Origin of the sequence: Roseburia sp. 1XD42-34 (assembly GCF_009917385.1) — a bacterium.
In the GTDB taxonomy this organism is placed as follows: Bacteria; Bacillota; Bacilli; order Bacillales; family Amphibacillaceae; genus Virgibacillus.
Genome location: NZ_QWLJ01000027.1, coordinates 1 through 57,127 on the forward strand (window position 1 = coordinate 1; position 57,127 = coordinate 57,127).

At 39.1% G+C, this 57,127-nt stretch carries 68 protein-coding genes, 1 pseudogene and 2 other annotated features (1 of these 71 cut by a window edge); of the genes and pseudogenes, 5 read left to right on the forward strand and 64 right to left on the reverse strand.

Annotated elements, in window-relative coordinates; genetic code table 11:
- Positions 1 to 142: 142 nt before the first annotated feature.
- Positions 143 to 685 carry a helix-turn-helix transcriptional regulator gene (locus D1839_RS13565; RefSeq protein WP_158589664.1) on the reverse strand — a complete coding sequence of 181 codons (543 nt, stop codon included), beginning with the start codon at positions 683 to 685 and terminating at the stop codon, positions 143 to 145.
- Positions 686 to 878: 193 nt separating this feature from the next.
- Between D1839_RS13565 and D1839_RS13570 the strand changes: the two genes are divergently transcribed.
- The 5 genes from D1839_RS13570 to D1839_RS13590 all read left to right on the forward strand — a co-directional run bounded on the left by D1839_RS13570 (position 879) and on the right by D1839_RS13590 (position 5,131).
- Positions 879 to 1,265: a hypothetical protein gene (locus D1839_RS13570; RefSeq protein ID WP_120380551.1), complete on the forward strand. Its 387-nt coding sequence runs from the start codon at positions 879 to 881 to the stop codon at positions 1,263 to 1,265.
- Positions 1,249 to 2,565 carry an FtsK/SpoIIIE domain-containing protein gene (locus D1839_RS13575; RefSeq protein WP_120380550.1) on the forward strand — a complete coding sequence of 439 codons (1,317 nt, stop codon included), beginning with the start codon at positions 1,249 to 1,251 and terminating at the stop codon, positions 2,563 to 2,565. Before D1839_RS13570 ends, D1839_RS13575 begins: the two co-directional genes overlap by 17 nt.
- On the forward strand, positions 2,558 to 3,766 hold the full coding sequence (locus tag D1839_RS13580) for a replication initiation factor domain-containing protein (RefSeq protein WP_199690173.1): 1,209 nt from the start codon (positions 2,558 to 2,560) through the stop codon (positions 3,764 to 3,766). Before D1839_RS13575 ends, D1839_RS13580 begins: the two co-directional genes overlap by 8 nt.
- Before the next feature lie 32 nt (positions 3,767 to 3,798).
- Positions 3,799 to 3,996 (forward strand): helix-turn-helix domain-containing protein, encoded by a 198-nt coding sequence (locus D1839_RS13585; protein WP_120380549.1) that lies wholly within the window; start codon positions 3,799 to 3,801, stop codon positions 3,994 to 3,996.
- Between the two features lie 94 nt (positions 3,997 to 4,090).
- Positions 4,091 to 5,131, forward strand: coding sequence for a tyrosine-type recombinase/integrase (locus tag D1839_RS13590; RefSeq protein WP_120380548.1), 1,041 nt, complete (start codon positions 4,091 to 4,093; stop codon positions 5,129 to 5,131).
- A 68-nt stretch (positions 5,132 to 5,199) separates the two neighbouring features.
- On the opposite strand, the gene rpsI is transcribed toward D1839_RS13590, so the two are convergent.
- The 63 genes and pseudogenes from rpsI to D1839_RS13910 all read right to left on the reverse strand — a co-directional run.
- The gene (gene rpsI, locus D1839_RS13595; protein WP_120380547.1) at positions 5,200 to 5,592 is read right to left on the reverse strand and encodes a 30S ribosomal protein S9; all 393 of its coding nucleotides are present in this window, start codon (positions 5,590 to 5,592) and stop codon (positions 5,200 to 5,202) included.
- Between the two features lie 20 nt (positions 5,593 to 5,612).
- Complete coding sequence (gene rplM / locus D1839_RS13600) at positions 5,613 to 6,050, reverse strand: 50S ribosomal protein L13 (RefSeq protein WP_050349608.1); 438 nt, start codon at positions 6,048 to 6,050, stop codon at positions 5,613 to 5,615.
- Between the two features lie 202 nt (positions 6,051 to 6,252).
- A complete protein-coding gene (gene truA, locus D1839_RS13605) occupies positions 6,253 to 6,993 on the reverse strand; it encodes a tRNA pseudouridine(38-40) synthase TruA (protein ID WP_120380556.1) in 741 nt (246 codons plus the stop codon).
- A 21-nt stretch (positions 6,994 to 7,014) separates the two neighbouring features.
- Positions 7,015 to 7,812, reverse strand: a complete 798-nt coding sequence (locus D1839_RS13610) for an energy-coupling factor transporter transmembrane component T family protein (protein ID WP_120380546.1) — start codon at positions 7,810 to 7,812, stop codon at positions 7,015 to 7,017.
- Positions 7,809 to 8,678, reverse strand: a complete 870-nt coding sequence (locus D1839_RS13615; RefSeq protein ID WP_120380545.1) for an energy-coupling factor ABC transporter ATP-binding protein — start codon at positions 8,676 to 8,678, stop codon at positions 7,809 to 7,811. Before D1839_RS13615 ends, D1839_RS13610 begins: the two co-directional genes overlap by 4 nt.
- The gene (locus D1839_RS13620; RefSeq protein WP_120380544.1) at positions 8,654 to 9,496 is read right to left on the reverse strand and encodes an energy-coupling factor ABC transporter ATP-binding protein; all 843 of its coding nucleotides are present in this window, start codon (positions 9,494 to 9,496) and stop codon (positions 8,654 to 8,656) included. The genes D1839_RS13615 and D1839_RS13620 overlap by 25 nt, the downstream gene beginning before the upstream one ends.
- Positions 9,497 to 9,692: 196 nt before the next feature.
- Positions 9,693 to 10,046 (reverse strand): 50S ribosomal protein L17, encoded by a 354-nt coding sequence (gene rplQ / locus D1839_RS13625; protein ID WP_120380543.1) that lies wholly within the window; start codon positions 10,044 to 10,046, stop codon positions 9,693 to 9,695.
- A gap of 280 nt (positions 10,047 to 10,326) precedes the next feature.
- On the reverse strand, positions 10,327 to 11,271 hold the full coding sequence (locus D1839_RS13630; protein WP_120380542.1) for a DNA-directed RNA polymerase subunit alpha: 945 nt from the start codon (positions 11,269 to 11,271) through the stop codon (positions 10,327 to 10,329).
- A gap of 213 nt (positions 11,272 to 11,484) precedes the next feature.
- On the reverse strand, positions 11,485 to 11,874 hold the full coding sequence (gene rpsK, locus D1839_RS13635) for a 30S ribosomal protein S11 (RefSeq protein WP_050349615.1): 390 nt from the start codon (positions 11,872 to 11,874) through the stop codon (positions 11,485 to 11,487).
- 23 nt (positions 11,875 to 11,897) lie between these two features.
- Positions 11,898 to 12,263, reverse strand: coding sequence for a 30S ribosomal protein S13 (gene rpsM, locus D1839_RS13640; protein WP_050349616.1), 366 nt, complete (start codon positions 12,261 to 12,263; stop codon positions 11,898 to 11,900).
- Between the two features lie 23 nt (positions 12,264 to 12,286).
- Positions 12,287 to 12,400: a 50S ribosomal protein L36 gene (gene rpmJ / locus D1839_RS13645; protein WP_005999442.1), complete on the reverse strand. Its 114-nt coding sequence runs from the start codon at positions 12,398 to 12,400 to the stop codon at positions 12,287 to 12,289.
- A gap of 31 nt (positions 12,401 to 12,431) precedes the next feature.
- A complete protein-coding gene (gene infA, locus D1839_RS13650; protein ID WP_010095735.1) occupies positions 12,432 to 12,650 on the reverse strand; it encodes a translation initiation factor IF-1 in 219 nt (72 codons plus the stop codon).
- Positions 12,628 to 12,966, reverse strand: coding sequence for a KOW domain-containing RNA-binding protein (locus D1839_RS13655; protein WP_199690170.1), 339 nt, complete (start codon positions 12,964 to 12,966; stop codon positions 12,628 to 12,630). Before D1839_RS13655 ends, infA begins: the two co-directional genes overlap by 23 nt.
- Before the next feature lie 168 nt (positions 12,967 to 13,134).
- Positions 13,135 to 13,779 carry an adenylate kinase gene (locus D1839_RS13660; protein ID WP_120380541.1) on the reverse strand — a complete coding sequence of 215 codons (645 nt, stop codon included), beginning with the start codon at positions 13,777 to 13,779 and terminating at the stop codon, positions 13,135 to 13,137.
- A gap of 33 nt (positions 13,780 to 13,812) precedes the next feature.
- Positions 13,813 to 15,105: a preprotein translocase subunit SecY gene (secY, locus tag D1839_RS13665; protein WP_120380540.1), complete on the reverse strand. Its 1,293-nt coding sequence runs from the start codon at positions 15,103 to 15,105 to the stop codon at positions 13,813 to 13,815.
- Positions 15,105 to 15,545, reverse strand: coding sequence for a 50S ribosomal protein L15 (gene rplO / locus D1839_RS13670; protein WP_120380539.1), 441 nt, complete (start codon positions 15,543 to 15,545; stop codon positions 15,105 to 15,107). The genes secY and rplO overlap by 1 nt, the downstream gene beginning before the upstream one ends.
- A gap of 32 nt (positions 15,546 to 15,577) precedes the next feature.
- Complete coding sequence (rpmD, locus tag D1839_RS13675; protein WP_050349621.1) at positions 15,578 to 15,760, reverse strand: 50S ribosomal protein L30; 183 nt, start codon at positions 15,758 to 15,760, stop codon at positions 15,578 to 15,580.
- A gap of 13 nt (positions 15,761 to 15,773) precedes the next feature.
- The gene (rpsE, locus tag D1839_RS13680) at positions 15,774 to 16,277 is read right to left on the reverse strand and encodes a 30S ribosomal protein S5 (protein ID WP_050349622.1); all 504 of its coding nucleotides are present in this window, start codon (positions 16,275 to 16,277) and stop codon (positions 15,774 to 15,776) included.
- A 20-nt stretch (positions 16,278 to 16,297) separates the two neighbouring features.
- Positions 16,298 to 16,663 (reverse strand): 50S ribosomal protein L18, encoded by a 366-nt coding sequence (rplR, locus tag D1839_RS13685; RefSeq protein ID WP_120380538.1) that lies wholly within the window; start codon positions 16,661 to 16,663, stop codon positions 16,298 to 16,300.
- A gap of 28 nt (positions 16,664 to 16,691) precedes the next feature.
- Positions 16,692 to 17,228 (reverse strand): 50S ribosomal protein L6, encoded by a 537-nt coding sequence (gene rplF, locus D1839_RS13690; RefSeq protein WP_120380537.1) that lies wholly within the window; start codon positions 17,226 to 17,228, stop codon positions 16,692 to 16,694.
- Positions 17,229 to 17,259: 31 nt separating this feature from the next.
- On the reverse strand, positions 17,260 to 17,658 hold the full coding sequence (gene rpsH, locus D1839_RS13695) for a 30S ribosomal protein S8 (RefSeq protein WP_050349625.1): 399 nt from the start codon (positions 17,656 to 17,658) through the stop codon (positions 17,260 to 17,262).
- Between the two features lie 29 nt (positions 17,659 to 17,687).
- A complete protein-coding gene (locus D1839_RS13700; RefSeq protein WP_019375521.1) occupies positions 17,688 to 17,873 on the reverse strand; it encodes a type Z 30S ribosomal protein S14 in 186 nt (61 codons plus the stop codon).
- A gap of 30 nt (positions 17,874 to 17,903) precedes the next feature.
- Positions 17,904 to 18,443 carry a 50S ribosomal protein L5 gene (gene rplE / locus D1839_RS13705; protein WP_050349626.1) on the reverse strand — a complete coding sequence of 180 codons (540 nt, stop codon included), beginning with the start codon at positions 18,441 to 18,443 and terminating at the stop codon, positions 17,904 to 17,906.
- A gap of 24 nt (positions 18,444 to 18,467) precedes the next feature.
- A complete protein-coding gene (rplX, locus tag D1839_RS13710) occupies positions 18,468 to 18,779 on the reverse strand; it encodes a 50S ribosomal protein L24 (protein WP_120380536.1) in 312 nt (103 codons plus the stop codon).
- A 35-nt stretch (positions 18,780 to 18,814) separates the two neighbouring features.
- Entirely contained in the window at positions 18,815 to 19,183 is a 369-nt protein-coding gene (gene rplN, locus D1839_RS13715) for a 50S ribosomal protein L14 (protein WP_050349628.1), read from the reverse strand.
- A 42-nt stretch (positions 19,184 to 19,225) separates the two neighbouring features.
- Positions 19,226 to 19,489: a 30S ribosomal protein S17 gene (rpsQ, locus tag D1839_RS13720; RefSeq protein ID WP_120380535.1), complete on the reverse strand. Its 264-nt coding sequence runs from the start codon at positions 19,487 to 19,489 to the stop codon at positions 19,226 to 19,228.
- A 27-nt stretch (positions 19,490 to 19,516) separates the two neighbouring features.
- Positions 19,517 to 19,717, reverse strand: a complete 201-nt coding sequence (rpmC, locus tag D1839_RS13725) for a 50S ribosomal protein L29 (protein ID WP_050349630.1) — start codon at positions 19,715 to 19,717, stop codon at positions 19,517 to 19,519.
- Positions 19,707 to 20,141, reverse strand: coding sequence for a 50S ribosomal protein L16 (gene rplP / locus D1839_RS13730; RefSeq protein ID WP_050349631.1), 435 nt, complete (start codon positions 20,139 to 20,141; stop codon positions 19,707 to 19,709). Before rplP ends, rpmC begins: the two co-directional genes overlap by 11 nt.
- An 18-nt stretch (positions 20,142 to 20,159) precedes the next feature.
- Positions 20,160 to 20,801: a 30S ribosomal protein S3 gene (gene rpsC, locus D1839_RS13735; RefSeq protein WP_120380534.1), complete on the reverse strand. Its 642-nt coding sequence runs from the start codon at positions 20,799 to 20,801 to the stop codon at positions 20,160 to 20,162.
- A gap of 3 nt (positions 20,802 to 20,804) precedes the next feature.
- Positions 20,805 to 21,146, reverse strand: coding sequence for a 50S ribosomal protein L22 (gene rplV, locus D1839_RS13740; protein ID WP_120380533.1), 342 nt, complete (start codon positions 21,144 to 21,146; stop codon positions 20,805 to 20,807).
- 20 nt (positions 21,147 to 21,166) lie between these two features.
- On the reverse strand, positions 21,167 to 21,445 hold the full coding sequence (rpsS, locus tag D1839_RS13745) for a 30S ribosomal protein S19 (protein WP_120380532.1): 279 nt from the start codon (positions 21,443 to 21,445) through the stop codon (positions 21,167 to 21,169).
- A 57-nt stretch (positions 21,446 to 21,502) separates the two neighbouring features.
- Positions 21,503 to 22,333 carry a 50S ribosomal protein L2 gene (rplB, locus tag D1839_RS13750; RefSeq protein ID WP_120380531.1) on the reverse strand — a complete coding sequence of 277 codons (831 nt, stop codon included), beginning with the start codon at positions 22,331 to 22,333 and terminating at the stop codon, positions 21,503 to 21,505.
- Between the two features lie 30 nt (positions 22,334 to 22,363).
- Positions 22,364 to 22,651, reverse strand: coding sequence for a 50S ribosomal protein L23 (rplW, locus tag D1839_RS13755; RefSeq protein ID WP_050349636.1), 288 nt, complete (start codon positions 22,649 to 22,651; stop codon positions 22,364 to 22,366).
- The gene (rplD, locus tag D1839_RS13760; protein ID WP_120380530.1) at positions 22,651 to 23,274 is read right to left on the reverse strand and encodes a 50S ribosomal protein L4; all 624 of its coding nucleotides are present in this window, start codon (positions 23,272 to 23,274) and stop codon (positions 22,651 to 22,653) included. Before rplD ends, rplW begins: the two co-directional genes overlap by 1 nt.
- Positions 23,275 to 23,300: 26 nt before the next feature.
- Positions 23,301 to 23,930: a 50S ribosomal protein L3 gene (gene rplC, locus D1839_RS13765; RefSeq protein ID WP_120380529.1), complete on the reverse strand. Its 630-nt coding sequence runs from the start codon at positions 23,928 to 23,930 to the stop codon at positions 23,301 to 23,303.
- A 27-nt stretch (positions 23,931 to 23,957) separates the two neighbouring features.
- Positions 23,958 to 24,266: a 30S ribosomal protein S10 gene (gene rpsJ / locus D1839_RS13770; protein WP_026569043.1), complete on the reverse strand. Its 309-nt coding sequence runs from the start codon at positions 24,264 to 24,266 to the stop codon at positions 23,958 to 23,960.
- A 716-nt stretch (positions 24,267 to 24,982) separates the two neighbouring features.
- The gene (tuf, locus tag D1839_RS13775; RefSeq protein ID WP_050349640.1) at positions 24,983 to 26,173 is read right to left on the reverse strand and encodes an elongation factor Tu; all 1,191 of its coding nucleotides are present in this window, start codon (positions 26,171 to 26,173) and stop codon (positions 24,983 to 24,985) included.
- A gap of 126 nt (positions 26,174 to 26,299) precedes the next feature.
- Entirely contained in the window at positions 26,300 to 28,378 is a 2,079-nt protein-coding gene (gene fusA / locus D1839_RS13780; RefSeq protein WP_120380528.1) for an elongation factor G, read from the reverse strand.
- Between the two features lie 36 nt (positions 28,379 to 28,414).
- Entirely contained in the window at positions 28,415 to 28,885 is a 471-nt protein-coding gene (rpsG, locus tag D1839_RS13785) for a 30S ribosomal protein S7 (RefSeq protein WP_050349642.1), read from the reverse strand.
- Between the two features lie 41 nt (positions 28,886 to 28,926).
- Positions 28,927 to 29,340, reverse strand: coding sequence for a 30S ribosomal protein S12 (gene rpsL, locus D1839_RS13790; RefSeq protein ID WP_050349643.1), 414 nt, complete (start codon positions 29,338 to 29,340; stop codon positions 28,927 to 28,929).
- 119 nt (positions 29,341 to 29,459) lie between these two features.
- The gene (locus tag D1839_RS13795) at positions 29,460 to 29,714 is read right to left on the reverse strand and encodes a 50S ribosomal protein L7ae-like protein (protein ID WP_050349644.1); all 255 of its coding nucleotides are present in this window, start codon (positions 29,712 to 29,714) and stop codon (positions 29,460 to 29,462) included.
- Positions 29,715 to 29,890: 176 nt separating this feature from the next.
- Positions 29,891 to 33,472, reverse strand: coding sequence for a DNA-directed RNA polymerase subunit beta' (rpoC, locus tag D1839_RS13800; RefSeq protein ID WP_442970613.1), 3,582 nt, complete (start codon positions 33,470 to 33,472; stop codon positions 29,891 to 29,893).
- Positions 33,473 to 33,664: 192 nt separating this feature from the next.
- Positions 33,665 to 37,201 carry a DNA-directed RNA polymerase subunit beta gene (gene rpoB / locus D1839_RS13805; RefSeq protein ID WP_120380526.1) on the reverse strand — a complete coding sequence of 1,179 codons (3,537 nt, stop codon included), beginning with the start codon at positions 37,199 to 37,201 and terminating at the stop codon, positions 33,665 to 33,667.
- A 466-nt stretch (positions 37,202 to 37,667) separates the two neighbouring features.
- Positions 37,668 to 38,270: a class I SAM-dependent methyltransferase gene (locus D1839_RS13810; protein ID WP_120380525.1), complete on the reverse strand. Its 603-nt coding sequence runs from the start codon at positions 38,268 to 38,270 to the stop codon at positions 37,668 to 37,670.
- 332 nt (positions 38,271 to 38,602) lie between these two features.
- Positions 38,603 to 38,968: a 50S ribosomal protein L7/L12 gene (gene rplL / locus D1839_RS13815; RefSeq protein WP_050349648.1), complete on the reverse strand. Its 366-nt coding sequence runs from the start codon at positions 38,966 to 38,968 to the stop codon at positions 38,603 to 38,605.
- Between the two features lie 48 nt (positions 38,969 to 39,016).
- Positions 39,017 to 39,517, reverse strand: coding sequence for a 50S ribosomal protein L10 (gene rplJ / locus D1839_RS13820; protein WP_120380524.1), 501 nt, complete (start codon positions 39,515 to 39,517; stop codon positions 39,017 to 39,019).
- 46 nt (positions 39,518 to 39,563) lie between these two features.
- Positions 39,564 to 39,710, reverse strand: a sequence feature (ribosomal protein L10 leader region).
- Positions 39,711 to 39,761: 51 nt separating this feature from the next.
- Positions 39,762 to 40,457: a 50S ribosomal protein L1 gene (gene rplA / locus D1839_RS13825; RefSeq protein ID WP_120380523.1), complete on the reverse strand. Its 696-nt coding sequence runs from the start codon at positions 40,455 to 40,457 to the stop codon at positions 39,762 to 39,764.
- A gap of 224 nt (positions 40,458 to 40,681) precedes the next feature.
- Entirely contained in the window at positions 40,682 to 41,107 is a 426-nt protein-coding gene (gene rplK / locus D1839_RS13830; protein ID WP_147358287.1) for a 50S ribosomal protein L11, read from the reverse strand.
- 152 nt (positions 41,108 to 41,259) lie between these two features.
- Positions 41,260 to 41,808, reverse strand: coding sequence for a transcription termination/antitermination protein NusG (nusG, locus tag D1839_RS13835; protein ID WP_442970612.1), 549 nt, complete (start codon positions 41,806 to 41,808; stop codon positions 41,260 to 41,262).
- A gap of 348 nt (positions 41,809 to 42,156) precedes the next feature.
- Positions 42,157 to 42,324 (reverse strand): preprotein translocase subunit SecE, encoded by a 168-nt coding sequence (secE, locus tag D1839_RS13840; RefSeq protein ID WP_050349651.1) that lies wholly within the window; start codon positions 42,322 to 42,324, stop codon positions 42,157 to 42,159.
- An 87-nt stretch (positions 42,325 to 42,411) separates the two neighbouring features.
- A complete protein-coding gene (rpmG, locus tag D1839_RS13845) occupies positions 42,412 to 42,561 on the reverse strand; it encodes a 50S ribosomal protein L33 (RefSeq protein WP_120380520.1) in 150 nt (49 codons plus the stop codon).
- 74 nt (positions 42,562 to 42,635) lie between these two features.
- Positions 42,636 to 43,286: an RNA polymerase sporulation sigma factor SigH gene (gene sigH / locus D1839_RS13850; RefSeq protein WP_120380519.1), complete on the reverse strand. Its 651-nt coding sequence runs from the start codon at positions 43,284 to 43,286 to the stop codon at positions 42,636 to 42,638.
- Between the two features lie 106 nt (positions 43,287 to 43,392).
- Positions 43,393 to 43,902: an NYN domain-containing protein gene (locus tag D1839_RS13855; RefSeq protein ID WP_120380518.1), complete on the reverse strand. Its 510-nt coding sequence runs from the start codon at positions 43,900 to 43,902 to the stop codon at positions 43,393 to 43,395.
- Between the two features lie 3 nt (positions 43,903 to 43,905).
- The gene (rlmB, locus tag D1839_RS13860; RefSeq protein WP_120380517.1) at positions 43,906 to 44,652 is read right to left on the reverse strand and encodes a 23S rRNA (guanosine(2251)-2'-O)-methyltransferase RlmB; all 747 of its coding nucleotides are present in this window, start codon (positions 44,650 to 44,652) and stop codon (positions 43,906 to 43,908) included.
- Positions 44,627 to 45,052: a Mini-ribonuclease 3 gene (locus tag D1839_RS13865; RefSeq protein WP_120380516.1), complete on the reverse strand. Its 426-nt coding sequence runs from the start codon at positions 45,050 to 45,052 to the stop codon at positions 44,627 to 44,629. The genes rlmB and D1839_RS13865 overlap by 26 nt, the downstream gene beginning before the upstream one ends.
- A 5-nt stretch (positions 45,053 to 45,057) precedes the next feature.
- A complete protein-coding gene (gene cysS / locus D1839_RS13870; protein WP_286164819.1) occupies positions 45,058 to 46,452 on the reverse strand; it encodes a cysteine--tRNA ligase in 1,395 nt (464 codons plus the stop codon).
- On the reverse strand, positions 46,448 to 47,110 hold the full coding sequence (gene cysE / locus D1839_RS13875; RefSeq protein WP_120380514.1) for a serine O-acetyltransferase: 663 nt from the start codon (positions 47,108 to 47,110) through the stop codon (positions 46,448 to 46,450). Before cysE ends, cysS begins: the two co-directional genes overlap by 5 nt.
- Positions 47,111 to 47,445: 335 nt before the next feature.
- Positions 47,446 to 47,663 (reverse strand) — a binding site (T-box leader).
- A gap of 48 nt (positions 47,664 to 47,711) precedes the next feature.
- Positions 47,712 to 49,181: a glutamate--tRNA ligase gene (gltX, locus tag D1839_RS13880; RefSeq protein ID WP_120380513.1), complete on the reverse strand. Its 1,470-nt coding sequence runs from the start codon at positions 49,179 to 49,181 to the stop codon at positions 47,712 to 47,714.
- Between the two features lie 422 nt (positions 49,182 to 49,603).
- Positions 49,604 to 50,701 carry a PIN/TRAM domain-containing protein gene (locus D1839_RS13885; protein ID WP_330585536.1) on the reverse strand — a complete coding sequence of 366 codons (1,098 nt, stop codon included), beginning with the start codon at positions 50,699 to 50,701 and terminating at the stop codon, positions 49,604 to 49,606.
- Positions 50,702 to 51,154: 453 nt separating this feature from the next.
- Positions 51,155 to 52,528: a DNA repair protein RadA gene (gene radA, locus D1839_RS13890; protein WP_120380512.1), complete on the reverse strand. Its 1,374-nt coding sequence runs from the start codon at positions 52,526 to 52,528 to the stop codon at positions 51,155 to 51,157.
- Between the two features lie 700 nt (positions 52,529 to 53,228).
- Positions 53,229 to 53,527 (reverse strand): annotated as a pseudogene (locus D1839_RS20860) (transposase); the annotation flags it as partial.
- Positions 53,528 to 53,883: 356 nt separating this feature from the next.
- A complete protein-coding gene (clpC, locus tag D1839_RS13905) occupies positions 53,884 to 56,310 on the reverse strand; it encodes an ATP-dependent protease ATP-binding subunit ClpC (protein ID WP_120380510.1) in 2,427 nt (808 codons plus the stop codon).
- A gap of 18 nt (positions 56,311 to 56,328) precedes the next feature.
- On the reverse strand, positions 56,329 to 57,127 hold the 3' portion of the coding sequence (locus D1839_RS13910; protein WP_120380509.1) for a protein arginine kinase. 266 nt of this gene lie beyond the right edge of the window; only the last 799 of its 1,065 coding nucleotides appear in the window; its start codon lies off the right edge, out of view; the stop codon is at positions 56,329 to 56,331.

Here is a 57,127-nt window from a genome sequence, read left to right on the forward strand (position 1 = left end):
TAACAGATATGTTTAACAAGTAACAAGAACTACGAGAAAAGGTATTCGGTTATTTACACAAAATTATTGACAGTCCCTTTCATTAATTAAAAATAGTTATATACCTAAAATAAAACATGACAATACTTCATACATAGTCCTATTACCCAAGTACGTCTAGAACGTTACTATCTGTAAAATCTTCAATACCATGTATTTCTTGTGAATCTTTTTCATTAAAATATAATTCATCCAAGATACTTTTCATAATTGGTTTGTGCTTTTCAAAAATACCTTCTCTTAGTTCATTATAAGCCTTCTCTTTTTTACCCTTATCTATATTAATAGAATATTGTTTATCAATATACAATTCATTTAGGTCTCTCAAAAAATCTCTAAATTTAGAATTTATTAATAAAACCACATCATCCCCATTATGATTTTTTCTATTTGTTATTTTAAAAACTTTATTTAGAGATTGCAGAACCTCTACCATTGTATCCCTTTCATTGATAATATCATTTTTGCAATATAGCCAGTCCAAAGACACATCAAACATTTCTGATATGGTTAATGCTTGATCTATTGGTATTTGTCGTTCACTCTCATATTTTTTTATTGTTGCAAGTGACAGATTTAATTTTTCGGCTAATTGTTCTTGAGTAAGATTTTTCATTTTTCTCAGTTCACTTAGGTTATTTTTCATATAAACCCCCATAAATAATATATTTACATCAAGGTGATACATATAGTATACCTTGATATAAATATATTACAAAGAGCATTGTGAAATGTATCATTCGAAATACTACTAGTCACTTATAAACACATTGGTTTTCTTATAAAGTTATAAATAGTTAGCGCTAACTTAAAAAACTTATAGAAAGAAGGAATTTACAATGCCAATTGCAAATGCATGGGTTTTTACTGAAACCAACTTCAATGCAGAAGAATTTTTAACTAACACACACAATCTTTTTAGATTAGTATCACAACGACCGTACACAAGTAAGAAAGATCCTAGTGAAAGTGGAGTAACATTAACTTTATTAATCACTAAAGATGATACGGAGTATGGAATAGACAAAAAAAGTGGTTTAGAACGTGACAACAATGTCCTAAATACGTTTGATGTAACTGTGCTTAATAATAAAACTTCTATTAATGTAAAAAAAGGCGAATACGTGAAACTTATTAATTACATTCCAGAGAAATCCTTTGTTATAGAGTTTGATTTGATTTTAAGATTTGAAGATGTTGAAAAAGTAAATGTCAAGACAAAGTAAAAAAATTAGTACAAGTAGAATCCAGAATGGGATCTATCTATACACAACACTTATCTTTCTTATAATAATCAAATTAATCATCTTAGTTGTAGACAATTTATTTGAAATAGGGGTTACGAAGTACAGTAACCCCTATTTTATAACCGTCATCGCTTCAATAATTATAATACAAGCTTTAACTTGGATGATAAGAAATAAGGGTTATAAAGGGATAAAGCATGCCTTAATCCACTATTCTACTGTACTGAATTTAAGAAGAGCTTTTTTAGATTCAAAATACTATAACATTAGATTTCGCCTTAATAAGAAAATAGCACAGCTACCAAGAATTAAAATTGAATTTGAAAAGGGTTTATCAATCGGTAAATTATATATTGAAAACATTCATATGGAAAAAGATATAAGTGCCAGTAATATATCGATTGCATTAAATAGATATGTTGTAGAAAGAAGTTATTTATCAAGAGATGAAAAATATTATATATTCGATATTTTTGAAAGCAACATTAATCGCCAACTTATTTTTCAAAGTTCAGATGAATTACGAGAGCATGCATTAGATTCAGATGAACAACATCTATTCATAGATAAATTTACAAGTATACCAATGCATAGTTCATTATTTGTTGGACAAACAGGATCTGGGAAAACATATGCACTGTATTCCTTGATTCTTCAAATGCTACTCAAAAGTGAAAAATATAAACTCTATTTTGTAGATCCAAAAAACTCGAGTCTATCTGTTATGGGAGAAAAGATAACTGTTCAAAATACAGCTTCAAACTTCAATGATATTGTTAATTTATTAAAAAAATTTATTGATTTAATGAATCAATCTAAATTTGAATTAAAAGAGAAGCTTGGCACAAAACTTGAAGCTACATATGCTGATTTTGGATACCCCTCACACGTTTTAATCTTTGATGAGTTTGCTAGCTTTCAATCCCAATTACAATCAATGGAGAAGAAAAAACGAGATGAGGTAATGTCTTTAATTTCACAAGTAGTTTTAGAAGGACGACAGCTAGGTTTCTTTATCTGGTTTGTTATGCAGAAATCAGATTCAAACTTAATACCAACTTATATACGCGAAAATCTTCCAGTAAAGTTTGTGATTGGTAGTGCCGAGAAGCAAACATACGTAACAGCCTTCGGACCAGGAGTGGATATTAAAGAAAAGGATTTCCAACTAGGTGAAGGACTTTTCGTTTGTCCTTTAATAGCAAACCAACCAAAAATTTGTCACTTTAGTTATTTAGACTTCAATATTCTAAATGCTGTGGAAGATTTAAATGAGTAAGCGGGGGTTATGTAATAACCCCCGCTCCAAAACAAATAAACTGCTTACTAAAGGCTGTTATAGCAGTGTTTATCGACTTAAAAAGAGTGGTTTCTTGTTAGATGTTCAAGTTGATGAGTTTACATTAGTTTTACAAGCAACAAAAAGACCTTCTTCCATTGAAACATGGCCTAGTCTAGCAAACTCTTTAATTTATGAATTTACCAGGTTATCAAACATTGAGTTAATACTTGGTGAATTAGTGAATTCTGCTGATTCGCTACCAAAGGGATATTCACATGGGTTCTCTTGTAAAAATGTACCATACTATTTTTCAATTGCTTATCATACAGATTTTATCCAAATGGGGGTTTGTATAAAGTTTTCTGCGCATGCTTGGATGAAATACAGGGAACAGTACGAGGTTCTTTTTAATCGTTCAATACAAATACATCAATTCATATCGAATATAGATAATAATGTTTTATATTCCTCAAGACTTTCACGAATCGATATTGCAATTGATTTTATTGATGAAGATATTTCAGTTAATACTATTTATAATCAACTATCTAAAAAGAACCAAATTGTTAAGACTTCATCTGGTAGACGAAATTTATCTAGTTTATCAGCATTAACCAAAAACAATGAAACCTCTACCTTTTATCTAGGTACAAAAGGAAAAAATATAAAAGCATTACTACGAGTTTATGATAAGAAGAAAGAACAAATTGAAACGATGGGAGTTCACTATCAAGAGTCTCTTCAATATAATAATTGGATAAGATTCGAAGCAGTGTTTAAAGGTTCATATGCACACGATGTATCTGCTAAATTAAAAAACATTAAAAACGATATAAAATTAAAAAACTTACTTGTTTCTGCTTTAACTGATCGATATCTTTTTTATTACGCAAAGTCCAATAAGTTAACAGTGTATAGCAAAAGGATGCTTAGTTTACTCGAAAAACAAACTTTTATGTTCAGCTCTCCATCACCACGAATGAACTTATTAGAACAATCTCAGCAACATATCTTGAATGGTTCTGGTTTATTTCCATATTTATTTAAGGTTCGTGATATATGGGGAGAAAAAGGATTAAATAAGTGTATAACATTTCTTCATAATGAATTTAATAATTATGAGCCAAACGATGATGTTATGTTATGGCTCAAAAAATATTCCGACATCTATATAGAACAAGGATATCCATTCAAATAATAATATTTTCATGTAAAAGGAGATGATACTTTATGAAAGCTATGCCAAGATTTGATATCCACCCTTATTTATTAACTCGTCAACAAGCGGCTGAATTTTTAGGGGTTGATCCAACATCATTCGATAAATATATTCGTTCTAATGAATCACTTGAGAGATTTATGGTAGGAAAACATGAACGATATACAATGAAGTCTTTAATTAACTTTATCGAATCACAATCTATATAATGTTTTGACAGTTGATATTATGCTAGTTACAGAATACAATACAAGTGTATTCAACTAGCATCTATCAACTTATTTTATGAAGGGAATTGATAGTGTGGCTAGTATTGTAAAACGTGGTAAATCATACAGAGCACAAGTTTCACTGTATAAACACGGACAGCATAAAAAACTCTCTCAAACATTTACAACTAAAAGAGAAGCGAGACTTTGGGCATTAGAAATGGAGCTGGCAAAAGGTGAAGGGAAAGAACTTGCATATAGAACAACCTCATTTGCTGATTTATTTGAAAATTGGATATACCTCGTAAAAGTAAATGATGTAAAAGAAACAACATTCCAAAATTATGTTCGTGCTTTAGGAATTATCCGTAACCTGTTCGGGGATATTCAATTAAAGGATTTGAACGATATTGTTGTTCAGAAGAAAATTGATGAATATGCAAAAACACGTTCGCGAAAAACAACGCATGAAGTTCTTCTAAAGATAAAAACATCTTTACGTGATGCATATGCTCGTGGCTATATTGCAAATGACTTTGCACCGTTAGTAAAAACACGTGGTATCGATCCACCAAAGCGAAACAAAGCATTATCGATTACAGACTTTAAAAAGCTTCGTAATCACGTCCTACAGCATTCAGATAACGAATTTAATACATTGGTATTACTTGCACTAGAAACAGGAATGCGACGTGGAGAATTACTAGCAATCCGACCTGACAGCCTTTATGAGTACGGTATAAAAGTCAGACATTCAATCAGCCCTACTTCTGACGATACTTCATTAAAAACTCAAAATGCAAAACGTGATGTATCTATTAACAAAGAAGTGTACGAGATTGTTCGTCAGATACCCGTGAAAAAGAATGGTTACATTTTTAACTTCGAAGGATTTAAGCAAGCGGAGATGTTAGCGAAATTGCTAGAGGACTTGGGAATTGAAAAAACAACCTTCCATGGCTTACGTGATACACATGCATCATTCTTGTTTGCACAAGACATTGATATCGCTTATGTATCACAAAGGTTAGGACATATAAACATTCAAACCACTCAAAATTATTATCTGGAATTAATGCCAGAAAAAAAGCACCAGCAAGATGCTGATGCTTTAAATCTGTTAAGTTCTTTATGAGGTTCAAGCTGATTTGAACCAACTTGAACCAAAAACCCTTTGTAAACGTTGATACAATAAGAAATTGATTAACGTTTTGAGAACTGAGGTGCACGACGTGCTTTTTTAAGACCGTATTTATAACGTTCTTTCATACGAGCATCACGAGTTAGGAAGCCCTCTGTTTTTAGAGCGCTACGATACTCAGGATTAGCTTCTAGTAATGCGCGTGCTACTCCGTGGCGAATAGCTCCTGCTTGACCAGTGAAGCCACCACCATGAACGTTAACAATAATGTCATATGTTCCTTGTGTTTCAGTTGCTACAAGTGGTTGGTTTAAAATTAACAACTGTGTTTCATATGGGAAATAATCGGCTGCGTTACGACCGTTAATGGTAATGTTCCCTGTACCAGGTATTAGACGTACGCGTGCAGTTGATTTTTTACGACGACCTGTGCCATAGTATTGTACTTGTGCCAAAATGTTTTACCTCCTTTTAGTTACCCACGAAGCTCATAAACTTCTGGTTTTTGTGCTTGATGATTGTGTTCAGCGCCTCTGAATACGTGAAGCTTCTTAGCCATTCTGCGACCTAGAGGACCTTTAGGAAGCATTCCGCTAACTGCCATCTCTAGCATACGCTCAGGGTATTTTGTACGCATTTCGTATGCATTACGTTCTTTTAAACCACCTGGATAGTTGGAATGGCGGTAATATTTCTTGTCTGTTAATTTGTTACCAGTTAATTCGATTTTCTCTGCATTAATGATAATAACATGGTCACCAGTATCTGCATGTGGTGTGTAAGTTGGTTTATGCTTTCCGCGAAGGATCGCAGCAACTTCACTTGCTAAACGACCTAATCGTTTGCCTTCTGCATCAACAACTAGCCATTTGCGTTCAATATTATTTTCATTTGCCATGAAAGTTGTGCGCATGTGTCTTTCCCTCCAAAATGTTCATATTAAATTTCTGTTCGTTCGTCTATTTCAACATAATTAGTTTCCGGGGCTAATCATGGTTTAGAAATAAAATGCCATAGATCATAATACACCAAATAGTACTAATATGTCAAGGTTTATCCGCTTCGAACTCTTCAACTTTTACAATAGTAAATCGATCTTACCCATAAGCCATTTTTCAATACGTCACACGCCACAAATAGAGGCCTTGTGCGGGCACTGTTTCGCCTACTGCCCGTCTATCCCTTTTTGACAACAAATCGTTTATATCAGCCGGATTACGTCTTCCCTGTCCTATATCTAATAATACACCTACTATGATTCGTACCATATTGTACAAAAAGCCACTTCCACGGAAAATAAATTCCATTTCCGATCTGTTCTTTTCACAGGATACTTGATAGAGTGTTCGTTGCTTGCTCCCTCTCGTTGTCGCTTTAGCGGAAGAAAAAGTAGTAAAATCATGCGTTCCCTCCAAATAACGGCATGCAGCTTGCATCGCCGATAAATCCAAAGCATACGGGAAAAAGTAAGTGTAATTGCGTTTAAATACATCTGGTTCCTCTTTATGGTAAACATAATAGCGATATTCCTTTTCAACTACATCATATCGGGCATGAAATGTATCTGGTACTGTCTCTACCTGTTTCACATATACATCATCAGGAAGCAACGTATTCAATGCTTGCTTCCAGTTGTATAAAGGGATGCTATAGGGCGAATCAAAGTGAATCGTCTGCCCTTTTGCGTGAACACCTGTATCTGTTCGGCCTGAGGGATGAATACGTATCGACTCCCCTTTATGCATTTTTAGTAAGGCGTTTTCTAATATCCCCTGCACCGTTCTTTTCCCAGGCTGGATTTGAAAGCCGGAGAAACCAGAACCATCATATTGAAGTGTACATTTTAATCGTTGCATGTTTTTGCAGCCTTTCTTCATCTAGTTCCTTGTGATTAATAATCCAATAATGACAATTACAAACAAAAGATATATCCAAACATCCAGCTTACTTAATTTTAATTCACGCAACTTGGTTCTGCCTTCGCCGCCTTGATAGCCTCTTGCTTCCATGGCCATTGCCAGTTCCTCTGCTCGTTTAAAGGCACTGACAAATAATGGAACGAGCAACGGTACAACAGCTTGTATTCTATCTTTGATCTTCCCTGTTCGAAAATCAACACCCCGTGAAGCTTGCGCTTTCGAAATTTTTTCTGTTTCTTGCAGCAAGGTTGGAATAAACCGAAGTGATATGGACATCATTAAAGCTAATTCGTGGACAGGAAAGCGCACTTTTTTTAATGGTTGTAGAATGCTTTCAATGGCATCTGTGATTTCTATTGGTGTCGTTGTTAATGTTAATAGCGACGTGACTAAGATAAGCAAAAAGAAGCGCATCGAAATAGCAAATCCTTGAATTAGCCCACCAGAATAGACCTGAAATGCAAAGACCTCAAAAACTACGGTTCCTTCTTTTGTAATAATCAAATGAAGAATAAACGTAAAGATGATCAAAAACCAGACAGGCATTAATCCCTTGAGTACAAATTTCAACGGTACACGAGATGTCAACATACTGGAGAGCGCAAAAATGGTTAGTATCGTATAGCTCCCAATATTATTAGCTAAAAAGACGATAAATACAAAAATAAAGATGATGGTAATTTTCGTTCGTGGGTCTAATCGGTGAACGAGGGAATTTCCTGGTACGTACTGACCAATAACCATGGCATTATTCACGACCTTTTCCCCCCTTTAATCACCGCTGCAATCGCTAAAGCTAATTCACGTTCAGACTGCCGTGTAAAACGAAAATCGGTGTTGAATTTGTCATTCCAGCGATCTAGAAAAGTCACTACTTCCGGTGTATCGAGTTGGACTTTCTGCAATGCTTCTTTTTGCACGAACACTTCTTCTGGTTTGCCTTCCATATATTTTCTGCCTTTATTTAGGATGAGGACATGATCCGCATACGTGACTGCATCCTCCATACTATGAGTAACGAGGATGGTAGTCAGTTTCTCTGCTTGATGCCTTTTATAGAACATATTCATCATTTCTTTTTGCCCTCTGGGGTCAAGACCAGCAGTTGGCTCGTCCAACACAAGGACGCTTGGTTTTGTAGCCAAAACGCCTGCTATAGCAACCCGGCGCATTTGTCCACCGCTTAAGTCAAACGGGGAGCGTTCCAAATAATCCTCTGTTAATCCGACCGCTTGTAATGCTTCTCTTACCCGGTGTTGTATTTCGCTATCCCCAACACCAAAATTTTTCGGTCCAAAGCTAATATCCTTAGCTACTGTTTCTTCAAATAGTTGATGCTCCGGATACTGAAATACGACACCAACATTGCTTCTTAATTGTTTCATATCCTTAGGTTTTTTATCTGCCGTTAACTGAAAATCCCCTATCTTTACTTTCCCTGCAGTCGGCTGCACTAGACCATTTAAATGCTGAATTAATGTTGATTTTCCTGATCCAGTATGACCAACAATGGCCAAAAATGTTCCTGAAGGGACATGAAAACTTAACTGGTCAATGGCTTTATGAGCAAATGGTGAATGCTGTTGATAGATATAGCTTACGTTTTCGAATGTAATATCCATAGGTCCTCCAACAGTTCTTCATAATTTAAAGGTTCTTTTGTGATGGGGATATCATACTGCTTTAAAGCTTTTGCTAATGAGGCAATAAATGGAACATCTAAACCAATTGCACGTAAAGCATCTTGTTTAGAAAAAAGAGCTCTTGGGCTAGACTCCTCCCAAACCTGACCTTCATTCATAACGATAACTCGATCCGCTTGGACAATTTCTTGTAGATCGTGAGTAATCGTCAGTAACGTTACGTCCTTATTTACCTTTAAATTGGTGACAGTTTTCATAATATCTTTTCTGCCTCGCGGATCCAGCATCGCAGTTGCTTCATCTAGAATAAGGACTTTAGGAGATACAGCCAATACACTTGCAATTGCTACACGCTGCTTTTGTCCACCCGACAACCGATGCGGTTCGGTTAACCGATAATCTTCCATGCGAACTGCCTGAAGAACATCATCTAAGCGTGCCAGCATTTCTTCTCTAGGAAATCCTCTGTTTTCCATGCCAAATGCAACGTCATCTTGTACCGTTGTGCCAACAAATTGGTTATCTGGATTTTGAAATACCATCCCCACATCTTTACGGATATCCCATATCGTTTCTTCCTGTACTTTTTTTCCAGCAACATAAATTTCTCCTTCTTGTGGAAACAAAAGACCATTCATTAATTTCGCAATCGTTGACTTCCCTGATCCATTATGACCAATTATGGCTACCCATTCTTGCTCATAGATCTCAAAGCTACAGTTTTTCAGTACCCATGGCTGCTCGTCTCCATATCGAAATGATACATTTCTAAACTCAACCAATTTGAGATTGCTCATCTAAACTCCTCCTCTTACTTCTTATGCCAAGAAAGGGTACATTTTTAATGCTTCGCAGTTTCTCTTGTTCTGCTAAAAGAAAGTAAACTGACATTTAGGTTTTCCCTAAAACAGAGTAGGAAATGCAAGTACAAAAAAAGGGCCTGGATGTACCTCGTAGAAGAGATTCAGTCCTGCCCTTGTCGCTGTGGTTACATTAAACTAGTTCAATAATTGCCATTTTCGCACCATCACCTTGACGAGCGCCCAATTTAAGAACACGTGTGTATCCACCTTGACGGTCTTCATAACGCGGAGCTACATCATTAAAAAGCTTTTGAATAACATTTTCGTTTTCATTTGCTTCTTGATTGTATAAGAATGATGCTGCTTGACGGCGCGCGTGAAGGTCCCCACGTTTGCCTAATGTAATCATTTTATCAACAACGGATTTTAGTTCCTTCGCTTTTGCTTCTGTTGTTTCAATCCGCTCATGAATAATTAAATCAGAGGCAAGGTTGCGAAGTAGAGCCAAGCGTTGATCCGATGTACGACCTAATTTTCTAGCCATGGACTATCCCTCCCTTTCTTTGATGACTTTTTGAAAGTTTTCCATCCAAAACGAATAACCTGATAAGTCTATAGCCTACATGAGGTCTTCCTTGTTTTATCTTTTCTTACGTACATCCTCTATCCTTCCTTGCAAAAGAAAAGAAAGCTACTATTGCCTTCTGTAAACGCAAAAAAGTGATGCAATGAACGAAAGCAAACGGTCAGTACTGAATGGAGTAATTCGTGTATGCAAGCACTGTATACTAGTGCATCGTTATTTTCTAAAGATATCTGTACGATTAGTCATCGTCCCGTAAACTAAGACCTAAATCACTTAGCTTCACTTTTACTTCTTCTAACGATTTACGTCCAAGGTTACGTACTTTCATCATATCTTCTTCAGATTTATTTGCTAGTTCTTGTACGGTATTAATTCCAGCACGCTTTAGACAGTTATAGGATCTGACAGAAAGATCTAGCTCTTCAATCGTCATTTCCATCACTTTCTCTTTTTGGTCTTCTTCTTTCTCAACCATAATTTCAGCGTTTTTCGCTTCATCTGTTAACCCTACAAAAATATTAAGATGTTCCGTAAAGACTTTCGCTCCTAAGGAAACAGCTTCTTCAGGTCGAATGCTGCCGTCTGTATGCACATCAAGCGTCAATTTATCGAAGTTTGCCACTTGACCGACACGTGTATTCTCTACTTGGTAGGTTACCCTTGATACTGGAGTGAAGATGGAATCAACTGGAATTATCCCGATTGGCTGATCATCACGTTTGTTTGCTTCAGCAGGACGGTACCCGCGTCCACGTTCTGCTGTAATCTTCATATGCAAGCTGCCTTTGCTATTTAACGTAGCAATTAGCAAATCTGGATTTAAGACTTCTACATCACTATCATATGTTAGATCTGCAGCCGTAACTTTTCCTTCTCCCTGCACATCAATCTCTAATGTTTTCTCTTCATCAGAGTAGATTTTTAGCGCTAGTTTTTTCAGATTCAAAATAATTGTTGTCACATCTTCAACAACACCATCAATCGTTGAAAATTCATGTAGCGCTCCATCAATTTGAACTGATGTCACAGCAGCTCCTGGAAGTGAGGATAGTAGGATACGACGCAAGGAGTTTCCTAGAGTGGTACCATATCCACGTTCAAGCGGTTCGACTACGAATTTTCCAAATGTAGCATCATCGCTGATTTCTACCGTCTCAATTTTTGGTTTTTCAATTTCGATCATTCCATAAAACCCTCCTTTAAAACGTCGAAACCCCGGTTAGACTGTTGTCTAACCGAAATTCCTCAAAAAAGGCAGTTGGCGTTTCTGCACTACCTGTAAAATCTTTCGTACGTTCTTGTCTTGTGGATGCTCTGTCCCTAAAGGATACACTCCTTTAGACTTTTAGCTATCATAACCCATTATAGACAGGGTGACAAATTATATACGGTATAATTATACACGACGACGTTTTGGTGGGCGGCAACCGTTATGAGGTACTGGTGTTACATCACGAATAGCTGTAACTTCCAAACCAGCTGCCTGAAGAGAACGAATAGCTGCTTCACGTCCAGCTCCTGGTCCTTTGACAGTTACTTCAAGAGTTTTCATACCATTGTCAATTGCTGATTTAGCAGCAGTTTCAGCTGCCATTTGAGCAGCAAATGGAGTAGATTTCTTTGAACCCTTAAAGCCTAATGCGCCAGCTGAGCTCCATCCAACAGCGTTACCTTGGGTATCAGTAATTGTAACAATCGTATTGTTGAACGTAGAACGAATGTGTGCTACACCTGACTCAATATTTTTTTTCACACGACGTTTACGTGCGGTTGATTTTTGTGCCATTACCTATTAACCTCCTTTAACGTTTATTTTTTCTTCCCAGCAATCGCGCGACGTGGTCCTTTACGAGTACGTGAATTGTTTTTCGTTTTTTGTCCACGAACCGGAAGTCCACGGCGATGACGGATCCCGCGATATGAGCCGATTTCAATTAAACGTTTGATATTTAGAGACACTTCACGACGAAGATCCCCTTCAATTGTATACTCATCTGTAGCTTTACGAATTCTTCCTAATTCGTCCTCTGTTAGGTCGCGTACACGAGTGTCTTCAGAAACGCCTGCTTCTTTAAGGATTTTTTGGGCAGTAGTTTTTCCAATTCCGTAAATGTACGTTAAGGAAATGACTACGCGTTTATCACGTGGGACATCAATACCTGCAATACGTGCCATATAGTTTTAACACCTCCTGTTTGTTATCCTTGTTTTTGTTTATGCTTTGGATTTTCACAAATAACCATTACTTTTCCATTTCGTTTAATGACTTTACATTTTTCACAAATGGGTTTTACAGATGCTCTTACTTTCATCATCTTTACCTCCTTTAATATCGGAGCTCACTTATTTATAACGGTACGTAATTCGTCCTCTGGTTAAATCATACGGAGAAAGTTCCACCGTTACTTTATCGCCTGGAAGAATGCGAATAAAGTGCATACGAATTTTCCCGGATACGTGGGCTAATACCGTATGACCATTTTCCAACTCCACATTAAACATTGCATTTGGCAATGTTTCAGTTACGGTTCCTTCCACTTCAATTACATCGTCTTTCGCCATCGTGTTGATCTCCCTTCTTCAAATCAGTCACAACTTCATTGACAAATTTTGCTATGGCAAATCGCAATTTACCATTTGTGACACGACCAGTTTCTAGAAGGCTGTTTTGGACTTCTGGAGAAATATAATCCATTAACTCGATATGATGAAGATTCTTTTTCTTTGGTCGATCATATTTACGTTTTTCCCCATCTGCAAGCAAGACATACTTATCATCGACAGATTTAATAACGACTGCGTATTGACCCGCTTCACGTCCTTGCATAATACGAACAACTTGACCTATCAGCGGAATCGAATCATCTTCGTTCAACAACGATCACCTTCACTTAGGCTATAGTTTATATGGTTCGCCTGTTTATTCAAAAGAGTTACTCATTTTTATCAGTGTGTCACGTTCTCATCTATATAGGAATACGCCGTTCTTCTCACGACTTATTATAACTTTTCATTGCTAGAAATGCATCCCATGCAGTTCATGTGACTACTTTTCTATTTTAGCTTGAATATCCTGAAACACTTGATCAATGTCCTGATCCCCGTTTACCGTTACAAGATATCCTTTTTCATCATAAAAGTCTAATAACGGCTTCGTTTGCTCTATATTTACAGATAGGCGTTTCTTCACCGTAGCTGGCTTATCATCATCTCGCTGGATTAAGCTTGAGCCATCTTTATCACAGATCCCGTCTTCTTTTGGCGGGTTATAAACTACGTGGTACGTTGTTCCGCATGTTGGACAAATTCTACGACCAGTTAGACGCTCCACTAATTTTTCTTCTGGTACATCTACATGAATGACGTAATCAATGGATTGATTGATATCCCGCAATAGACTTTGTAATGCTTCTGCTTGAGCAATCGTCCTGGGGAAACCATCTAATAGAAACCCATTTTTACAATCATCCTTACTCAAGCGTTCTTTGACAATACCGTTAGTAACTTCATCTGGAACAAGTTCTCCTCGGTCCATATATTCTTTTGCTTTTTTACCTAGGTCTGTTCCCTCTTTAATGGCTAAACGGAACATATCTCCTGTTGAAATATGAGGGATATTATATTTTTCGTTTATCTTTTCCGCCTGTGTACCTTTTCCGGCACCTGGCAGACCCATTAAAATTAAATTCAACAGATTTCCCCTCGCTCTCGTCTTTCGGCAAAACTACTTAATAAATCCTTTGTAGTGACGCTTTACCAATTGGCTTTCCAATTGCTTCATTGTTTGCAGAGCTACACCAACAACAATCAGTAAACTCGTTCCACCAATTTGCACGGATTGCGGCAAATTAGCAATTCCGCTTAAAGCTAGTGGCAAGACAGATACAGCTGCTAAGAATAAGGCACCAACAAATGTTAAGCGATACAATACTCTTGTTAAATAGGTTTCTGTGTTTTTACCAGGACGAATTCCTGGTATATAACCGCCTTGCTTTTGTAGATTCTCAGCCATTTGTTCTGGATTTACTTGAACAAAGGTATAAAAATACGTAAACGCGATGATTAACGAAACATAAATAACCATACCTATTGGCTTTGTATAATCAAAAATACGCTGAATAGTTGCAGCAATATCGTTTCCTTCAAAAAAAGTGGCAATTGTGCTTGGTGCCATAATAAACGCAACAGCGAAGATAACTGGAATAACACCTGCAGCGTTCACTTTTAAAGGCAAGTGTGTCGATTGGCCGCCTACTGGAGAACGATTAACAAGCTTTTTCGCATATTGAATGGGTATTTTGCGTAATGCTTGTTGAATAAAAATAACTCCAACCGTTACTGCAATAACAACCAAAGCAATTAAAGCAACAATAACAATATTGATAAACAGCTCATCACCAGGATTGATAAAATACTGGCTGTAAAGCTGTTGCATGCCGTTTGGTACTGCTGCTACAATACCTGCAAATATGATAATCGAAATTCCGTTACCGACTCCATTAGCTGTAATTTGTTCTCCAAGCCACATTAAAAATGCTGTTCCACTTGTTAAAACAATGGCAATAACAACGAATTTCATTGGACCAGGATCCGCAATTAGCAAACCATTGGCCATTGCATTAAATCCTATTGACATGGCAATTGCCTGTATAAATGCAAGAACAATAGTGCCATAACGCGTAACTTGGGCAAGCTTTTTCCTTCCTGCATCGCCTTGTTTTTTCCATTCTGCAAATTTAGGTACAACGTCCATTTGCAATAACTGCATAATAATGGATGCCGTAATATAAGGCATGATTCCCATTGCAAAAATGGAGAAGTTTTGCAATGCGCCCCCACCAAACGTATTTAAAAAGCCAAACACATTTTGTGAGTTCATAAAATCAATTGCCTGCTTATCAGTAAAAGGCACAGGTATAAATGTGCCTAGACGGAAGACAACTAGCATCAATAGCGTAAAAATTATTTTCCGTCTTATATCACCTACGCGCATAAAATTGGAGATTGTACGGAACATTAGATCACCTCTATTTGACCGCCCGCTGCCTCGATTGCTTCTTTAGCTGAAGCAGAGAACTTATGAGCTTTTACTGTTAGTTTTTTCTCCATAGAGCCGTTGCCAAGTACTTTAATACCTGCTTTCAACTTGCTAACTACGCCTTCTTCCAGTAATAGCTCAGGTGTTATTTCTGTGCCATCTTCAAAACGATTTAATGTGTCAAGATTTACGATAGCAAACTCTTTACGGTGAATGTTGGTAAATCCACGCTTCGGCAAGCGCTGAAATAGTGGTAATTGACCACCTTCAAACCCTGGACGAGTTCCGCCACCAGAGCGTGCTTTTTGTCCTTTATGTCCACGTCCTGAAGTTTTCCCGTTGCCAGATGACATTCCACGACCTACACGATTACGATTCTTACGTGTACCTTCTGCAGCCTTCAATTCATGAAGTTTCATGCGAGCACCTCCTCTTTACGCTTATTTCGTATTTAAACCTCTTTAACCGTTAGTAAATGAGATACTTTGTTGACCATGCCGCGAACAGCTGGTGTATCTTCATGAACAACCGATTGGCGAATTTTCTTTAATCCTAATGCTTGAACAGTTTTTCTTTGTACTTCTGTTCCACCAATAACACTGCGCGTGAGGGTTATTTCTAGTTTTTTAGACATAACAGTTCCCTCCTTATCCTAACAGTTCTTCTACAGACTTTCCACGTAGTTTTGCTACATCTTCTGCGCGCTTTAAGTTCGTTAAACCATTGATTGTTGCACGGATCATATTAATCGGCGTGTTTGAACCTAATGATTTCGTTAGTATATCACCTACACCAGCAAGTTCCAAAATTGCACGTACTGGACCACCAGAGATAACACCTGTACCTTCTGCTGCTGGTTTTAATAATACATTACCTGAACCAAATTGACCATGAATTTCATGTGGAATAGTGGTTCCGACGATAGGCACGGTAATTAGATTTTTCTTCGCATCATCGACTGCTTTTTTAATTGCTTCTGGTACCTCTTGTGCTTTTCCTGTACCAAAACCTACATGACCATTTTTATCTCCGACAACGACTAGAGCTGCAAAGCGGAAATTACGCCCACCTTTAACAACTTTTGCAACACGGTTGACCGCAACCACACGCTCTTCAAGATCTAACTTGTTCGGATCAATGTTTTTATTCATGTATGTCCCTCCTTTATCGTTTAAAATTCAAGACCTGCTTCTCTCGCAGACTCTGCTAAAGCTTTCACACGTCCATGATAAAGGTAGCCTCCGCGGTCAAAGACAACCGATTTGTAACCTTTATCCTGAGCACGTTTAGCTATCATTTCTCCAACTTGTTTTGCAGCCTCCACATTACTAGTAACCCCTGTCAAGTTTAGTTCACTATCCTTTGTAGAAGCACTTGCAACTGTTTTGCTATTTTCATCATCAATTAGTTGTACATAGATGTGTTTATTTGAACGGTAAACGTTTAGACGAGGACGCTGCTCAGTACCGTGAACAGTTTTACGCACACGTGCGTGTCTTCTTTTACGTACCATATTTTTATCTGGTTTTGTAATCACTTAGGTCACTCCTTTCTGCTACCTAGTCTTACTTGGCAGTTTTACCTTCTTTACGACGTACATATTCGCCTTCGTAACGAATTCCTTTACCTTTATAAGGCTCTGGTGGACGTATTGCTCTGATTTTAGAAGCAACTGCTCCCACAAGCTCCTTATCAATACCTTTAATGATAAGCTGTGTGTTTTTTGGTACGTCAATTTCGATTCCGTCAATTGGATCAATTTCTACAGGGTGTGAGTAACCAGCATTGATGACTACTTTGTTTCCCTGTTTTTGCGCACGGTAACCGACACCGATAATTTCAAGAGACTTTTCAAAGCCTTTATTTACTCCTTCAACCATATTGTTGATTAGGCTTCGTGTAGTACCATGTAATGCGCGGTGGTCTTTGTGATCGCTTGGGCGCTCTAGTGTGATCACATTACCTTCCATGTTTATTTTAATATCGTGATGTAGATTTCTTGTTAATTCACCTTTTGGTCCTTTAACTGTAATAACAGTACCATCGAACTTCACTTCTACACCTTGGGGAATTTCGATTGGTTTAAGTCCTATACGAGACATTCCATGCACCTCCTCATCTTTAACTATTCCATTACCAGACGTATGCTAATACTTCGCCACCAACAGCTTGGGAACGTGCTTCTTTGTCGGAAAGCACTCCTTTGGAAGTTGAAACGATAGCAATTCCTAAACCATTAAGTACACGAGGTACCTCATTGGCTTTAGCATAAACACGTAGTCCTGGTTTGCTTATACGTTTAATACCTGTAATTACTCGCTCTTCATTCGCACCATATTTAAGGAAGATACGAAGGATACCTTGCTTGTTATCCTCGACAAGCTCATAGTCTGTAACGAAGCCTTCTCGTTTAAGAATATCAGCGATCTCCTTTTTCATCTTTGATGCAGGAAGTTCTAATTTCTCATGTTTTACCATGTTCGCATTACGAATACGAGTAAGCATATCTGCAATTGGATCTGTCATAACCATTCATCATTACCTCCTTCCCAAATCGGGGTTTACCAGCTTGCTTTTTTGACACCAGGAATTTGACCTTTATAGGCAAGTTCGCGGAAACAAATACGGCAAAGTTTAAATTTACGGATTACAGAATGCGGACGCCCACAGCGCTCACAGCGTGTATACTCACGTACTTGATATTTCTGCGGACGCTTTTGTTTTGCAATCATTGATTTTTTAGCCACTATTTTCCCTCCTTGTATTAGCTCTTTTGCTTACTTTTGGAAAGGCATGCCTAACTGAGCCAGAAGTTCACGAGCTTCTTCATCCGTGTTAGACGTTGTAACAATTACAATATCCATACCACGAATTTTACTTACTTTATCATAATTAATTTCTGGGAAAATGAGCTGTTCTTTAACTCCTAATGTGTAGTTACCGCGACCATCAAATGCTTTCTTTGACACACCACGGAAGTCACGCACACGCGGAAGTGATACAGCGATAAGCTTTTGTAAAAATTCGTACATACGCTCACCGCGAAGGGTTACTTTCGCACCAATCGGCATTCCTTCACGAAGGCGAAATCCAGCGATCGATTTTTTTGCACGAGTAATCATTGGCTTTTGACCAGAAATTAACGCTAACTCTTCGACAGCATTATCCAAAGCTTTTGAGTTCTGAACTGCGTCACCAACACCCATGTTAACTACAATTTTTTCAATAGCTGGCACTTGCATTACAGACTCATAGTTAAATTTATTCATTAAAGATGGTAGTACTTCATCTTGATATTTTTTCTTCAATTGATTCATCATGTCGCCCTCCTTTCGCTGAACCTATTTATCTAACGCTTCACCGGATTTTTTAGCGATACGGACTTTCTTTCCATCACGTACTTCGTAACCAACACGGGTTGGCTCTCCGGATTTACGATCTATTGGCATCACGTTAGAAACATGAATCGGTGCTTCCTGGTTAAGAATTCCCCCTTGTGGGTTTTCTTGGGAAGGTTTGGCATGTTTTTTAACCATGTTAATTCCTTCTACAAGCACTCGGTCTTTTTTCGGGTATGCTTCTAAGATCGTGCCTTCTTTTCCACGGTCTTTGCCTGAAATGATTTTTACTTTATCACCTTTTTTTACATGCATGCTTAACGCACCTCCTAACAAGGCTAATTTTTAGCTTATAATACTTCTGGAGCAAGAGATACGATTTTCATGAACTTTGCATCACGTAATTCACGTGCAACCGGTCCAAAAATACGAGTTCCTCTTGGACTTTTATCATCACGAACAATTACCGCTGCATTTTCATCAAAACGAATATATGATCCATCTTTACGGCGTGCACCAGATTTGGAACGTACAATAACTGCTCTTACTACATCACCTTTTTTGACAACGCCGCCTGGTGTTGCTTCTTTTACCGAACAAACAACAACGTCACCAATATTAGCGGTTTTTCGTCCGGATCCGCCCAATACTTTGATGGTTAATAATTCACGTGCTCCAGAGTTATCTGCAACTTTTAAACGAGTTTCCTGTTGAATCATATCGCTGTAACCTCCCTTCGGATACCTTCCGAGCGAACTTTATTATATAATTACCGCTTCTTCAACAATCTCAACGAGGCGAAAATGTTTTGTAGCTGAAAGCGGACGAGTTTCCATGATGGTTACGATATCGCCAACTTTTGCTTGGTTATTCTCATCATGTGCTTTAAATTTCTTTGAGTATTTAACACGTTTTCCGTATAGCTTATGGAATTTATATGTTTCCACTAGAACGGAAATGGTTTTATCCATTTTATCGGAAACCACACGGCCAGTGTATACTTTACGATCATTGCGTTCAGTCATTTTGAGGTTTACCTCCTCTCAAGAATTCTAGTTATTTACGCTAAGCTCACGTTGACGAACAACGGTTTTCATCCGTGCAATTGATTTTCTTACTTCACGAATACGTGCAGTGTTTTCTAATTGACCAGTTGCAAGCTGGAAGCGTAAGTTGAATAGTTCTTCTTTCAAACCTTTTACTTTTTGCTCAATTTCGGCAGTGGTTAGTTCTCTAATCTCATTAGCCTTCATTGCTTTCACCACCAATTTCTTCACGTTTTACAAATTTTGTTTTAATCGGGAGTTTATGAGAAGCAAGACGTAGTGCTTCACGAGCAACCTCTTCAGATACTCCTGCGATTTCAAACATAATTTTCCCTGGCTTAACTACTGCTACCCATCCTTCTGGAGCACCTTTACCGGAACCCATTCGAACTTCTAGGGGTTTTGCAGTATATGGTTTGTCAGGGAAGATTTTAATCCAAACTTTACCGCCACGCTTCATGTAACGAGTCATTGCAATACGAGCAGCCTCAATCTGACGGCTAGTAATCCATGACGGTTCTACTGCTTGCAGACCATATTCACCGAAAGCTACAGTTGTGCCACCTTTGGCTTGGCCTCTCATTTTACCACGATGTTGTCTACGATATTTTACACGTTTAGGCATTAACATAATGCAGTGCCCCCTTCCTTATTTGTTTGTTTTAGTTGGAAGGACTTCACCACGATATACCCACACTTTGACACCTAACTTACCATACGTAGTGTCTGCTTCTGCTGTACCATAATCGATATCAGCACGTAGCGTGTGTAGTGGTACTGTCCCTTCGCTGTAGTGTTCCGCACGAGCGATGTCTGCGCCACCAAGACGTCCGGATACTTGCGTTTTAATTCCTTTTGCGCCTGCACGCATAGCACGTTGAATAGCCTGCTTTTGTGCACGACGGAATGAAATACGATTTTCTAATTGACGCGCAATATTTTCAGCAACTAATGTTGCATTAAGATCTACTTTTTTAATTTCTACGATATTTATATGAACTCGCTTGCCTGTTAAACTGTTCAAAGCTTTGCGTAGGGATTCTACTTCAGAACCGCCTTTACCAATAACCATACCTGGTTTTCCAGTGTGAATCGTAATGTTCACTCGATTTGCTGCACGTTCAATATCAATAGAGGAAACAGCAGCTATCTTCAAGCGGTTTTCCAGATATTCTCTAATTTTAATGTCTTCATGTAATAAGTCTGCATAGTCCTTGCCAGCATACCATTTTGACTCCCAGTCTTTAATGATGCCAACACGAAGACCAGTTGGATTTACTTTTTGACCCACTGACTAACCCTCCTTCTTTTCTGTTACCACTACTGTAATGTGGCTTGTGCGTTTGTTAATTCTGCTTGCACGACCTTGTGCACGTGGACGGAAACGTTTCAAAGTAACGCCTTCGTTTACATAAGCTTCCGAAACAACCAGATTATCTGTGTCCATTTCATAATTGTGCTCTGCATTTGCCACGGCAGAGTTTAACACTTTTTCTACGACTGGAGAAGCACCGCGTTGTGTATGGCGTAAAATCGCAATTGCTTCACCCACATTTTTTCCTCGAATCAGATCAACGACTAATCGTACTTTACGAGGAGCAATACGAACCGATTTTGCAACGGCTTTAGCTTGCATGTTGTGTGCCTCCTCTCCTATTAGCGTTTTGTTTTCTTATCATCGCCACTATGTCCTTTAAAGGTACGTGTTGGCGCAAATTCTCCTAATTTATGACCGACCATATCTTCTGTAACATAGACAGGTACATGCTTGCGTCCGTCATATACCGCTATAGTATGTCCTACGAAATTAGGGAAAATAGTTGAACGACGTGACCAGGTTTTAATTACCTGCTTTTTATCACTTTCGTTTAGTGCTTCGACTTTTTTCATCAGATGGTCATCTGCAAAAGGTCCTTTTTTCAAACTGCGACCCATGGATAAACCTCCTTTCGCATTGGAGAGACGGGCTTATTTTCCCGCCACTGTTTTTGGTTATTTTTTACGTTTACGAACGATATATTTATCAGATGGCTTGTTACGTTGACGTGTCTTGTAACCAAGTGTTGGTTTACCCCAAGGTGACATTGGTGACTTACGGCCAATTGGAGCGCGTCCTTCACCACCACCGTGTGGGTGATCATTCGGGTTCATAACAGATCCGCGGACAGTTGGACGAATGCCTAACCAACGAGAGCGTCCAGCTTTACCTACACGGATAAGTTCATGTTCAATATTACCTACTTGACCTACGGTTGCACGGCAAGTTGATAGAATCAAACGGACTTCACCAGAAGCTAAACGGACTAAAGTATACTTTCCATCACGTCCGAGTACCTGTGCTTCTGCACCAGCTGAGCGTGCAAGTTGCCCTCCGCGACCTGGCTTCAACTCGATGTTGTGAATAACTGTACCTACAGGAATGTTTACTAAAGGTAATGCATTACCTAATTTAATATCTGCATCTGCTCCAGAAACAATTTCCTGACCTACTTTCAACCCTTTTGGAGCTATAATATAACGCTTTTCTCCGTCAGCATAGTTAATTAGAGCAATGTTTGCTGAACGGTTTGGATCATATTCAATAGTAGCAACGCGTCCAGGTACACCATCTTTATCCCGTTTGAAATCGATGATACGGTATTGACGCTTGTGACCGCCACCTTGATGACGAACAGTTAATTTCCCTTGATGGTTACGACCACCACGTTTGTGCAGTGGAGCTAAAAGGGATTTTTCAGGCGTATCTGTAGTAATTTCTGCAAAATCAGATACGGACATATTACGTCTACCGTTGGACGTTGGTCTGAATTTTTTAATCGCCATCTTTATTTCCCTCCTTCACGAACTTTTTATTTATGCTTCAAAGAAATCTAATTCTTTACTATCTTCTGAAAGTTGAACAACAGCTTTTTTGCGGTCTGAACGGTATCCACCGTAACGACCCATACGCTTAAACTTCCCTTTTACATTCATGGTGTTTACTTTTACTACTTTCACTCCAAATACTTGTTCAACAGCATCTTTTATTTCTGTTTTATTTGCTTTAGGAGTTACTTCAAAAGTATATTTTTTTTCTGCCATTAAATCAGCTGAATGTTCTGTAATGACAGGGCGCTTTATAATATCACGTGGATCTTTCATTATGCAAGCACCTCCCCTGCTTTTTCAGCTGCCTCTTTTGTTAAGATCAGCTTGTCATGGCCAAGCAAGTCTAATACATTCATCTCTTCCACTGTTAAAACAGTTACAGTTGGAAGGTTATTCATAGAACGAACAACGTTCTCTTCTTTTTCAGCCACTACGATTAATGCTTTTGTGTCTACATTTAATGCTGTTAGCATTTTAATTGCTTCTTTTGTTTTAGGCTCATCAAAAGTGAGGCTTTCTAAAACAACAAGGTTATTTTCCTTTGTTTTGGAAGAAAGTGCAGATTTAAGTGCTAAACGACGTACTTTCTTTGGTAATTTATAGCTGTAGCTACGTGGTGTTGGACCAAATACGGTACCTCCGCCAACCCATTGTGGGGAACGAATAGAACCTTGGCGTGCACGACCAGTTCCTTTTTGACGCCATGGTTTACGACCACCGCCACGTACTTCAGAACGGTTTTTTACCGCATGCGTACCTTGACGCATAGATGCACGTTGCATGACTACTGCTTCATGTAATACATGCGTATTTGGTTCGATGCCAAATACGGAATCATTTAATTCCAACTCACCAGCTTGAGCTCCATCTTGTTTTAGTAGTGCTACTTTAGGCATGACATATCCTCCCTTCGTCTGTGTGATTAGTTAGCCTTGATTGCACTCGTGATTTTTACGAATGATTTCTTTGCACCTGGAACGTTACCTTTTACTAGTAGTAAATTGCGCTCTTCATCTACTTTCACTACTTCAAGGTTTTGAATAGTTACTTGATCTCCACCCATACGTCCTGGTAGTGGTCTTCCTTTGAATACACGCATTGGATCGACTGCACCTAGCGAACCTGGGCCTCTGTGATAGTGGGAACCGTGAGTTTCCGGGCCACGTTGTTGATTGTGGCGTTTAATGGAACCTTGGAATCCTTTCCCTTTTGTAGTTCCTGTTACATCAATTTTATCGCCAGCTGCGAATACATTCACACTAACTTCTTGACCAACTTCATAGTCGTCAAGCTTCGCGTTACGGATTTCACGAACGTAGCGCTTAGGGGTTGTGTTTGCTTTTTCAGCATGACCTTTTTCCGCTTTATTCGTACGTGATTCCTTTACGTCAGCAACACCAAGCTGGATTGCTTCGTAACCATCATTTTCTAGTGTTCTCTTTTGTAATACGACGTTTGGCTCAGCCTCAATTACAGTTACAGGCATCAATTCTCCTGTTTCAGAGAAAAGCTGAGTCATGCCGATTTTACGACCTAAGATTCCTTTCGTCATCCGTTACACCTCCTATTTAAAACTCTATTATAGTTTGATTTCAATATCTACACCAGACGGTAAGTCTAAACGCATTAGTGAATCTACAGTCTGTGGTGTAGGACTAACAATATCGATTAAACGTTTATGTGTACGCATCTCGAATTGCTCGCGTGAATCCTTGTATTTATGAACCGCACGCAACACTGTGTATACTGATTTTTCAGTAGGTAGCGGAATTGGACCCGATACGTTAGCACCAGAGCGTTTCGCCGTGTCGACAATTTTCTCAGCTGATTGATCTAAAATACGGTGATCATAAGCTTTCAAACGGATTCTAATCTTTTCTTTTGCCATTATTTTCCCTCCTTTATTCGCCCATTTTGGAATAGACATACTCTGCAGAAATTTCTTGACCACTCGCCATGGCAAAGGGGCCGTGTGTGCCAACAACCTTCTGCTTCATCGCCTTGAACGGCCAACATTCTCATTATATAGAATGGCGTTCATATATGCAACCCTTTTTTTACTAATAGTGATTGCACATCTATATATTATACTTACTTCCCTATATGATTTCAAGGGTTTATACAAATTTATTAACTAGGATAGACTAAAAATTTCAGGGTCAACCCTTCAATAAAGCGAAACTTCATTTGTGAGAGAGTTCTTTCATCCCCGACTAGTTGCCAAGGGTATGAACTAAAGGCCTTTTACGAAATAAGGGATTTAGGTGCTGTTACCTCCCACTTGGACTTGTTCCGCTTACATCTTCTATTCTTAGACCACGGAAGTCTACAACGTCTTTTTCCTAGATAAATGAACCACGACATTAAAACTGGGGTATTCCAACGTCTGGGCGGCAATCCCATTTTTAGGCGGCCTTCCTCTTAGAGACGAACCGATGAAGCCTTATCGGAGGGCGCATTTCTAAATTTGCATCGTTGCTGGACGATGGAGCCGAGAATGGCTATTCGGTTATTTTGTTATCCATAAGCACATCATTTTATAGATTCTTCCTATAAAAAACACAGGTTACGTCGTCACGCAACCTGTGTTTTTTATCTTTTTCTTTATTCAACGATTTCTGTAACAACACCAGAACCTACAGTACGTCCGCCCTCGCGAATAGAGAAACGAGTTCCGTCTTCAATTGCGATTGGGGAAATAAGTTCTACTGTCATTTCTACGTTATCGCCAGGCATTACCATTTCTGTTCCTTCTGGAAGTTGGATAACACCAGTTACGTCCGTTGTACGGAAGTAAAACTGTGGACGATAGTTTGCGAAGAATGGAGTGTGGCGTCCTCCTTCTTCTTTAGATAGTACATACACTTCTGATTTGAATTTTGTATGTGGAGTGATTGAACCAGGCTTAGCCAATACTTGACCACGGTTGATGTCTTCACGAGCCACACCACGAAGTAGTGCACCGATGTTGTCACCAGCTTCAGCATAGTCAAGAAGCTTACGGAACATTTCTACTCCTGTTACAGTTGTTTTTTGAGCTGCTTCGTTCAACCCGATGATTTCAACTTCATCACCAACGCGAACTTCTCCACGCTCAACACGACCAGTTGCAACCGTACCACGACCTGTGATAGAGAACACGTCCTCTACAGGCATCATGAATGGCTTGTCTTTATCACGCTCTGGAGTTGGAATGTACTCATCAACAGCGTTCATTAGCTCAACGATTTTTTCTTCGTATTCTGGTACTCCTTCAATTGCTTTCAAAGCAGAACCAGCAATTACTGGAACATCATCGCCAGGGAAGTCATATTCAGTTAATAGATCACGTACTTCCATTTCAACTAGTTCAAGTAGTTCTTCATCGTCTACCATATCCACTTTGTTTAGGAATACTACAATAGAAGGTACTCCAACGTTACGAGATAGTAGAATGTGCTCACGAGTTTGTGGCATTGGACCATCAGCAGCAGATACAACAAGAATTGCTCCGTCCATTTGTGCAGCACCAGTGATCATGTTTTTAACATAGTCAGCGTGACCTGGGCAGTCAACGTGCGCATAGTGACGAGTATCTGTTTCGTATTCTACGTGAGAAGTTGCGATAGTAATTCCACGCTCTTTTTCTTCTGGTGCGTTGTCGATTTGATCATAAGCCATTTGCGTACCTTTACCAGATTTTTTATGCATTACGATTGTAATTGCAGCAGTTAACGTAGTTTTACCGTGGTCAACGTGTCCAATTGTACCAACGTTTACGTGACTTTTCGAGCGATCGAACTTTTCTTTAGCCATTTATAGTTCCTCCTTTAAGTAAATGAAAAAGTTTATTTTAGATTTTATAGTTAGCAAGAAACAATGGATCATCATTACTTCTTAGCCTTTAATACAAGTTATACTTTAGATTTATCAAAAAATCAATTATTCGCCAGCATTTTTCTTAATAATTTCTTCTGCAATACTCTTTGGTACTTCTTCATAATGATCGAAGAACATCGTGAAGGTACCGCGACCTTGTGTGTTAGAACGTAATGCTGTTGCATAACCAAACATTTCAGAAAGCGGGACAAATCCCTTTACAACTTGAGCAGGGCCACGAGCTTCCATACCTTCTACACGTCCACGACGAGAAGTTATGTCACCCATAATATCTCCCATATATTCTTCTGGAATAACAATTTCAACTTTAGCAATTGGTTCAAGAAGAACTGGGTTACATTTATTTTTCGCAGCTTTTAGCGCCATAGATGCCGCTACTTTAAATGCCATCTCGTTGGAGTCAACATCGTGATAGCTTCCATCGTATAACGTCGCTTTAATATCAATCAGTGGATAGCCAGCCAATACCCCATTTTCCATTGCTTCTTCAATACCAGCTTGAATAGATGGAATATATTCGCGTGGTACAACCCCACCAACAATATTATTAACGAATTCAAAGCCTGCGCCTTCTTCATTTGGTTCAAACTTAATCCAAACGTGACCGTACTGTCCACGGCCACCAGATTGGCGAACAAACTTTCCTTCAACTTCAGCAGCAGCACGGAATGTTTCGCGATAAGCAACTTGTGGCGCACCAACGTTTGCTTCTACTTTAAATTCACGCTTTAAACGGTCAACGATAACGTCTAAGTGAAGTTCACCCATACCAGAGATGATTGTTTGACCAGTCTCTTCGTTTGTTTCTGTTTTAAATGTTGGATCTTCTTCGGCTAATTTACCTAAAGCTATCCCCATTTTATCTTGGTCTGCCTTTGTTTTCGGTTCGATCGCAACCCCAATTACTGGTTCTGGGAAGTCCATGGACTCAAGAATAACGAGATTCTTTTCATCACAAAGTGTATCCCCAGTAGATGTATCTTTCAAACCAACAGCAGCAGCAATTTCCCCAGAATATACGGTTGAAATTTCTTTTCTCGAATTGGCATGCATTTGCAGGATACGTCCAATACGTTCACGCTTATCTTTCACAGAGTTTTTCACGTAAGAACCTGAATTTAAAGTTCCCGAATAAACTCGGAAGAAAGTAAGTTTACCAACGTATGGATCTGTCATTACTTTAAAAGCTAATGCAGAAAATGGTGCATCATCCGTAGATGGGCGAGTAACTTTTTCCTCTGTTCCAGGAATAATTCCTTCAATATCAGCAACATCCGTAGGTGCTGGAAGGTAGTCAATAACCCCATCAAGCATTAATTGTACACCCTTGTTTTTGAAAGCTGACCCACAAAATACAGGGTAGAATTCAACGTCCAATGTAGCTTTACGAATAGCAGCTTTTAACTCGTCTTCAGAGATTTCTTCACCTTCTAGGTACTTCATCATCAAATCTTCATCAAGTTCAGCAACAGCTTCAATTAAGCTATTACGCCATTCTTCCGCTTTGTCTTTTAATTCATCAGGAATTTCACGAGTTTCAGCACGTGTACCAAGATCATCTTCATAGAAGAATGCTTGCATGTCAATGAGATCGATTATTCCTTCAAAGTTATCCTCTGCACCTATCGGAAGCTGAACCGGATGCGCGTTTGCACCTAGACGGTCTTTTAATGTTTTTGTAGCATAAAGGAAATCTGCACCGATTTTATCCATCTTGTTAATGAAAACAATACGCGGAACACCATAAGTGGTTGCTTGACGCCATACTGTTTCCGTTTGTGGCTCTACACCTGATTGAGCATCAAGAACGGTTACTGCTCCGTCCAAGACACGTAATGAACGTTCAACTTCAACGGTGAAGTCTACGTGCCCAGGTGTATCAATAATGTTAATTCGATGATTTTTCCACTGAGCGGTGGTTGCGGCAGAAGTAATCGTGATTCCTCGCTCCTGTTCCTGCTCCATCCAGTCCATCTGTGAAGCACCTTCATGCGTTTCACCAATCTTATGAATACGTCCTGTATAGAAAAGAATACGCTCGGTAGTAGTGGTTTTACCTGCATCGATGTGTGCCATAATACCAATATTTCGCGTCTTTTCCAAGGAGAACTCTCTAGCCATGTATTCTTCTCCTTTCTAGCTTGAATTTGATTTGTTTTACCAGCGGTAATGTGCAAATGCTTTGTTAGCTTCTGCCATTTTATGCATTTCTTCACGTCGTTTTACAGAAGCACCTGTATTGTTAGAAGCATCTAGAATTTCATTAGCAAGACGTTCTTCCATTGTTTTTTCCCCGCGTAAACGAGAGTAATTAACGATATAACGTAACCCTAACGCCTGACGACGTTCTGGACGTACTTCCATTGGTACTTGGTAGTTGGAACCACCAACACGGCGAGCGCGTACTTCAAGAACTGGCATAACGTTTTTCATGGCTTGCTCAAATACTTCCATTGCGTTTTGCCCGCTTCTTTCAGCAACCAATTCAAATGCTTTGTAAAGAATTTTTTGTGCTTTTCCTCTTTTTCCGTCAACCATAATCTGATTGATTAAACGAGTCACTAGTTTTGAGTTGTAAAGTGGATCTGGTAAGACATCGCGTTTAGGTACTGGGCCTTTACGTGGCATATGTCCTTCCTCCTTTCCTTTTGGGCTTATTTAAAATGAACTTATTTTTTCGGTTTTTTTGTACCATACTTAGAACGACCTTGTTGACGACCTTCTACTCCAGCTGTATCCAGTGCACCACGTACAATGTGATAACGGACACCCGGCAAGTCTTTTACACGACCACCACGAAGCAGTACAACACTGTGCTCCTGAAGATTATGACCAATTCCAGGAATGTATGCTGTTACTTCCATGTTGTTAGACAAGCGGACACGAGCATATTTACGAAGTGCTGAGTTCGGCTTCTTAGGAGTTAATGTTCCCACACGTGTACATACGCCACGCTTTTGCGGAGAATTTAAGTCTGTAAATTTCTTCTTAAAGCTGTTGTACCCCTTATTAAGAGCTGGTGAATCAGACTTTTTTGGTTTGCTCACACGTCCTTTGCGGACTAATTGATTAATTGTTGGCATGTTATGTTTCCTCCCTTCTATGGTTTATATCACCAATTCAGCCTCGAATTTGTAAACCCACACATCCAGGTGGCTCATCTTTTGGTAAAAAACAACGTTTTAACGAGAAATCGTCAAAACTACCCTTGTTTTATTCCAACAGTTGCTGCACCAACCTCTATGCCACATGCTGCTCCCAATTTCTTTTTGGAATCGACATGATGACAAGGGATGTTCAGTTCTTCGGCTAAATGTGCAACTTTTTGTGTCATATGTTGATCAGCATCAACAGCAATAAACACTTCACTTATATCGCCATCTTTCATGGCCTTAAGCGTTTGTTTTGTTCCGATAACTACACGTGATTTCACTTGCATTACTTTTTCATAAGACATCTCATATCCTCCAAAGCATCAAGTATAATCGGAAGCACCTTGAATATTCTACCACTCACTTTTTTTAATGTCAACATGATTTACATATTTTTTACGCTTCCGTTTTAAGGTCTGCTCTACTCGTATGGAAACTGGTGAGTCTCCCAACTCTTTTAGAAGGGAGACTGTTAAACCAGTTATTGAACGGTTTCTGTTTCTTCCATTGCTTCTGTTGTAATTGGTTCATCTGTTGCCGCCTTAATCCGACGGTAGCGTTGCATACCAGTTCCCGCAGGTACAAGCTTACCGATGATTACATTCTCTTTCAGACCAAGAAGTTCATCGCGTTTTCCTTTAATAGCAGCATCGGTCAGCACTCTCGTTGTTTCTTGGAAAGAAGCAGCCGATAAGAAAGAATCTGTCTCAAGGGATGCTTTGGTGATACCAAGTAACACAGGCTTTCCAATAGCTGGCTGCTGACCTTCTTGAAGCACTTTATGATTTGCATCACGGAACTGATGCAGTTCTAATAAAGAGCCTGGGAGAACGTCCGTATCTCCGGAATCAATTACGCGAATCTTACGAAGCATTTGACGAACCATCACTTCTACGTGTTTATCGCCAATTTCAACACCTTGCATACGGTATACGCGTTGAACCTCACGCAACAAATAATTTTGCACTCCTTCTACACCTTGAACACGTAATAAATCCTTTGGATCAATGGAGCCTTCTGTCAATTCTTGACCAGCAATAACCTCGTCGCCAACAGCTACCTTCATGCGTGCATTGTAAGGAACAGCGTAAGAGCGTTGTTCGACTTCACCTTGTACGACAACTTCTTGCTTATCTTTTACTTCTTTAATTTCTTGAACAGTACCATATATTTCACTGATGACTGCTTGCCCTTTTGGATTACGCGCTTCAAACAGTTCCTGAATACGTGGAAGACCTTGGGTAATATCATCACCAGCTACTCCACCAGTGTGGAAGGTACGCATCGTTAACTGCGTTCCTGGCTCTCCAATGGATTGAGCTGCAATAATTCCTACCGCTTCCCCAACCTCTACATCGGCGCCTGTTGCCAGATTTCTTCCGTAGCATTTTTGGCAAACACCATGCTTTGTAATACAAGTAAAGGCACTTCGAATGGTAACTTCTTCGATACCTGAATTCGTAATTTGTTTTGCTTGATCTTCGGTAATAAGCTCATCTGCTTTTACGATAACTTCATTTGTTTCGGGATGCTTTACATCGTAGAAGGCTGTACGACCGATTAATCGATCCACTAACGGTTCAATTAGCTCCGTACCATCTTGTAAAGCTGTTACAGTTAAGCCGCGATCGGTTCCGCAATCTGCTTCGCGTACAATAACATCTTGCGCCACATCAACAAGACGACGTGTTAGGTAACCTGAGTCAGCTGTTTTCAACGCTGTATCAGCAAGACCTTTACGAGCACCGTGCGTAGAAATAAAGTACTCTAATACCGTTAAGCCTTCACGGAAGCTTGATTTAATCGGCAGTTCAATAATTTTACCAGCCGGGTTAGCCATTAAGCCACGCATTCCAGCAAGCTGCGTAAAGTTTGATGCGTTACCACGGGCACCAGAATCACTCATCATATAAATTGGGTTTCTGTTACTTAAGGACAGCATTAACTTATTCTGAATTGTATCTTTAGCTTGCGACCAAATTGCGATAACTCGGTCATATCGCTCATCTTCCGTAATTAAACCACGACGGAATTGTTTCAATACGTTGTCTACTTTCTGCTGTGCTTCTTCAAGAATCGCTTCTTTTTCTTTTAAAACTACAATATCGGAAACACCGACTGTCATACCCGCTTTAGTCGAATAACTAAAACCAAGGTCCTTCATTCTATCAAGCATTTTAGATGTTTCACTGATTTTAAATCGTTTAAAGACTTCAGCAATAATATCTCCTAAGAAGCCTTTTTTAAATGGTTTTACCAAATCAAGCGACTTAATCAACTCAGGGATATTTGTACCCTTTTCCACAAAATATTTTTCAGGTGTACGATGCTCCAAGTTCTCTTTCGTAGGTTCGTTTATATACGGAAAGGAATCGGATAGAATCTCATTGAAGATTAATTTTCCAACCGTCGTAATGAGCAATTGTGATTTTTGCTTTTCTGTAAATGTCTTGTTATTTAATCCAGACGCATGAACAGCGACACGTGTATGCAAATGCACATATCCGTTTTGGTATGCCATAATCGCTTCATTAACGCCTGTAAAGACAGATCCTTCGCCGATAGCATTCTCCCGTTCAAGCGTGAGATAATAGTTTCCTAAAACCATATCCTGTGATGGAGTTACAACCGGCTTCCCATCTTTTGGATTCAAAATGTTTTGTGCTGCAAGCATCAGAATACGCGCTTCTGCTTGAGCCTCTGCTGATAACGGCACGTGTACAGCCATTTGGTCTCCATCAAAGTCCGCATTATACGCCGTACAAACTAATGGGTGCAAACGGATAGCACGACCCTCTACAAGTGTTGGCTCAAACGCTTGAATACCGAGTCTGTGTAGTGTCGGTGCACGGTTAAGCAATACAGGGTGCTCTTTAATAACTTCTTCAAGAACATCCCATACCTCTGGATGGACCCGTTCAATTTTCCGTTTTGCAGACTTAATATTATGCGCAATTCCTTTTGATACTAACTCTCTCATAATAAACGGCTTAAATAATTCTAGTGCCATTTCTTTCGGAAGCCCACATTGATACATCTTCAAGTGTGGTCCAACTACGATAACAGAACGGCCCGAATAGTCTACGCGTTTACCTAACAGATTTTGGCGGAAACGACCTTGCTTTCCTTTCAACATATGAGATAAGGATTTTAGTGGACGATTACCTGGTCCGGTTACTGGACGTCCACGACGACCATTATCAATAAGCGCATCTACGGCTTCTTGAAGCATACGCTTTTCGTTTTGAACAATAATACTTGGTGCTCCAAGATCTAATAAACGCTTCAACCGATTGTTTCGGTTAATAACACGACGATATAAATCATTTAAATCAGATGTGGCAAAGCGACCGCCATCTAACTGCACCATTGGACGGATTTCAGGTGGAATGACTGGCAATACATCTAAAATCATCCAAGAAGTTTCATTTCCGGAATGGCGAAATGCCTCTAGCACTTCTAATCGTTTGATGGCACGTGTTCTCCGTTGTCCTTGTGCTGTTTTTAGTTCCTCTTTTAAAATGCCTACTTCTTTTTCAAGGTCAATATCCTGAAGCAGTTTACGAATGGCTTCTGCTCCCATTTGTGCTTTAAACGACTTACCGTATTTATCATAATATGCACGGTATTCTTTTTCCGATAGGAGTTGTTTTTTCTCTAATGGTGTATCACCCGCTTCCGTTACAATATAAGCAGCAAAATAGATTACTTCTTCCAAAGCGCGAGGAGACATGTCTAAAACAAGCCCCATACGACTTGGAATACCTTTAAAGTACCAAATGTGCGAAACAGGCGCAGCTAGCTCAATATGCCCCATCCGTTCACGACGTACTTTAGCTTTTGTAACTTCCACACCACATCGATCACAGACAACTCCCTTATAGCGCACTCGTTTATATTTTCCGCAATGACATTCCCAATCTTTTTGCGGGCCAAAAATCCGCTCACAAAACAGTCCGTCTTTTTCCGGCTTTAATGTGCGGTAATTAATCGTTTCTGGTTTTTTTACCTCACCATATGACCAAGAACGAATTTTTTCTGGCGAAGCTAAACCAATTTTCATATACTCAAAATTATTTACATCTAGCAAGGGGTCAACCTCCCTCTTAGTGTCCGATTTTACCAAGCTACCAACGGCTACTTAAAGTAAATATAGCTACTGAACCAAATTTTTACCTCGATACGTCCCTGCAACAACAGCTGCGTTCTTATGATAGTTGAGGTTAGCTCTAGAAGTGAGCTAACCCTATCTATCTTAGCTTTCTTCAACTTCTATATTAAGCTTACTAGCTTGTTGTGTCTCTTCTTCTTCTAATTCTCTCATATCAATTTCTTCTTCTTCACTAGATAACATCTTGACATCCATACCAAGACTTTGCAGTTCTTTGATTAGTACCTTGAAGGATTCAGGAACACCTGGTTCAGGTACATTATCCCCTTTGACAATGGATTCATATGTTTTCACACGTCCAACCACATCATCTGACTTAACGGTTAGAATTTCCTGTAATGTGTAAGCTGCACCGTAAGCTTCTAGCGCCCAAACTTCCATCTCTCCAAATCGCTGACCACCAAATTGCGCTTTACCACCAAGCGGCTGTTGCGTAACAAGTGAGTATGGGCCAGTAGAGCGGGCGTGTAATTTATCATCGACCATATGGGCAAGCTTAATCATGTACATTACACCGACAGATACTCGATTATCAAACGGTTCTCCTGATCTTCCATCATAAAGAATTGTTTTCGCATCTCGAGGCATACCTGCTTCTTCTAGCGTCTCCCATACATCGTCTTCTGTAGCTCCATCAAATACTGGTGTTGCTACATGAAGCCCTAATGCGCGAGCAGCCATCCCTAAGTGAAGTTCAAACACCTGTCCGATATTCATACGTGACGGCACCCCTAGTGGGTTTAACATAATATCAATTGGTGTTCCATCAGGCAAAAATGGCATATCCTCTTCAGGAAGAATTTTGGAAATAACACCTTTGTTCCCGTGACGCCCTGCCATCTTATCGCCTTCATGGATTTTACGTTTCTGCACAATGTACACCCGTACAAGCTCATTTACGCCTGGAGGAAGCTCATCTCCGTCTTCCCGGTTAAAGATTTTAACATCAAGCACAATACCACCTGCACCGTGTGGAACGCGTAATGATGTATCTCGAACTTCACGAGCCTTTTCTCCAAAAATAGCGTGCAATAAGCGCTCTTCCGCAGACAACTCTGTTACACCTTTTGGAGTAACTTTTCCAACAAGTATATCTCCATCCGTCACTTCAGCACCAATGCGAATAATTCCATATTCATTCAGATTTTTCAATGCATCTTCCCCGACGTTAGGGATATCTCGAGTAATTTCTTCGGGTCCTAATTTTGTATCACGTGCTTCTGATTCATATTCTTCAATATGAATAGAAGTATAAACATCGTCTTTAACGAGTCGTTCGCTCATGATAATAGCGTCCTCATAGTTATAACCTTCCCAAGTCATAAAACCAACGAGAACATTTCGACCTAATGCCAATTCTCCATCTTCCATGGAAGGGCCGTCTGCAAGGATTTCTCCTTTGATTACCCGATCTCCTTCGCTTACAATCGGACGTTGATTATAACAAGTTCCTTGATTGGATCGGATATATTTCTGTAGTTTATAATGGTCGAGATCACCTTTTACTTCACGTCCACCCACAACAGACGTTCTACGTACAAAAATTTGCTTTGCTTCAACGCGTTCTACAATTCCTTCATGACGACAAATGACCGCAGCACCAGAGTCCTTCCCATTTACATACTCCATTCCTGTACCTACAATTGGAGCCTCTGGCTTCATTAATGGGACAGCTTGACGTTGCATGTTTGCACCCATTAGCGCACGGTTAGAGTCATCATTCTCAAGGAAAGGAATACATGCTGTCGCCGCAGATACAACTTGCTTCGGCGATACGTCCATATAATCAATTTTTTCTCGTGCAACAATGGTGTTTTCTCCACGAAAACGCGCAATAACCTCTTCATCCGAAAAATGACCGTCTTCTGTTAATTTTGCGTTTGCCTGAGCTACCACATAGTTGTCCTCTTCATCAGCTGTTAAATAATCGATTTGCGCTGTCACTTTACCCGTCTCTGGATCAACACGGCGATATGGTGTTTCAATAAAACCAAACTTATTCACTTTCGCAAAACTAGAAAGCGAGTTGATTAATCCAATATTTGGTCCCTCTGGTGTCTCAATTGGACACATACGACCATAATGCGAGTAATGAACGTCTCGAACTTCAAAGCCTGCACGCTCTCGCGTTAAACCGCCTGGTCCTAATGCTGATAAACGTCGCTTATGCGTTAATTCTGCTAAAGGATTGGTTTGATCCATAAATTGTGACAACTGAGAGCTTCCAAAGAATTCTTTGATGGAAGCAATTACGGGACGAATATTAATTAATTGCTGTGGCGTAATACTTGAAGTGTCCTGAATTGACATTCTTTCACGTACCACACGCTCCATTCGCGATAGACCGATGCGAAATTGGTTTTGTAATAATTCTCCGACAGAGCGAAGCCTTCGATTACCAAGATGGTCAATATCATCTGTTCCGCCTACTTGATGCAATAAATTAAAGAAATAGCTGATCGATGCTAAAATGTCAGCAGGCGTAATATTTTTCACACTTGCATCAACACCTGCATTGCCGATGACGTTTAACACCCGTTCTCCGCTTGGATCAGTAGGATCGATAATTTTGACGGTCTGCAGGATAATTGGTTCATCCAACACGCCATCTTTTGGCTGTAATTCCTGTTGACCGAGTTTTTCTTCTTCGCGTTCTAAATATGGTATTAATTTATCTAATAGTTTTCTTTCCAGTTTGTCACCTTTTTCAGCCAATACTTCTCCAGTTTCCTGGTCAACAACAGTCTCAGCTAGCACTTGGTTGAACAAACGATTTTTAATATGCAGCTTTTTATTCATTTTATAACGACCTACATGTGCCAGGTCATAACGCTTCGGATCAAAAAAGCGTGAGATTAATAAGCTTTTAGCATTGTCAACGGTAGGTGGTTCACCAGGACGTAAACGCTCGTAGATTTCCAGCAAAGCCTTTTCCGTTGTTTCTGTGTTATCTTTTTCGAGCGTGTTCTTCAGGTATTCATTATCACCTATGAGCTCAATGATTTCCTGATCACTGCCAAAACCAAGTGCTCGTAATAGTACGGTGATTGGCAATTTACGTGTACGATCAATCCGGACATGGACAACATCCTTCGCATCTGTTTCAAATTCCAACCATGCTCCACGATTCGGAATGACAGTTGCAGCTACGCCTCGTTTACCATTTTTATCAATTTTGTCATTGTAATAAACGCTTGGTGATCTTACAAGCTGAGATACAATAACACGTTCTGCTCCATTAATGATAAATGTCCCTGTATCTGTCATTAAAGGGAAATCACCCATGAATACTTCCTGTTCTTTTACTTCGCCGGTTTCATTATTAATTAAACGAACCTTCACACGAAGCGGAGCATTATAAGTAACATCTCGCTCTTTCGATTCATCTACAGGATATTTGGGCTCTCCTAAACTGTAATCAACAAATTCCAGTGATAAATTGCCGGTAAAGTCTTCAATTGGAGAAATGTCCTGAAACATTTCCCGTAGTCCCTCTTCTAAAAACCAATCATAAGAAGCGGTTTGGATTTCAATCAAATTCGGCAATTCTAGCACTTCGCTGATTCGTGCGTAGCTTCTGCGCTGGCGGTGCCGCCCATATTGAACTAGTTGTCCTGTCAACTGCTTCACCCCTTAAATCATCCATTTTTTCGTAGATTGTCATTCTACGCAAAATTTATTATAATAAGAAAAACCAGTTAAAGCAGATGTTCAAAAAAGTCCGTTTAAACGATAGATCGATTCTCTCGATTTCGCTCTTTTTTGAACACATACTTAAAGAAGCGAAAAAGCCTCATTGGTTTTTCGAATATCAACCTTGGTATAAAAGTAATACAACACATACATAACAAACTTGCAATCAAGGATTACAAGTACCTATTTGCACTATGAGAAGTCAGTGTTTACTCTACACATATCAAACTCTGCATAGCTGCTCTTGTATCAATAGAAAACAGATAAAAACTCCGATTTTACCATTGTTTCCCAACAATCATGAAATATACTAAGTGAATTTCATCAATTATTCCCTTGACATAAAAAGCGCCATGTTAGCATTTTCCTATCTTACCATAAGACTTTCTCTCGGTCAAACTTTTACTGCTCGAAAAAGATAATACCCTTTTCGCTTAGCTACGGTATGAACTTGTTGAAATATTTCTTCTAACTTTTTCTTTGCTGAAGGGGCTCCTTGTTTTTTTTGGATCACTACCCATAAAGCTCCGCCATGTTCTATTACCCGCTCTGCTTGAATAAACATTTCATGCACAACCTGCTTACCAGCACGTATAGGCGGATTCGTAACAACCGCAGCAAATGTCCGATTTTTAACAGCCGACAATTTATCACTCTGTATACAAGTAATGTTTTCTACCACATTTTGCGCTGCATTTCGTTTTGCTAATTCAACCGCACGTTCATTAATATCGATCATAAAAATATGACGTTCCTTATAGCGATCCGCTATTGTAATCCCAATGGGACCATAACCGCAACCAAGGTCTAGTATATCACCTGCTACGTCCGGAGCTGTAAAGTGTTCGATTAGAAAACGGCTACCAAAATCCACTTCGTTTTTCGAGAAGACACCTATATCACTCGTAAATGTAAATTTCTTATCGTTCGCGTTATATTGCCATGTTTTTGGTGAACTTATTGTTTGGGGTTTTTGTGAAAAGTAATGCTCACTCATTCCGGCACCTACTTTAATCGTATTGAAGGTTTTTATCAACCATGCATGAATCCAACTTCAGTAAGTTGATAAGGCGAGGCTTCAATCAGTAGAGAGATCTTTATATTCCGCTAATTGTCAGCCACCGCAAGGGTAAGACCTAAAGGCCTTGAACAGAATCGGAATTTGTCATGCAGTTGGAACTTATTCTTCTCCTCTAGACTTTCCATTTCAAAGGATAAAAGAATCAGTCTACCTACTAGTTACAAACAGAATAACGATTCCGAACATTCGACTGGGGTATATAGAAAGCTCGCCGCAATCAATACGACGAGCTCTTTTATTGACAAAAATTACTTAACTTCTACAGATGCACCTGCTTCTTCTAACTTACCTTTAACTTCTTCAGCGTCTTCTTTTGATACGCCTTCTTTAACTGCTTTTGGTGCATTATCAACTAGTTCTTTCGCATCTTTTAGTCCTAAGCCAGTGATTTCGCGTACTGCTTTAACAACTTTAATTTTTGAAGCACCAGCCTCAGTAAGTACTACATCAAATTCTGTTTTCTCTTCAGCTGCTTCACCGCCGCCAGCAGCGCCAGCTACTGCTACAGGAGCTGCAGCTGTTACTCCAAATTCTTCTTCAATTGCTTTTACTAAATCATTTAGTTCTAATACAGACATTTCTTTAACCGCTTCAATGATTTGTTCTTTCGTCATGATTGATTTCCTCCTAAATAAATGTTTTTTTATACCGTTACACGCAAATTATGCGCCTTGTTCTTCCTTTTGTTCAGCCACTGCCTTGGCTGCATAAGCAAGGTTGCGAATTGGTGCTTGAAGTACACTAAGAAGCATAGAAACCATACCTTCGTAGCTCGGAAGATCAGCAAGCTCTTGTACTTGTTCAAGTGTAGCAACGCTACCTTGAATAACACCGCCTTTGATTTCAAGGGCTTCATTCTCTTTAGCAAATTTTTTGATAATGCGCGCAGGAGCTACGGCATCATCTTTACTAAAGGCAATTGCAGATGGCCCAACTAAAATGTCGCTAAGCTCATTCAATTCAGCTGCTTCTACCGCACGGCGAGTCATCGTATTTTTGTAAACTTTGAACTCAATTCCTTCTTCACGCAATTGTTTTCGCAATTCTGTTACTGTAGCAACATCCAAACCACGATAGTCAACAACAACGACAGTTTCACTAGAAACAAACTTGTCTTTGATTTCTTCTACTAGCTGTTTCTTTTGCTCAATAATACTAGACATTCTTCCACCTCCTAGAAAAATACAAGATTATACCGTAATGGAACACAAGTGCAAATAAAAAACTCTCACGCAGACATGAGAGCTTATCAATTCATTGGAAAAACATAACGATCCAATTTATCTACAAACACCTCGGCAGGATGATTAAGCGGATATTTGCCCCTGCTGTCTACGGTACATCATATTTATTTTATTCACAGATTAAAGTATAGCGAAACACAATGATAAAGTCAACCCTTTTTCATTATCGCACCATGTTAGAAACATCTACACGGATCCCTGGACCCATTGTGGAAGATACAGAAGCATTTTTCATGTAAGTTCCCTTAGCTGCTTGAGGCTTCGCTTTTACAAGGGTTTCCGTAATGGCGACGAAGTTTTCAATTAATTTTTCATTATCAAATGAAACTTTACCAATCGGCACATGAACGTTGGATGATTTATCAACACGATATTCCACTTTACCAGCTTTAACATCCTGGATAGCTTTTTCCACATCAAATGTTACTGTTCCAGTCTTCGGATTCGGCATGAGCCCTTTTGGCCCTAATACTCTTCCCAATTTACCAACTTCAGCCATCATGTCTGGAGTTGCTACGACAACATCAAAATCAAACCAGCCTTGATTGATTTTATTGATATAATCTGCGTCTCCTACATAGTCAGCACCAGCAGCTTCAGCCTCTTTTGCTTTTTCACCTTTAGCGAATACAAGCACGCGCTGTGTTTTCCCTGTCCCATTTGGTAAAACCATCGCTCCGCGAATTTGTTGGTCTGCTTTCTTAGGGTCAACACCTAAACGAAAAGCAGCTTCAACTGTTTCGTCGAAATTAGCTTTAGCAGTTTCTTTTACAAGTGCAATTGCTTCTGACACTTCATACGCTTTCGTACGATCAACAAGCTTCAATGCTTCTTGATGCTTTTTTCCTTTTTTAGCCATTTTATTTCCTCCTCAAATGTGGTTATAACGGTATTACCTCCCACTTATAAAAGCGCGCAAGCTTCTATAAAGGCAAAGCTAATGATTAACCAGTCGGCTAACTCATCATCTTCACGAAAAAGGTTGCGAAGGGGATCCAACCGCAACCTATACCGTACTAGTAAAACTTCAAAAAATTAAAAACGAATAATTCACAACAAACAACGCTAAAAGGCAAGCACGAATTAGTCTTCGATGTTAATACCCATGCTGCGTGCAGTTCCTTCAACCATGCGCATCGCTGCTTCTACATCAGCAGCATTTAAGTCAGGCATTTTTGTTTCTGCGATTTCTTTTACTTTATCGCGTTTAAGTGTTGCTACTTTATTACGATTCGGTTCACCTGAAGCAGTTTCAATGCCAGCTGCTTTTTTAAGTAATACAGCTGCAGGTGGAGTTTTTGTAATAAATGTAAATGAACGATCCTCAAACACTGTTATCTCAACAGGAATAATCATACCTGCTTGATCTTGCGTACGTGCATTAAATTCTTTACAAAAACCCATGATATTAACACCGGCTTGACCAAGTGCTGGTCCTACTGGTGGTGCTGGGTTTGCTTTTCCAGCCGGGATTTGTAATTTTACAAGTTTAATCACTTTTTTAGCCACGAGACACACCTCCTTAAAGTCCGTGATGTGGTAATAGGGGTTCTTGTTTTTTCCCCTCCCACTCCAATTGATCTAACCTATTGGATAGATACAAGAATAACACAAAAATTTTAGCATGAATAAAAGAAAAATGCAAGGAAATATAAAATTATCTAGTCTAGCTTTTCTATTTGGGAGAAATCCAACTCGACAGGGGTATCTCTACCAAACATATTCACATGAACTTTTACTTTTTGTTTATCTACGTCTATATTCTCAACGGTACCAGTGAAATCTGTAAACGGTCCGTCCGTTACCCGGACATTCTCTTTGATTTCAAAATTAAATTGTACAGGCGTTTCCGCGACACCCATACGTTTTAGAACACTTTCGACTTCTTCGGGCAACAGTGGCGTTGGCTTGGTTCCACCACCACTTGACCCTATAAATCCTGTTACACCTGGAGTATTACGAACAACGTACCACGAATCGTCGGTCATAATCATTTCTGTTAGGACATAACCAGGGAAAAACTTCTTCTTCGTTATCTTTTTCTTCCCGTTTTTTATTTCCGTTTCCTCATCTTCAGGAACAATTACTCGGAAAATTTTATCTTCCATTCCCATAGACTCTACACGCTTTTCCAAGTTCGTTTTTACTTTATTTTCATACCCAGAATACGTATGTACGACATACCAATTTTTTTCCATGTTTTTGGACAACGCTTTTGTCCTTCCCTCCCTTTCGGACCACTATATGTTATAGAGGTTGCACCAAAGATTCGGTAATCACAACAACGAATTTCAGCTACCATACTAATCGTCTGTTTTCCATGTCCTACCTGACCCTCTTTTGTATACGCACGATCGTTCATAAGTCTAAAACAGAGTTCTTTTCATCACTCCCACTGAAACTAAAACTTCCAGACGGGTATAGAATGTTTAGCTGTAAACTATAATCTGCATCCAACCTAAAAAACCCGATTGATACCGGGTTTCCACATAAGTTCTCATCTATTTCTTTTATCATTATAGCATAAAATCCAGACAAATATTCAATCTTTCGCGAAATTAAAGTAAGTTTAGGATTTGCGTAATTCCAAGATCAATTAAAAAGAAGAATAAAGCTATAAAAGCTACCGTTGCAATAACAGTAATTGTATAACTCGTTAGCTCTTTCCTATTTGGCCAGCTAACTTTCTTCATTTCTCTTGAAACGTTTTTAAAGAAACGAAACATGCTTGTACCCCCTACAGCTGAAAATAACGACTTCATTTATCAGATATTAAATGCAATTATATCTTTTCACCACACTGCAGAAGGGATTCATTTGGTTTCCTTATGCAATGTATGTTTACCGCAAAATTTACAATACTTATTTACTTCAAGCCGTACAGGTTGTGTGGATACATTTTTGTTCGTTGTATAATTTCTGTTAGCACAAACTGCACATGCTAAAGTGATTTTCTTATTCATCCTCTCACCTCAAGTAGGAGAGTTTCTGTTCCTTTCTTAACTCTAGCACGGTTGCAAAAATGTGTCAAACATTACTATGGCGCAATTTCCGTCTCCTCAATCAGTTGTTCTAGTTTCCGCTTCACTCTTTGCAATGCATTATCAATGGATTTGACATGACGCTCTAACGCCACAGAAATTTCTTGATAGGTTCTCCCGTCTAAATATAGCTGAAGAACCTTCTTCTCTAACCCGCTTAATAATTCAGATAATTTCATTTCCATATCGCCATATTTTTCCTGATTTATTAAAAGTTCTTGTGGGTCAATAGCTTTTGACCCAGCAATTACATCTAATAACGTTCGATCTGTCTCCTCATCATAAATAGGCTTGTCCAAAGACACATACGAATTTAGCGGAATATGCTTTTGTCTCGTTGCTGTTTTGATCGCAGTAATTATTTGTCTCGTTACACAAAGCTCCGCAAAAGCCTTGAACGAGGAGAGCTTGTCTCCATCATAATCGCGAATAGCCTTATATAAACCTATCATTCCCTCTTGGACAATGTCCTCCTTATCCGCACCAATTAAAAAATACGTGCGTGCTTTAGCACGTACAAAATTCCGATACTTGTGTATCAAATAATCTAAGGCGTGACTGTTCCCCCGATGAATAAGTTGCACAATTTTTTCATCATCCAACTTACTTAAGCGTTGTTCGCTCATCTCTATTTGGTTGACATTCACCAAGATGACCCCCCGACTACACCGCAGTCCATTTAGAACTAATTATACAGGAAGCGCTTTAAAGTCGTCAACACCGGAGATAAAGGCATTTCAACCAAGTAGAGCTCTACATTTGTCCTCTTCTCCATTTTTCAAATGTTTCCAACGTTTTCTGATCCAATGTGATTTTTGTGTTTGCTTGTTTCTTATAATGTTTCTCAATCGTTTTTTCTATGTCCTGTTGCATATTGTTTGTTTCTATCCACAATTCTCGCGCTGATTTCCTTAATGCACCACTCCCAAAAATGGTGCGCTGCTCAGCGAAGTCCGACGTTGCCACATACACTTGGGTGCGAATATCTTTTACTTCCTTCACTAATTTTTCAATACATTCATCTGCGGTTTCTTTTTCTTTTGTATAGATCACTTCAATATTAAAAGCTGTTGTCTTTGTCGCTACGCCATGTACATAATAAGCATCAAATACAACGATAACGCGATGCCCAGAGTAAGCCTGATACTCTGCCATCCATTCAATAAGCCGATCTCGGGCTTGTCCAATGTCCTTCTCCTTTAACCTTTGAAGTTCCTCCCACGCCCCTATGATGTTATATCCATCCACTATGACGACAATCATCGCTTACTCACCAAAAGGGTTCCTTTTGCGATATACCTCATATAATAGTAGACTGCATGCAACCGAAGCATTCAGAGAAGATACCTTTCCTTTCATCGGCAGGCTAACCGTCCAATCACATTTTTTCTTCACTAAATGACTGATCCCTTTTCCTTCATTTCCAATAACGATAGCAAGCGGCAACGTACCTTCTAGCTGTCGATAATCCTCTGTTGCGTTTGCTTCCGTTCCTACTACCCAAACTTGACGTTCTTTTAGTTCCTCAATGGTGTTAGCTATATTCGTTACGCGAACAACTGGAACATGCTCTATCGCTCCAGCAGCTGTTTTGGCTACGGTTGCTGTTAATCCTACCGAGCGACGCTTCGGAATAATCACACCATGCGCGCCGACAGCATCTGCCGTTCGTAAGATAGACCCTAAATTATGCGGGTCCTCCAATTCATCTAGGATAAGAAAAAAAGCAGCTTCATTTTGTTCTTCAGCTCGCTGAAATAGGTCATCTAGTTCTGCATATTCATAAGAAGCAACATAAGCAACCACCCCTTGATGACTTCCCCCTTTAGATAACTGATCGATTTTATGCCTGGGAACTTTTTGAACAATGGTTCCTGCTGATTTTGCTAATTGAAAAAACGTTGCTTGTACTGAGGAATTTAAATGTTCTGATACAAGCACTTTATTAATGGATCTGCCAGATTTTATCGCTTCGATAACTGGGTTTTTACCCATGATTAGTTCCTGATCCATGCTCTGTTCCCCTCCTTTCTGTTAACTGAATTGCCTCTTGGATCAGCTGTTCAAGCCGCTGTAAATGGTTTGCTAAATAAAGATATCCAATTAATGCTTCGAATGCTGTACTATAGCGATACGTTTGTACACGAATGTTTTTAGGAGTAGAACCGGACTTTGCATTCCGCCCTCTAGCGACGACTCGTTCCTCTTCTTGTGTTAGTTTGCCCGTTTCTAACCAGTGTAGTACCACAGCTGCTTGCGCTTTTCCTGACACATACTGAATGGCCTTTTGATGTAATTGCTGTGGCTTTACTTGGCCTTGATGTAGGAGATGCTCTCTTATATATAATTCATAAACAGCATCTCCCATATAAGCAAGGGCAAGACTTTTCATTTGTTTTACATCTATATCCATGATGCTTACCCTCTTTTCCATCTTACTCCTTGTGGGGTATCCTCTAAAATGATATTTTTCGCCTTTAGCATATCTCTAATTTCATCTGCGCGAGTAAAATCACGATTTTTCCGCGCGCTGTTTCGTTCTTCGATTAATTGCTCAATCTCTATATCCAGTAACTCCTGTTCCGTTTTCAGTTCCATACCAAGAACCTTCAAGAATGTTTGAATGACTTTTTGAAACTCTTCAATAACACAACTGCATGTTTGCTTATGTTGGAGGTATACATTAGCCTCTTTAGCCACTTCAAACAGAACAGAAATTGCATTTGCTGTATGAAAGTCATCATCCATTTCCGCTTCAAATAGCTTTTTCCACTGTGCAATCTTTTCCAACCATTCTTCTTTATGATCGACAATATCCAGACTGGAGTCTTTGCGATGCTCTAAATTTAAATAGGCTGTTTTAATCCGCTCTAAACCATTTTCTGCGCTTTGTAGTAGGTCCTCTGAAAAATTAATTGGATGCCGATAGTGGACACTTAGCATAAAGAAACGAATGACTTGCGGATCGTACTGCTGAATTAAATCTCGAGCCAATAAATAGTTTCCTAGCGATTTTGACATTTTTTCATTATTTATATTGATATAGCCATTATGCATCCAATAATTTGCAAAGGGTTTCCCTGTTAGTGCTTCTGATTGAGCAATCTCATTTTCGTGATGCGGAAAAGCTAAGTCTTGACCACCTGCATGAATATCAATCGTATCTCCAAGGTATTTTTTCACCATCGCCGAGCACTCGATATGCCAGCCTGGTCGCCCTTTTCCCCAAGGTGAATCCCAAGCAATTTCTCCGTCTTTTGCTTGCTTCCAAAGCGTAAAATCAAGTGGATCTGTTTTTTTCTCACCAACTTGGATCCGTGCGCCAGACCTCAATTCATCAACTGATTGATGAGATAGCTTTCCGTACTTACTAAATTTCCGGGGTTTAAAATAAACATCGCCGTCCGCTTCGTAGGCAACCCCTTTTTCAACAAGTGCCTCAATAAAAGCAATGATATCATCCATTGTTTCCGTTACTCGTGGGTTGTGTGTTGCCTCTTTAACACCCAAAGCCCCAACATCTTCCAGATAAGCAGAAATAAAGCGGTCTGCTACCTCTGGCACTTCTTTGCCAAGCTCCTTGGCGGTACGGATCAGCTTATCATCCACATCTGTAAAATTCAGCACATAGTCTACTTCAAACCCTTTGTATTCCAAATATCGTCTAACTGTATCAAAAACAATCGCTGGTCTGGCATTACCAATATGAATATAGTTATATACCGTCGGCCCACAAACATACATGCTTACTTTTCCTGGTACTATCGGCTTAAATATTTCCTTTTTACGAGTTAATGTATTATATATTTTAATGGACATCGTGTTTTTCTCCTTCTTTTAATTTTGCTATTTCTGCTTTTAATTCATCAATTTCCCTTTGTAAATGTTCGCAACGGTTAGCGACTGGATCTGGTAACTGATGATGATTCAAATCTTTGGTTACCTTTTCACCACGATGTTTAACCACTTTTCCAGGTATACCTACTACTGTAGCATGGTCCGGCACATCTTTCAGCACAACAGAACCTGCCCCTACTTTTGCACATTCGCCAACCGTTATTGAACCAAGTACTTTGGCGCCTGTTGCAATAAGCACATTATCCTTAATTGTTGGATGCCGTTTGCCTTTTTCTTTTCCAGTACCGCCTAAAGTAACCCCTTGAAAAATGGTTACATTATCGCCTATTTCACATGTTTCACCAATGACTACGCCCATGCCATGGTCTATAAATAAACGCCTACCAATGATTGCTCCTGGATGGATTTCAATCCCTGTTAAAAAGCGGTTCAACTGTGATATGACACGGGCAATAAAGAACATTTTTCGTTTATAAAATGCATGAGCAATTCGATGCCACCAGACAGCGTGAAGACCTGAATATGTTAAGAAAACTTCAAAATAAGAACGAGCTGCTGGATCCTGTTCAAACACCACATCCATATCTTCCTTCACTCGTTTCCAAATGCTCATCAGTTGACCTCCCTATTATTGTAAGTAATTATCAAGCGAATCCCTAACCAGTAGGGGTTTTTATCCCCTTTAATTGTAGTAGCGCAAGGGGTATGACCTAAAGGTTTCTGAATGAATCGTGCATTTAGTAGCTGTTATCTCCTACTTAGACTTGTTCCGTACGCACTCTCCAACCTTGGTAGTGAGAGACTTACAGCACGTTATATATGAGAGATATGAAGGATATTGTTTTGCTTAGATAAACCTTTTATTAGTGACAAGTTAAATCGCGCAAACACATGCACTAGCCTAGTTTTACTTCTTATAACATGAAAATAAGCGTCTCTGGGTTCATACTCAGAGACGCTTACGTGCGCGGTTCCACTCTGTTTGAAGGATAATAATCATCCTTCCAACTCAGACTTATAACGGTAAGCGCCGCCGTTATGTACTTACATTCCATAACGGACTCTTGAGGAGCACTTCAAAAACAATGCTAAAAACCACTTTCAGCCAAGGTGATTCTCTCTGTGTTAGCGAATTGCTTCTTACTTTCCCTCGTCATCGTTCCTTATTTGTTGTGTAGTAATACTATATTACATTTTCCATAAGTTGTGAATCATTACGCTTCAAGCTTTTTTAAAACTGTATCCAAATGGCTAATCACAGTTTCTTTCCCGAGCAGTTCAATAGCCATGGGCAATTCTGGTCCATGTGTCTGTCCTGTTGTTGCCACACGGATTGGCATAAATAGCTTTTTGCCTCGGTGACCGGTTTCCTTTTGGGTCGCTTTAATTTGCGCTTTAATAGAAGGAGCCGTAAAATCATCCAAATGAATTAACTTGTCTGTGAAAACTTGCAACACTTCTGGAACTTGCTCGCCTTCAAGTACTTCCCAAGCAGCATCATCAAAAGTAAGCTCTTTGGAGAAAAACATTTCCGTTAATTCTACGATTTCTGCCCCGTATCGCAATTGCTCTTTATATAAAGCAATCACCTTCTCCGCCCATTCTCTTCTAGCATGATCTATATCTTTTGGCAGTTTGTCTGCTTTTACTAAATGTGGCATCGCCAAGTCAATCACTTCTGATAAATCGGCTGCTTTAATATATGCATTGTTCATCCACTTCAATTTATGACGATCAAATATTGCTGCTGAAGTAGATAAACGTTCTGGATCGAATATATCAATTAATGTTTGTTTATCAAAGATTTCCTCTTCGCCAACTGGTGACCAACCTAACAATGCAATAAAATTAAACAAAGCCTCGGGCAAATAGCCCAAATCATGATATTGCTCAATAAATTGAATAATATGCTGATCACGCTTGCTCAATTTTTTCCGTTCTTCATTAAGAATAAGCGTCATATGCCCAAACGTCGGCGGCTCCCAATCAAATGCTTCATAGATCATCATTTGCTTTGGGGTATTGGATATATGCTCCTCACCACGTAAAACGTGTGTAATTTCCATTAAATGATCATCGACAGCAACTGCAAAGTTATACGTTGGAATACCATTTTTCTTCACGATAACCCAATCACCAAAATCACTCGATTCAAAAGTAATATCGCCTCTTACGATATCATTAAATGTATACGTTTTATTTTCCGGAACCCGCATGCGAATGCTTGGCAATCGTCCTTCCTTTTCAAAAGCAGCGATTTGTTCCGCGGTTAAATCACGATGAGCACCGGAGTACTTCGGAACCTGACCATTAGCTCGTTGCTGTTCTCTTTCTGCCTCAAGCTCTTCTTCCGTCATATAGCATTTATAAGCCAAGCCTCTTTCTAACAGTTTCTCCACATATTTTTGATATATATCGAGACGCTCCATTTGGCGGTATGGTCCGTAGCTTCCACCTACATCTGCTCCCTCATCCCACTCAACACCCAACCATTTTAAAAATTTCAGCTGGCTTTCTTCTCCACCAGCTACATTTCGTTTATCATCTGTGTCTTCAATACGAATGATCATTTTCCCGTTAAAATGTTTCGCATATAAATAATTAAATAATGCTGTACGTGCGTTTCCAATATGCAAATGACCTGTTGGACTCGGTGCATACCGTACACGAACCTGATTTGTCATGATTCTTCCCCTTTCTATAATCAAACAATGAAAATGAATTCAGTAACCGTCTTATGCTCCAGATAGTTAGCTAGTCACAGCAACTATCGTCACTGCACAGTTAACGTCTCTTGAACAATTTTTAAGGCTTTTTATACGGTGTATGATGGTTTCCCACCCACCCCGTGTATGCTATTTTTCCTTATAGAAGGCAAAAAGTATAAAGTAAACCCTCCATCAACGGGAGCTCTTTGTCCCCACCAAGCTAGCACACAGGGGAAATACCTAAAGATCTCTGAAAAAAATCGATTATTTGCCTTATAAGCTACGTGAGAGATATAAAATGATTTTCCATATTAAATTATACTTTTCTTGTCCGTATAACAAAAGTGATAACAATCACTGTTATCACTTTTGCCTATCCTTTATAAGTTATACCCTTTTTAGAGTGCTTTTTCAAGTAATTTTGGTTTCGCAAAAATCATTCTACCAGCCGATGTTTGCAACACACTTGTAATTAGCACTTCAATAGTTTTGCCGATATAGTTTCTTCCTTCTTCAACAACAATCATTGTTCCATCATCAAGGTAAGCGATCCCTTGATTATGCTCTTTCCCATCTTTAATGACATGTACCGTCAATTCTTCACCAGGTAATACGACTGGCTTCACAGCATTAGCCAAATCGTTAATATTTAAAACTGGAACACTTTGCAAATCACATACTTTATTTAAGTTAAAATCATTAGTCACAACAATACCATTGATCACTTTTGCCAACTTAATTAATTTGCTGTCCACTTCATGGATGTCTTCAAAATCGCCTTCATAAATTTCAACTTTTACAGGTAGATCTTTTTGGATTCGATTTAAAACGTCTAAACCTCTACGACCTCGATTTCGTTTTAATACGTCCGAGGAATCTGCAATATGCTGTAACTCACCAAGAACAAATTGCGGAATGACTATTGTTCCTTCAAGGAAATTCGTCTGGCAAATATCAGCGATCCGACCGTCTATAATAACGCTTGTGTCCAATATTTTTGCTTTTGGCTGTATAGGGGAATTACTCGTATCACCTTCAGACACTTTCCGCTTCTCTTTTTCCTTTCGATTAATATTAAATAAATTAACAATCTCTTCACGCCGGCGAAACCCGACTTGAAATCCTAAATAGCCTAATAAAACCGTTACAAACAGTGGAAGAGTTTGAGAAACTAATTTAATGTTAATATCTCCTATAGGTATGGTAATTAGAAATGCAATAAACAGACCAGCCATAAGCCCTAACGTTCCTGAAAACAAATCACCTGCAGGCAGGCGAATAAGTGCTTCCTCTACCCATTTTAAAAACCCTACAATATAATCGACAAGCCAATATGATATGAGAAAGAAAATAATAGCACCGACTATCATTCCCACATACGGAGAAAGTATCCAGTTAGAATCGGCAATATTTAATAGTGCTAAAAAAACAGGAACATAAAGATAACCAATCGTTCCTCCTAAAATAAGAAAAAGCAAATGAACAATCTTTTTCATCAGCAATGCCACCTCCTAACTTATATTATTGCCTAAGATGAAAAAAAATAATCCTTGAAAGATAATAAAAAGAAATAATTTCTATATCGATTCGCATTGCGAATTCCAACGGAAGAAAAAGCTGAAAACCTTATTTATAATAACTAACCGCTATAACCTATATACAATCCATACATAAATTGAGAATTCATTTCAGTTACGCTTTTCCTTAACACCTAATAAGTTCTAAATCAAGACTTTATATCTAGAATTCTTGAAAATTAGCAATGCGACCCACACGCTTTCTTTTGTATTACCCCTAATATATATTCGTGCCATAGATTGGCTTATCGTTCTTGTAGTAACTGTGTTTGTTTGGAATAAAAGCAGTGAACAAAAAAGGATACTTTTTCCGGACATTTAAATTAAACATATTAACCCATATGATTTTATGATCATAATAAAAAACAAAACTTATCTATTTACTCCGATTTGTAATGCTTCCTGTACGGAATTCACTCCAATAATTTCAATGTTATTTGGAGTTGTCCAGCCACCTAAATTATTTTTAGGACAAATTACTCGTTTAAATCCTAGCTTTGCAGCCTCTTGAACGCGCTGTTCAATTCGAGAAACTCGCCTTATCTCACCAGTCAAACCGACTTCACCAATAAAAATATCTTCCGGTTTTGTTGGTTGATCACGGAAACTTGAAGCGATACTAACAGCAATCGCTAAATCAATGGCAGGTTCATCTAGCTTAACACCGCCAGCCACTTTTATATACGCATCCTGATTTTGCAGCATTAACCCAACCCGCTTTTCCAACACCGCCATCAAAAGAGGAACGCGATTCTGATCTACTCCCGTCGCCATTCTACGTGGATTACCAAATGCAGTAGGGGAAATTAATGCTTGTATCTCAACCAGTACTGGCCTTGTTCCTTCCATGGAAGCTACTACAGTAGACCCGGATGCACCTTGTGAGCGCTCTTCCAAAAATATCTCAGATGGATTTAAAACCTCGCGCAACCCTTCCTCTTTCATTTCAAAAATACCCATTTCATTCGTACTACCAAATCGATTCTTCACGCCCCGTAATATTCGATACGTATGATGACGTTCCCCTTCAAAATAAAGTACAGCATCAACCATATGCTCCAAAAGCCTTGGTCCTGCAATTGAGCCCTCTTTTGTCACATGTCCCACTATAAATATCGGTATACCGTTTGTTTTAGCTAGTTTCATCAATTCAGAGGTACATTCTCTCACTTGGGAAACGCTCCCCGGAGCACTTGTGATTTCTTCACGATAGATGGTTTGAATCGAATCAATAACGACAAACGATGGTTTTATGGTTTCAATTTGATTTGCTATATCCAATAAATTCGTTTCTGCTAATACATATAATGAATCGGAAGTAACACCTAAGCGATCTGCACGCAACTTCGTCTGTCTCGTTGATTCTTCTCCAGAAATATATAGTACGGATAAGCTTTTATCTGCCAATTGTGATGATATTTGTAATAATAAAGTAGATTTACCAATTCCGGGATCTCCACCGATTAACACAAGGGATCCTGGTACAATACCGCCACCGAGCACACGATTAAACTCTTTCATACTTGTTATTATCCTCGGTTCTTGTTGCGATTTAATTGCGGTTATTTTCTCAGGCTTTCCAACTGATCTATACCCAGTATGAAAAGCTTGTTTTTGTCTGCCACCAGTGATTTCTATTTCTTCTACGAATGTATTCCAATTATTGCAACCAGGACATTTCCCAAGCCACTTTGGTGCTTCATAGCCACATTCCTGACAAACAAATTTCGTTTTTCGCTTCGCCAACTTACCACTACCCTTTCACTTATCTATTATATACGATTTTAGCAACCAAAAAGTTACAGGTTCCTATCAATTTGGCTACATATTCCATAGTCCTGCCACAAATCTAACCTCTACCGTCGTTTAATGCCATCTAATTCATTTCAGATCAATCTGTTTATACATATATGAATATCACGTTTTACCCTTATTTTTATTAGTTTAACATATTTTAGTGATAAAAAAATGGTCCGCATCATCTATTATTTTGTATATAGAACAGGTCGATCTACCTAATTCATAACTACTTTTACTTTTTAATCATTTATCCCGAATTATTCATACCTCTAAACTGAGCGTAGAAAAAAATGAAGAGAATGGATAACCAACAAAAATAAGCCAAATAGAATTTATATGATCTTTACTCCATGTATGCCTCCCATATTACAAAAACGCTTGTTGTTGGGTATACGAATCCCTTGGACTTTATATCATTATTTTTACATATAATGATAGAGAAATATAATGACGTTTTATCAAAAAGTCATGCAATCGCTGCGGAAAAACACTACACTTTCCATGGGCTGGCGCTCAGCATCCTCGAAAAAAAGTTTCCGCTTTTTTCCTGCGGGGTTTTCCCACTACGCTTTCCCACAGGAGTCTCCGTGTTTTTCCTCCAATATCTTTATCATTTTATTTTAACGGAATTTGCTTACGCTTTGTTTTCCGGAAAACAAAGCGTACGGTACCAATTCGTTAAGTTATACGCTAATAGGCTCATCATCATTCTCGTATCATTTCTACCAAAAGAATGACTGCTCGTGCGATCAAAATAAAACCCATTCTTGTCTTCCTCAATAGTTTTCCATCATTCCCCTTTTTTGATATGTTTGAACAATCGCTTTCGGAGTAAACATATCTCCTATATTTGTAATGAAAAAGGCATGCGTAAATTCACCATCGGCCATGCGATTAAATAAGTATCTTTCTTTGTTTAGACCATGATTTGCTTGATAACTGTAACAGAAATGGATTCTTTTTTCATTTATTTGATGAAGGGCCAAATTGCCTTCGCTCCTTCGTACGTAACATTTGGTAGTTTCAAGTTATATCTGTGAAAATTCAGGATTATAAATTTTGCTAATATAAAAAACTAAGGTTTCATGTATTTTTGATTAGTTTAAGTAAAAATTTAACAAATATACAATACAAAAAAGTAAGAAAGTTGCTGTTAATTTGGCAGTTGTGTCTGAAGTGTTACTATTGGGAAACTACTATCACGTCTATCCAATTCCTAAAAAAACTCCCCCCGTAGACTTATTGTTCCCACGGAAGGATCGTTTTTTACGGAAGGTCTGTTCACATTTTCCTTGAGGAAATTACGGAAGAATAATAAATTCCCCTTTATTGTTTAAACCAATTTTGACTCGTTGTCCTTTTTCAATCGTTCCTTTTAATAACTCCTCAGACAATAAATCTTCTATATTCTTTTGAATGGAGCGACGAAGCGGTCTTGCTCCATATTCTGGATCAAACCCTTCGTTGGCAATTTTCTCTAATGCTTTATCCGTTAGTGAGAAGTCAATGTCCTGATCCTTTAAGCGCTTCTGTAGCTGCTGGATCATTAATGTAACGATATGCTTCATATGTTTTTTCTCCAAAGAATGAAAGACGATAGTTTCGTCAATTCGATTTAAAAATTCTGGTCGAAATGCTTTTTTCAACTCTTCGGTCACTTTTGACTTCATATTTTTGTAATCTTGACCTTCCTCACCTAAATTAAAGCCAACATACTTATTTCGTTTTAATTCACTAGCACCAACATTCGATGTCATAATCAATACCGTGTTGCGAAAATCAACCACACGTCCTTTTGAATCTGTCAATCGCCCATCCTCAAGGACTTGCAACAAGATGTTAAATACCTCTGGGTGTGCCTTTTCTACTTCATCTAATAGTACAACGGAATATGGTTTTCTACGCACTTTTTCCGTTAATTGTCCACCTTCTTCATACCCTACATAACCAGGAGGTGCTCCTACTAGACGTGAAGTAGCGTGTTTTTCCATATACTCTGACATATCAATTCGAATCATAGCGTCCTCATCTGCAAACATTGCTTCAGCTAAGGCACGAGCTAATTCTGTTTTCCCCACTCCTGTTGGACCTAGGAAAATAAAGGAACCAATTGGACGTTTCGGATCTTTCAAACCTGCTCGTGCTCTGCGAATCGCTTTGGAAACAGCATTTACAGCTTCTTCTTGCCCAATCACACGATTATGCAGTATCTCTTCCATATTGAGCAGGCGATCACTCTCGTCCTTTGTTAATTTCGACACAGGCACTCCTGTCCAGATAGATACGACACTTGCTATATCCTCAACAGTAACCTCTGTATCTGTTTGCCCTTGCTTTTCTTTCCATTTCTTCTTTGTCTCAGCGACCTCTTCACGTAGCCTTTGTTCTGAATCCCGAAGTGAAGCAGCTTTTTCAAATTCCTGACTCTGTACGGCAGCATCCTTTTCTTTCCGGACTTCTTCCAGTTTCTGTTCAAGCTCCTTCAAGTTTGGCGGAACTGTATAGGATTTTAAACGAACTTTAGATCCTGCTTCATCAATTAAATCGATCGCCTTATCTGGCAAAAATCGATCAGTAATATAACGGTCAGACAAATTGGCAGCTGCTTCGATCGCTTCATCTGTAATTGTAACCCGGTGATGTGCTTCGTAGCGATCACGCAACCCTTTCAAAATTTGAATCGTTTCCTCCAACGTTGGTTCATCCACTTGAATAGGCTGGAATCTGCGTTCAAGAGCGGCATCTTTTTCTATATATTTGCGATATTCATCTAACGTCGTTGCACCAATACATTGCAATTCCCCACGAGCAAGCGAAGGCTTTAAAATATTGGAAGCATCGATCGCACCTTCCGCACCGCCTGCACCAATTAATGTATGCAATTCATCAATAAACAGGATAATATTTCCGGCTTGACGAATTTCTTCCATTACCTTTTTCAGCCGATCTTCAAATTCTCCGCGATATTTTGTACCGGCAACAACCGTTCCCATATCAAGAGTCATGACTCGCTTATCTCGTAATGTTTCCGGTACTTCGTTTTGGATAATTTGTTGAGCAAGCCCTTCAGCAACAGCGGTTTTTCCTACCCCTGGCTCTCCAATTAATACTGGGTTATTCTTTGTACGCCGGCTTAATACTTGAATGACACGTTCAATTTCCTTACTTCGTCCAATTACGGGGTCAATATTTCCTTCCTTTGCACTCTCAGTCAAATCACGCGCCAGCGAATCAAGCGTCGGTGTATTTGCACTGGATTGTTGCCCACGTCCTTGGCGATTTGTTTGGGATTCGTTACTTCCTAGTAGCTGTAAAACCTGCTGCCTAGCTTTATTCAAACTAACACCTAAGTTATTTAAAACCCTGGCAGCAACACCTTCTCCTTCGCGGATAAGCCCGAGCAAAATATGCTCTGTCCCTACATAAGAATGTCCCAGCTTACGTGCTTCATCTTGACAAAGTTCCACCACTTTTTTAGCTCGCGGTGTATAGTGGATTGTTTGCATTGGTTGCTTTCCAACGCCAATCAGTTTTTCCACTTCCTCTTGGATTTTGGAAATTTCTAGTCCAAGTGATTGTAATGCTTTTGCAGCAATGCCCTCTCCTTCGCGGACAAGCCCTAACAAAATATGTTCTGTTCCAATATTATTATGCCCCAATCGCACAGCTTCTTCTTGGGAAAGCGCGAGCACTTTTTGTGCTCTTTCCGTAAAACGTCCAGACATCATATATTAGTATCCTCCTATCTATTGCTCTAATTGCAACCGTTGGCGAATAAGAGAAGCTCGCAATTGGTCGCGTTCGCTTGCAGCTAATGTTTTTTTAGCATAATGCTGTAAAAATCCTGGTTGTAGTAAGATCATTAATTCATTTAAGATATTTCGTGAAACGTTTTTTAATAGGCCTAAGTCAATTCCTAACCTTACATTCGATAAACAAGTTGCCGCCTCTTTTGATTCAATAATTCGCGCATAGGCTAATACACCATAAGAGCGATAAATACGATCTTCCAACTTATCTCCAGACTGTTTAAGTAATTGCTCACGAGCGTACCGTTCCTGTTCTATTAATTGCTTTACGACACTTTGTAAATCTGCCACAATATCTTGTTCGGATTTTCCAAGGGTGATTTGATTTGAAATCTGAAAAATATTTCCTTGAGCTTCACTACCTTCTCCATAAATACCTCGTACAACTAACCCCAACTGGTTTATAGCCGGAATCATTCGGTTGATTTGCTTCGTTAAAACTAAAGCCGGAAGATGCATCATAACAGAAGCTCGCATTCCAGTTCCTACATTAGTTGGGCAGCTAGTCAAGTAACCTCTTGTTTCATCGAAAGCATAATTTATTTTCTCCTCTAGCCAATCATCAAACTCAAATGCTTGCTGCAAAGCTTCTGATAATTGAAAGCCAGGTAAATAAAATTGTAATCGGATATGGTCTTCTTCATTTATCATAAGCGATACTTGCTCATTTTCTGAAATAAGCACAGCTGCAGATTCTGAATGTTTTGCTAATAAAGGACTAATCAAATGTTTTTCT

Excerpts from the sequence above, each read along its gene's own strand:
- D1839_RS13565 (WP_158589664.1), bottom strand. The coding sequence starts at position 685 with ATGAAAAATAACCTAAGTGAACTGAGAAAAATGAAAAATCTTACTCAA.
- D1839_RS13570 (WP_120380551.1), top strand. The coding sequence starts at position 879 with ATGCCAATTGCAAATGCATGGGTTTTTACTGAAACCAACTTCAATGCA.
- D1839_RS13575 (WP_120380550.1), top strand. The coding sequence starts at position 1,249 with ATGTCAAGACAAAGTAAAAAAATTAGTACAAGTAGAATCCAGAATGGG.
- D1839_RS13580 (WP_199690173.1), top strand. The coding sequence starts at position 2,558 with ATGAGTAAGCGGGGGTTATGTAATAACCCCCGCTCCAAAACAAATAAA.
- D1839_RS13585 (WP_120380549.1), top strand. The coding sequence starts at position 3,799 with ATGAAAGCTATGCCAAGATTTGATATCCACCCTTATTTATTAACTCGT.
- rplM (WP_050349608.1), bottom strand. The coding sequence starts at position 6,050 with ATGCGCACAACTTTCATGGCAAATGAAAATAATATTGAACGCAAATGG.
- truA (WP_120380556.1), bottom strand. The coding sequence starts at position 6,993 with ATGCAACGATTAAAATGTACACTTCAATATGATGGTTCTGGTTTCTCC.
- D1839_RS13615 (WP_120380545.1), bottom strand. The coding sequence starts at position 8,678 with ATGGATATTACATTCGAAAACGTAAGCTATATCTATCAACAGCATTCA.
- D1839_RS13620 (WP_120380544.1), bottom strand. The coding sequence starts at position 9,496 with ATGAGCAATCTCAAATTGGTTGAGTTTAGAAATGTATCATTTCGATAT.
- rplQ (WP_120380543.1), bottom strand. The coding sequence starts at position 10,046 with ATGGCTAGAAAATTAGGTCGTACATCGGATCAACGCTTGGCTCTACTT.
- D1839_RS13630 (WP_120380542.1), bottom strand. The coding sequence starts at position 11,271 with ATGATCGAAATTGAAAAACCAAAAATTGAGACGGTAGAAATCAGCGAT.
- rpsK (WP_050349615.1), bottom strand. The coding sequence starts at position 11,874 with ATGGCACAAAAATCAACCGCACGTAAACGTCGTGTGAAAAAAAATATT.
- rpsM (WP_050349616.1), bottom strand. The coding sequence starts at position 12,263 with ATGGCACGTATTGCAGGTATTGATGTCCCACGTGATAAACGCGTAGTC.
- rpmJ (WP_005999442.1), bottom strand. The coding sequence starts at position 12,400 with ATGAAAGTAAGAGCATCTGTAAAACCCATTTGTGAAAAATGTAAAGTC.
- infA (WP_010095735.1), bottom strand. The coding sequence starts at position 12,650 with ATGGCGAAAGACGATGTAATTGAAGTGGAAGGAACCGTAACTGAAACA.
- secY (WP_120380540.1), bottom strand. The coding sequence starts at position 15,105 with ATGTTCCGTACAATCTCCAATTTTATGCGCGTAGGTGATATAAGACGG.
- rplO (WP_120380539.1), bottom strand. The coding sequence starts at position 15,545 with ATGAAACTTCATGAATTGAAGGCTGCAGAAGGTACACGTAAGAATCGT.
- rpmD (WP_050349621.1), bottom strand. The coding sequence starts at position 15,760 with ATGTCTAAAAAACTAGAAATAACCCTCACGCGCAGTGTTATTGGTGGA.
- rpsE (WP_050349622.1), bottom strand. The coding sequence starts at position 16,277 with ATGAATAAAAACATTGATCCGAACAAGTTAGATCTTGAAGAGCGTGTG.
- rplF (WP_120380537.1), bottom strand. The coding sequence starts at position 17,228 with ATGTCTCGTATAGGACTTAAACCAATCGAAATTCCCCAAGGTGTAGAA.
- rpsH (WP_050349625.1), bottom strand. The coding sequence starts at position 17,658 with ATGGTTATGACAGATCCAATTGCAGATATGCTTACTCGTATTCGTAAT.
- rplE (WP_050349626.1), bottom strand. The coding sequence starts at position 18,443 with ATGAATCAATTGAAGAAAAAATATCAAGATGAAGTACTACCATCTTTA.
- rplX (WP_120380536.1), bottom strand. The coding sequence starts at position 18,779 with ATGCATGTAAAAAAAGGTGATAAAGTAAAAATCATTTCAGGCAAAGAC.
- rplN (WP_050349628.1), bottom strand. The coding sequence starts at position 19,183 with ATGATTCAACAGGAAACTCGTTTAAAAGTTGCAGATAACTCTGGAGCA.
- rpsQ (WP_120380535.1), bottom strand. The coding sequence starts at position 19,489 with ATGACTGAACGCAATGATCGTAAAGTATACACTGGCCGTGTGGTTTCC.
- rpmC (WP_050349630.1), bottom strand. The coding sequence starts at position 19,717 with ATGAAGGCTAATGAGATTAGAGAACTAACCACTGCCGAAATTGAGCAA.
- rplP (WP_050349631.1), bottom strand. The coding sequence starts at position 20,141 with ATGTTAATGCCTAAACGTGTAAAATATCGTAGACAACATCGTGGTAAA.
- rplV (WP_120380533.1), bottom strand. The coding sequence starts at position 21,146 with ATGCAAGCTAAAGCCGTTGCAAAATCGGTTCGTATTGCTCCTCGTAAA.
- rpsS (WP_120380532.1), bottom strand. The coding sequence starts at position 21,445 with ATGGGTCGCAGTTTGAAAAAAGGACCTTTTGCAGATGACCATCTGATG.
- rplB (WP_120380531.1), bottom strand. The coding sequence starts at position 22,333 with ATGGCGATTAAAAAATTCAGACCAACGTCCAACGGTAGACGTAATATG.
- rplW (WP_050349636.1), bottom strand. The coding sequence starts at position 22,651 with ATGAAAGATCCACGTGATATTATAAAGCGCCCTGTCATTACAGAACAT.
- rplD (WP_120380530.1), bottom strand. The coding sequence starts at position 23,274 with ATGCCTAAAGTAGCACTACTAAAACAAGATGGAGCTCAAGCTGGTGAG.
- rplC (WP_120380529.1), bottom strand. The coding sequence starts at position 23,930 with ATGACGAAAGGAATCTTAGGTCGTAAAATCGGCATGACTCAGCTTTTC.
- rpsJ (WP_026569043.1), bottom strand. The coding sequence starts at position 24,266 with ATGGCAAAAGAAAAGATTAGAATCCGTTTGAAAGCTTATGATCACCGT.
- tuf (WP_050349640.1), bottom strand. The coding sequence starts at position 26,173 with ATGGCTAAAGAAAAGTTCGATCGCTCGAAAAGTCACGTAAACGTTGGT.
- fusA (WP_120380528.1), bottom strand. The coding sequence starts at position 28,378 with ATGGCTAGAGAGTTCTCCTTGGAAAAGACGCGAAATATTGGTATTATG.
- rpsG (WP_050349642.1), bottom strand. The coding sequence starts at position 28,885 with ATGCCACGTAAAGGCCCAGTACCTAAACGCGATGTCTTACCAGATCCA.
- rpsL (WP_050349643.1), bottom strand. The coding sequence starts at position 29,340 with ATGCCAACAATTAATCAATTAGTCCGCAAAGGACGTGTGAGCAAACCA.
- D1839_RS13795 (WP_050349644.1), bottom strand. The coding sequence starts at position 29,714 with ATGTCTTATGAAAAAGTAATGCAAGTGAAATCACGTGTAGTTATCGGA.
- rpoC (WP_442970613.1), bottom strand. The coding sequence starts at position 33,472 with ATGAAAATTGGTTTAGCTTCGCCAGAAAAAATTCGTTCTTGGTCATAT.
- D1839_RS13810 (WP_120380525.1), bottom strand. The coding sequence starts at position 38,270 with ATGAGTGAGCATTACTTTTCACAAAAACCCCAAACAATAAGTTCACCA.
- rplL (WP_050349648.1), bottom strand. The coding sequence starts at position 38,968 with ATGACGAAAGAACAAATCATTGAAGCGGTTAAAGAAATGTCTGTATTA.
- rplJ (WP_120380524.1), bottom strand. The coding sequence starts at position 39,517 with ATGTCTAGTATTATTGAGCAAAAGAAACAGCTAGTAGAAGAAATCAAA.
- rplA (WP_120380523.1), bottom strand. The coding sequence starts at position 40,457 with ATGGCTAAAAAAGGAAAAAAGCATCAAGAAGCATTGAAGCTTGTTGAT.
- secE (WP_050349651.1), bottom strand. The coding sequence starts at position 42,324 with ATGTTTCGTTTCTTTAAAAACGTTTCAAGAGAAATGAAGAAAGTTAGC.
- rpmG (WP_120380520.1), bottom strand. The coding sequence starts at position 42,561 with ATGAATAAGAAAATCACTTTAGCATGTGCAGTTTGTGCTAACAGAAAT.
- D1839_RS13855 (WP_120380518.1), bottom strand. The coding sequence starts at position 43,902 with ATGATTGTCGTCATAGTGGATGGATATAACATCATAGGGGCGTGGGAG.
- rlmB (WP_120380517.1), bottom strand. The coding sequence starts at position 44,652 with ATGGATCAGGAACTAATCATGGGTAAAAACCCAGTTATCGAAGCGATA.
- D1839_RS13865 (WP_120380516.1), bottom strand. The coding sequence starts at position 45,052 with ATGGATATAGATGTAAAACAAATGAAAAGTCTTGCCCTTGCTTATATG.
- cysE (WP_120380514.1), bottom strand. The coding sequence starts at position 47,110 with ATGAGCATTTGGAAACGAGTGAAGGAAGATATGGATGTGGTGTTTGAA.
- gltX (WP_120380513.1), bottom strand. The coding sequence starts at position 49,181 with ATGACAAATCAGGTTCGTGTACGGTATGCACCGAGTCCAACAGGTCAT.
- D1839_RS13885 (WP_330585536.1), bottom strand. The coding sequence starts at position 50,701 with ATGAAAAAGATTGTTCATTTGCTTTTTCTTATTTTAGGAGGAACGATT.
- clpC (WP_120380510.1), bottom strand. The coding sequence starts at position 56,310 with ATGATGTCTGGACGTTTTACGGAAAGAGCACAAAAAGTGCTCGCGCTT.